Genomic DNA, 57,671 nt, shown 5'->3' on the forward strand with positions numbered 1-57,671 from the left:
TACAAAGGTATCGAGATTATTAGAATTCCACTCATACCAAGAGGGAATAATTCAATAATGCTCGCTTTAAATTATGTATCATTTGTGGTTTCAGGTTACTTTTGGAAAGTGTTCACGAAAATAAAAGCTGATTATGTCTTTATATTCGAAGTATCCCCAATGACCCAAGCGTTGCCTGGTGTTTGGTACGCAAAAAAGAGGCAGATACCATGTTACTTATATGTCCAAGATCTTTGGCCTGAAAATGTTGAAATTATTACAGGTATAACGAATGAGCATATTATTGGTGCTATTGGAAAAATGGTTGATTATATTTATAAAAATTGTACAAAAATCTTTACTACTTCCAATAGTTTTGTAGACTCAATTGAAAAACGTAATGTGCCTAAAAAAAAGATAGAATATTGGCCACAATTTGCCGAAGATTTTTATCGACCATTAGAGAAGAAGGTTAATCCAGAGATTCCAGATGATGGAGCGTTAAATTTAATATTTGCTGGTAATATTGGTTACGCACAGGGGCTAGATATCTTACCAAAAGTTGCGATGCTGATAAAACAAAAGAAATTAGATAGAAGAATTCGTTTTAACATAGTTGGAGATGGAAGATATAAGGAATCTTTAGTCGATATTGTTAATTCAAATAATCTAGGTTATATGTTCAATTTTATTCCAAAACAACCAGCAAATGAAATTCCTTATCTCATGGCAGCTTGCGATTCTGCTTTTTTGTGCTTAACAAATAATCCATTATTTGCAATGACAATTCCTGCAAAACTCCAATCTTATATGGCTTGCGGTATTCCGATTATTGCTTCTGTCGAAGGTGAAACAAACCAAATTATTAAAGAGTCAAATGCAGGCTTATCTAGTCCTGCGGGTGATGCACAAAGTCTTTGTGAGAATATTATTGAACTATCTACCAAGTCCGGCATCGAATTAAAACAATTAGGTATAAATGCTAGAAACTACTATGATAAATACTTTAATAAAGAAATATTGTTGAACAGAATGGATGTAAACTTTAGAAACACTATAGATATGGAGGAGACAAAAATTGTTTAAAAATAAAACATTATTAATTACAGGTGGTACAGGTTCGTTTGGAAATGCAGTAATGAAAAGATTCCTAGATACTGATATAAAAGAAATTCGTATTTTCTCACGTGATGAAAAGAAACAAGATGATATGAGAAAACTTTATAAAAATGATAAACTGAAATTTTATATTGGGGATGTACGAGACTTAGCAAGCGTAAAAAATGCAATGCATGGAGTAGACTATATCTTTCACGCAGCAGCATTAAAACAAGTTCCATCCTGTGAGTTCTTCCCTCTTGAAGCTGTAAAAACTAATGTTATGGGTACTGATAATGTATTAACAGCAGCAATAGAGTATGGTATTCAAAAAGTAATTTGCCTTTCAACGGACAAAGCGGCATATCCAATTAATGCTATGGGAATTTCAAAAGCAATGATGGAAAAAGTATTTGTTGCAAAGTCTAAGACTGTTGACCCAAATAAGACACTAATTTGTGGAACTAGATATGGTAATGTTATGGCCTCACGTGGTTCAGTTATTCCATTATTTATAGATCAAATAAAAAGTGGACAGCCATTGACGGTTACGGATCCTACAATGACAAGATTTTTAATGAGTCTAGAAGACGCAGTCGAACTAGTTGTATTTGCGTTTCAAAATGCTCAAGCTGGAGATATTATGGTTCAGAAATCACCGGCAAGTACAATTGGTGATTTAGCACAAGCTGTTAAGGAAATATTTGATGTAGATAATCAAATAAAAGTAATCGGTACTCGCCATGGTGAAAAACATTATGAAACACTACTTACCAAAGAAGAATATGTTGTAGCTGAAGATATGGGCGGTTTCTATCGTGTTCCTTCCGATCAAAGAGACTTAAATTATGATAAGTATTTTGTAGATGGTGACAGTAGATTATCAACGTTGGAAGAATACCATTCCTCTAATACACAAATATTAACTGTCAAAGAAATCAAAGAAAAATTATTAGAATTAGATTATGTTCAAAGTGCATTAAAGGAATGGAATAATAAAGTACATGTAATAAACTAAAGGGTGGTTTTGATTAATGAAAATTCTTGTTACTGGGGCCAATGGTTTTGTAGGAAAAAATCTTATTGCTGAACTTAAAAATAAAGGATATACAGATATTTTCGAGGTAACTAGAGAAAGTGATTGTTCATTACTCGAAAGATACACAAAAGAATGTGATTTTGTCTTTCATTTAGCTGGGATAAATAGACCAAAAGATGAGAATGAATTTATGGAAGGGAATTTTAGTTTAGCCTCTCAGTTATTAGAATTATTAAAGAAACATAACAATAAAGCTCCTGTTCTTCTTACGTCATCTATTCAAGTAGATAAAGATAACCCTTATGGAAGAAGTAAGAAGGCTGGAGAGGACTTATTATTCAATTATTATTATGAGACTGATGCCAAGGTATATGTATATCGACTTCCAAATTTATTTGGTAAGTGGAGTAAACCAAACTATAATACTGTGGTTGCTACATTTTGTCATAATATAGCAAGAGGTTTAGACATCCAAGTAAATAATCCAGATGCAATGCTTAATCTTTGTTATATAGATGATGTTTTAGAAGAGTTTTTAAGAGCTCTTGAAGGTAAGCCGACTATGCAAGATGACTTTTGTGTTGTGCCCGTAACACATAATATTAGACTAGGAGAATTGGCTAACCTTATAAAGAGCTTCAAAGATAGTAGGAATAATTTAAGTATTCCTGATATGGAAGATGATCTAAGAAAGAAATTATATAGTACGTACTTAAGCTTTTTACCAGAAGGTCAGTTTTCCTACGACCTTAAAATGAATTGTGATGATAGAGGTTCTTTTACAGAATTCATGAGAACGCCGGAAAGAGGGCAAGTTTCAGTAAATGTATCAAAGCCTGGGATTACAAAAGGGAATCATTGGCATCACACTAAAAATGAGAAATTTTTAGTTGTTAGTGGCGAAGGATTGATTCGTTTTAGAAAGATAGGTTCTGACAAAATAATAGAATATAAAGTAAGTGGAGAAAAGTTACAAGTTGTAGACATCCCAACTGGTTATACTCACTCAATTGTAAATGTAGGAGAAAATGACCTTGTTACAGTAATGTGGGCAAATGAATGTTTTGACCCGAATAAGCCGGATACTTATTTCTTGGAGGTATAGTAATGAAGAAATTAAAAGTCATGACAGTCGTTGGCACTAGACCAGAAATTATTAGACTGTCAGCAGTTATAAATAAATTAGGAGAATCAAAAGCAATTGAACATACACTTGTCCATACAGGACAAAATTATGATTATGAATTGAACGAAGTGTTCTTTAAAGATTTTAATTTAAAAAAACCAGACTATTTTCTAAATGCCGCAACAGGAACTGCAGTAGAAACAATTGGTAATATCCTTGTTAAGATAGATCCAATCATAGAAGAAGTAAAACCAGATGCATTTCTAGTGCTTGGAGATACCAATAGTTGTTTAACAGCAATTGCAGCAAAGAGAAGACATATCCCGATATTCCACATGGAAGCAGGAAATAGATGCTTTGACCAAAGAGTACCAGAAGAAACCAATAGAAAGATTGTGGATCATACGGCTGATATAAATTTAACCTATAGTGATATTGCAAGAGAATATCTTCTTAGAGAAGGATTTCCTTCAGATAGAATTATTAAAACTGGAAGCCCGATGTTTGAGGTTCTTAACTCTAGAAAATCTGACATTGAGAGTTCAGACGTGTTAGAGAGATTGAAATTAGAGGAAGGAAAATACTTTGTAGTATCTGCTCATAGAGAGGAAAATATCAATTCGGAAACCAATTTTATGGATTTGGTTAATAGTTTAAATGCGATTGCAGAAAAGTATAATATGCCAGTGATTGTAAGCACACATCCTAGAACTAGAAAAATGATACAGTCTAAAGGGATTAAGTTTAATCCTCTAGTTATGACTATGAAACCGTTAGGCTTTAATGATTATAATAAACTACAATTAAAGTCGAGAGCTGTTTTAAGTGATAGTGGAACGATTAGTGAGGAGTCTTCTATTCTTGGGTTTAGGGCTCTAAATATTAGACAATCTCATGAGAGACCAGAGGCAATGGAAGAAGCAGCGGTTATTATGGTTGGTTTAGAAAAGGGAAGAATATTACAAGGACTTAAAGTATTAGAGTCACAAGAAAAGGACACTTTAAGACTTGTTGGAGATTATAGTATGCCTAATGTTTCTGATAAAGTATTGAGAATAATATTATCTTATGTGGATTATGTGAATAGGGTTGTTTGGGGGAAATAAAGTGAGGGTTCTACAAATTAATTCTGTCTGTGGTGTTGGAAGTACAGGACGAATTGCTACTGATATACATGCTATTTTAATAGGACAGGATCATGAAAGCTATATTGCATACGGTAGAAATAACCCTTTAAATTGTGACCATGCTATACGGATAGGAAATAAAATTGATAATTATATTCATGTAGCTAAGACAAGGATATTTGACCAACATGGTTTTGGATCAAGGGAAGCTACTAAGAAGTTTATTAATAAATTGAATGAACTCAATCCTGATGTTATTCATCTGCATAATATTCATGGGTATTATATTAATGTTGAAATATTATTCGAATACCTAAAGGAAGCAAATAAACCAGTTGTTTGGACTTTACATGATTGCTGGGCTTTTACGGGGCATTGCGCACATTTCGACTATACTGGCTGTGATTGTTGGAAAGTTGAAGGTAATCATAAATGTATCCAAAAAAGGAGTTATCCTTCAAGCTTCCTAGTGAATAACTCACCATCTAACTATAAAAGAAAAAGTAAGGCATTTACTGGGATCAATAATTTAACAATTGTTACACCATCCCTTTGGTTAGCCAATCTAGTCAAAAAATCATTTTTGAAAAATTATAGAGTAAAAATTATTAATAATGGAGTAGACCTGAGTGTATTTAAACCAGTAAAAAGTGGTCTTAGAAAAAGGTATAAAATTGAAGACAAATTTTTAATACTGGGTGTTGCAAATGTTTGGACTGAAAAAAAGGGATTTAATCATTTCATACAACTATCTAAGAAACTAGAGAATAACGAAGTAATTGTTTTAGTTGGAGTTACTGAACGGCAAAAAAAATATCTTCCCGAAAACATTATTGGAATAAATAAAACTAATAGTATCCAAGAGTTAGCCGAAATCTATTCTCATGCAGACGTATATGTTAACTTAACTTTAGAAGAAGTAATGGGGCTAACAAATATTGAGGCATTAGCCTGTGGAACACCTGTTATTACATTTGATTCTGGTGGTAGTGTTGAGTGTATAGACAGTAAAACTGGTATAGTAGTTGAAAAAGGAAACCAAATAAAGTTATTTGAAGAAATTCGAAAAATTAAAAATGAAAAAGTAAAGTTCCATAAAGAGTCTACTATTGAGCGTGCAAAGAGTATGTATGATAAAACAATACTTTATAATCAATATCTAGATTTATATCAAAATGTATTAGAAGGTAATATTGAATAAATTGATTAGGTTATATTTTTTTTTGCTTTTAAAGTGTTAAGTATCATTATAAGTGAGTATAATTTCATTTTATATTTATATCAATATAATAAAGTCAAGTAGAGTAAATGTTATTTTTAACCCATGAATAAGGTTAAGGTTTAGTTAATAACTTGTAAATTTTATTCATAGAATTTTAAATGCTTTACCTTGGATTTATAAAGTTTACCTGTTATCTCGCAGATTAAGGAGTAAAAATGAAATGGAATTTGCATTAAAATACAGGGTAAAAACCAATATGAATATATTTATTCTTTCGTGGTTTTCATTGCCATATTTAATTACATTTATGTGGTTGAATAATACTAAATATATTTTTAATACTTTAATATTTTTAGCTATAATGTACTTTTTTGTTTTTAAGATGATTCATAAAACATCGAATGAGCTAAAAATGAATTTAACAATTATACCTATAATATTTGTGCTTAAATTAATGATTTCAATATTTATATCCTATGTTGGTTGGATACCGATGCTTGATACAAATTCCATCAATTTTGGTTATGATCCTCAGCGATATTACTTTCAGGCTTATGAACTGTTTCAAAATGGATTTAATATTAATAATGTAGCTCAAATTAATTATACAGGTATAATTTACTATTATTCATTAATATTTGGGATCGTTGGTCACAACCCTATCATACCGTTATTGGTAAATTCATTTACCACATTAATTACTTGTTTATATCTATTAAAGATAATTAAATTTTGTTATCCCAATGTAAAAAATACTTCAGCAGTTGGCTTATTTATGCTATTACCAGAGATAATTTGGTACGATATTCTAACATCTAGGGAATCTATATGTATGGCACTACTAACTGTTAGCATCTACAAGTTAATTGAGATACTTTTTATTGATAAGAAGTTAGTTACAAAAAAACTCTTATTATTCATTTTTACAGTTTTAATGCTAGGAATTATTAGAACTAGTTTGTTGCTACCAATAGTTATTTTATTTTTTATGTATTGGTTGTTTATTAATTATAAGCAAAACAATAAAAAGTCTGGATTTATTTTAGTGCTAATTATTTCAGCTTTACTATTAATAATTCCAAGTGTCACCTCAAGTATAGGATCCTACAATTTTCACCTTGAAAATGTGGTTGATAGGGTGTCAACGAATACGGTGGAAGATGACTCTAATTTAAATTGGAGTAATAATTCAATAGGTAAATTACTTGTAGCAGATAATTTTATAGAGAATGTTATACTTACACCACTTCGGGTCTTTGTTTATTTAATGGCACCACTTCCTTCCATTAATGTGGATATTGTAAAATTATTCAATAATGACTGGGCTGCTTGGCAAAATCTACTGACTGTTATGTCATCCCTTATTTATATTTTTTCTTTACCCCTTATATTTGCAGCGATAATTGAATATATAAAAAGCAAAAATAAATCAAACTTAGTTATGGTTTTTCTACCAATTTTAATATTGATGATAACAATCGCTGCAGGCACACAGATTATTCACGAAAGATACAGGATAATTGCAGTTCCATTTATATATGCCGTGATATTAATCGGTAAAAATAGTAAAAAAGGAAATAAAAGATTAGGTCTATTAATTTGGTTTTGTATATTAATAGGTATGGGGCTAAGCTATTCTATCTTAAAACTTATCTAAAAAAGTAATTTATTGGAGGTACCCCATGGAATTAAAGAAAAAATTAAAAAAGATAGATTTTATTTATGATTGTAATGCCTATATTAAATCAAGGATTTTGAAAAGAAATGCAAGAAAAATTGAAAAAGAATATAGAAATAAAACCAGCAAATTAAATTATAGTGAGGAATTAGTAAAGGATATTTTCTATAAGAAAATAAGGGATAGAAAGATAACTTTAAATAAGGAAGAGCTAGGAATTGTATGGATCGGGTCCAATAAAGAGCAGGACTATTCAGGTTTTATTCAAGGGTTGAGAAGGTACGGAAAAGTTTTTGAATACATGGATGAAAATGGAGATTATTTATTAGAAAATCAGAAAGAAAAATTCAATCAAGAATTAATTCATAGAAATGATGATAGACTCTTAAAGTTCATTAACGATATTTTTGAAAATGGAAAAAAAGTCGATATTTTAATAGGTCAATTTTGGGGCAATTGCTTTTCAGTAGAGGTACTAAAAAAAATCCAACAAATGAAAATTATTACAATAAATGTATCCATGGATGATCGACTACCAAATTTATGGAAAAAGAGTAATGGTATTTATCCTGGAGTTTTGGGACTAGTTCAAGGCTTAGATTTAGTTCTTACAACCTCTTCTGAATGTTGCGCTAGGTATTTATATCATAATTGCCCAGCTCTATACTGGCCATTAGGAAGTGACCCACATATTTTCAAGCCTTCACAAAAAAAGATATAGACGTTTGTTTTATTGGTAATTGCTACGGAATAAGAAAAAAAATAGTAAATGGGTTAAAAGAAAAAGGAATATTTGTTACAACCTATGGAAAAGGATGGGATAATGGACCAATAGGACCAAAGGAATCTGCTGAAGTATTCGGTAGATCTAGGATAATTTTAGGAATTGGTACAATAGCCTATAATGAGGATATGTATACATTAAAACTAAGAGACTTTGATGCAACAATGTCTGGTGGTCTATATATAACCCATAGGAATCCAGATTTGGCTAATCTATTTAAAGAAGGCTATGAGGCAGAATATTACTTAACGGTTGAGGAAGCAGCAAAAAAAATTAAATATTATTTAGAAAATCCCGCAAAAACTGAGGAAATCGGAATCAATGCATATAATAAAGCAAGAGAAAAATATACTTGGGAAAGTAGACTAAAGGTAGTATTTGACTTTATTAGAAGTTAATATACACGGTTAAATCATTGGGAAATGAAACCATAAAAAATGTGTTTGATTGGAGTTACTTTATGAAAATATTGTGGTTATGCAATATACCTTTACCTAGAATATCTAAGGCATTATCAATGCCTGCGTATAATATTGGTGGTTGGTTAAGTGGTCTCTCGGAAAGTCTATTAGAAGAAAAAGACATTGATTTTAATATTTGTTTTCCTTTAAAAGGTGAAATGAATTTAGTAGAAGGTAATGTAGATGGAATAAATTACTTCGGTTTTCCTTCGAAAAATAAAAATAACTATTCGTATTTAGAGGAAACTTTCAAATATGTTATTAACAAAGTCAATCCTGATTTATTGCATATTTTTGGGACCGAAAATCCTTATGCATTAACAATGATAAATGCATTTAATAACCCTGAAAAAACCGTAATAAATATTCAAGGTTTAGTTTCTGCAATATCCAAACATTATTATTCTGGTCTGCCCTACAATGTCGTATATAGATACACTTTACGGGATATAATTAAAAGGCAAAATATTGTATCAGATAAGAAGAAATTTGAAAAAAATGGACATTATGAAAAAGAGGCAATAAAAAAGGTGAAAAATATAATCGGAAGAACGGATTGGGATAAAGCTTGTTCTACACAAATAAATCCTAATGCTAGTTATTATCATCTTAATGAAATATTAAGAACAGAATTCTACAACCATGAGTGGGATTTAAATAAATCAGAAAGAAATTCAATATTTATAAGTCAAGCAATGTATCCTATTAAAGGTTTACATTTTGTAATAAAGGCATTATCTTTAGTTGTTAAAAAATACCCTGAAGTTCATTTGTATATAGCAGGTAGTACAATAAGAATCGGTGAAAGGAACCTTAAAGATAGATTGCTGATGACTTCTTATGCAAAGTATGTGACAAGTTTAATATCAAAATACAACCTAGAAAATAATATAACCTTTACAGGTAGCTTAGACGAAACTAGCATGTGTAAAAGATTTTTAAAATCACATGTTTTTGTATCAGCTTCATCATTAGAAAATGAATCTAATTCCTTAAGTGAAGCAAAAATTTTAGGTGTTCCATCAATCGCGTCATATGTCGGTGGAGTAACTGACCGAATAAAACATAAGCATGATGGGTTTTTATACCAACATGATGCCCCATATATGTTGGCTTATTATATTTGTGAAATATTTTCAAATGATAAACTAGCTAATGAAATTTCAAATAATGCAAGGATAAAAGCTTCGGAAATTCATGATAGAAAGATTAATAAAACTAGGTTATTAGAAATATACAAAGATATACTAAGCACAAATATATAAGATGTCTTAAAAATATTAAACAGGAATTGATTTATTAGGATATATAAATTAATTCCTGTTTAATACTTATGTTAATTTTAATTAATAAGAGGAAGCATTATATGAAGATAAGTAATTCTAGGGCTATTGTCAAAAATATGTCCGTAACCTTGTTATACCAAGCTGTCTCAATTAGTTTTGGATTTCTGTTACCCAAAATGCTTTTAGAAACATATGGTCCGTCTATACATGGACTAACCTCTACAATAGCAAACACTATGAATTATATAATGCTATTAAATGCAGGCTTAACAACTGCTGCAATACAGTCGTTATACAAGCCGATTAGTGAAAACAATACAAAAAGTCTTAATCAGGTCTACAATGCAATAAAGAATTTTTATTTTAAAACAGGACTTGCTTTTGTTATAGCTGTATTAGCTGTCGCGTTTATTTTACCAATGATAATAGGTAGTGAAGTAGACAAATCTATTGTTTTTTTCTTAATGATTATAATGGGAATGGAACAAATATTAGATTGTTTCCTAATTAGTAGTTCAAGAGCTTTATTACAAGCTGATCAAAAAATGTATATTACTTATCGTATTAATATTTTAGCGTTTCTAATGCGAGGAATAATCCAAATAATTTTAATTAGCAATGAGGCTTCAATAATTTTTGTCCAAGTAGTACTACCAAGTTTAGTATTGTTTAGATTTATTTTTATGAATTGGTTTATAAAAAACAATTACCCAATGCTAGATTCTAAGGTTAAACAAGATAGAAGTGCTCTATCAAAACGTTGGTCAGCATTTGTACATCAAATTTCAGGACTAATTTTGAATAGTACAGACGTAATAATTTTAACCATCTTCATCAATCAAATTACTGTTAGTATATATTCTGTTTACCAATTGGTAGTTAGCTATCTCTATAGTTTTCTCCTTACTATTTTTTCAACTAGCAGTGTAGCAAGCTTTGGGAACTTAATAGCTAAAGGTGATCAAAATATTCGAAAAAGATATAATCAATTTGAATTGATATTTTTTATGGTTATTTCAATATTATTTTCGGTGTCTGCTGTAATGATATTACCTTTTGTATCATTATACACATCAGGAGTCAATGAGGTAAATTACGTTGATAAAATATTGGGTTTATTATTTATAACAATTGGTCTCTTTAATAGTTTGAGAGTTCCAGCACTTACTATAATTGATGCGGCTGGCCATTATAAAGAAACTCAAAATAGAGCTATTATAGAGATGTTAATAAATATTTCTGTTTCTTTAATCTTAGTTAATTTTTTAGGGATATATGGAATTTTAATAGGAACCATTGCTGCGTTTCTTTATAGAACAACAGATATGATAATTTATGCTAATAAATATATTATAAAACAAAAACAATATAAGAGCTTTTCGAGAGTTCTACTTGTTTTTTTATTAATAATAATTAATTTATTTATTTTCAAGTACTTGGTAATTTGGGAAGTTACCAATTGGCTAGAATGGATAATACAAGCAAGTATTGCAACTATAATTTCAATAATAACAACTATTGTGTTGAATTATATAAAAGAGAGAAATGCAATTTTAGAATTATTTAAGACTGTGATGAACTTGATTAAGTTTAAATAGTACTCTAATGACTATATTCTATAACCGTTGGATAGCCTTTTTATTTTAATGAAAATAAGGTGATTTTATGAAGGAATTAATTTCAGTAATTATGGCCGAGCACAATACAAAAAAAGACATTCTTAAAAAGAGTATTGATAGTATTTTGAATCAATCATATCAAAAATTTGAATTAATTATAGTGAATGACGTAACAAACGCAGAAAACGAAAAATATTTAAATTATCTAAAGAACCTAGATAACAGAATCAATATTATTTCAAATAATACAAATTTAGGATTGGCAGCAAGTTTAAATAAAGCTATTAACTATTCAAAAGGTGACTACATTTTTAGAATGGATACAGATGATATAGCCTTACCATTTAGATTTGAAACTCAAATGGAAATATTAAATAAAGGTGAAGATATTGTTACCGGGAGAGCTTTAGTAATTGATGAGAATGATAATATTATTGGAAAAACTAAGAACTTGCCTTTTTATAATATTATAAAAAGGTTTATGCTTTACTATTTATGTGACAATGGTGTTATTCATCCATTAATTGCGGCTAAAAGGAAGGTTTTTCTAGAACATAAATACGATGAGAATATAAAATATGCACAAGACTTTGAATTATGGTTACGGATGTCTAAAAAGTATAAAATTTTCTTTGATAATTCTGTTTTATTGAAATATAGAATGCCCCCCAAAAATATAAATGAAAACAAAGTACTAAATCAATATAGAACACATCAAAAAGTGACAGAAGTTTATGTAGGTCATAATCTTATCAAGATGCTAGGTTCATACTATACGCTAAAGAAAATAGAGAAACTAGTTTGTGAAAAGTTAGGGATTTCTAAAAGTATTTTAAAGGAAAGAATTGAAAAGAGTAGTTGAAATATTTCTAATCATAATATTAGGCATTTAGAAAATTATGCTTTATATAGTCGTACCTATAATTCTAATTTATAGGGTTATAAACGACTACGAATTAAGTCTATCTACATTATTTGGATGAATAAATATATACTGATTAAATTTTGGGCAGAGAAGAAAATATGTACAAAAAACAGAAGCAGGACCTAGTTTACGTCGGTTTTATTGCCGGCGATTGTTTAGCTGAATAGGCCATCTAGTAACCTGTGTTGATATAGGTGGAAAAAAGTTGACTTAATAAAGTCTGGAGTTTCTTAGAGTTTCACCAACCCAAAAAAAAGAGAGTTATAGGGGGGGAGTTAATTATGTATAATAAACTGAAAAGTTTAATTAGAAAATACCGGATATCTACACATGTAATTGCAGTATATCAATTAGTGAAAAGTCACATACTATTCCTCATAGTTAGAGATGAGAAAACAGTAAAATTCCAATATAGGAAAATGATGGGACGAGAGTTAGACCTGAAGAACCCAATAACATTTAACGAGAAAATTCAATGGCTAAAATTAAATGATAGAAATCCTGATTACTCTAATTTGGTAGATAAATTAGAAGTCAGGAGTTATGTAAAAAATAAAATTGGTGAGCAATACTTAAATAAGTTGTATAGAGTTTTTAATAATGTAGATGAAATCTCTATTGATAAGCTTCCTGGAAAATTTGTGTTAAAAACCACACATGACTCTGGAGGTATAATAGTATGTAAAAATAAGAATGAAGTTAATTGGGCAACAGAACTATTAAAATTTAGATTGCGACTTAAACAAAACTATTACTTCTTATCAAGAGAATATCATTATAAGAATGTAAAGCCAAAGGTTATATGTGAAGAATTACTAGAAGATAACAAATATGGTGACCTATTAGACTTTAAAATCTTCTGTTTTAATGGAAAGCCAAGCTATATTCAAGTAGATATTGATAGATTTACTAATCATAAAAGAAATTTTTATGACATTAATTGGAATCTAATGGAATTTAAGATGGTGTATGAAAATTCTAATAAAGTAATCGAAAAACCAGAGAATTTAGTAGAAATGCTTAGTTGTGCAGAAAAATTATCGGAGAACATAATATTTTGTAGGGTAGATTTTTTTGAAGTAAATCAAAAAATAATTTTTGGGGAGATTACGTTTTTTCCTGAAGCTGGATATGGAAAAATTACTCCGGAAGAATATGAGATAAACCTTGGAGAATTGATAAAATTAAAGTAAAGGTAAAATATATATTTTAGTTTTATTGAGACCCATGGGACCAGATACCCGCTTCAATAATTATTTAATACCTAACTTTTCAAAAACATTGGTGGTTCCCTTACACACAAAGGTTTCTATTTAATAATCAGCAGATTCCTAATAGGTAGTTATTTCGAAACCTAACGTGGTAAGAATAATTACCTTTTTATCTACTAATCCTAACGTAACAAGTTGACAGTAAAGAAGCTAAAAAGTGTCCAGATAAGGATAAGTTGGAAAATGGGTAACTTAGGTAATACTTGGGATGCAAGTAAAGTTTACTGGAATACTTATTACCTATACGAGGTTGTCCAAAGGGTATTTAAGTTCTAGTGACCGCAATTAGTAGAATAAAAGCAGATGGTAAAGGTTCTTATCTTAATCTCAATATTGCATTAATAGAAAGGAAAGTACCCTAGTCTAGGAGTTATATATGTATTGTAAGCAATAAATGAAATTAATAGAAAGAGGGGTAGGGGTATGAACAAAATTGCAGTAGCAGGCACAGGTTACGTAGGTTTAGTTGCTGGCGTCTGTTTTGCTGAAGTAGGCCATAAAGTAACTTGTGTAGATATAGATGAAAAAAAAGTGGAATTAATGAAATCCGGAGTTTCTCCAATTTATGAAACAGGTTTAGAAGGATTAATGCAAAAGAATTTTACTGCAGGAAGAATTGATTATTCAACGGACTATAAATCAGCTTATAAAGATGCGGATGCTATCTTTATCGGTGTTGGTACACCAGAACAGCCTGATGGTTCCGCTAATCTCTCATATATTGCGACTGTTGCTAGGCAGATTGCTGAGTCGGTAGAAAAGGATTGCCTAGTAGTTGTAAAATCTACTGTTCCAGTCGGGACAAATGATAAAGTAGAACAGTTTATACAGGACTTCCTAGTTAATGATGTAAAAGTAGAAGTAGCATCTAATCCGGAATTTTTGGCACAGGGTTCTGCAGTTTATGATACACTACATGCGGAGAGAATTATCATTGGGACTGAAAGTACATGGGCAGAAAAATTGTTGATGGAAATTTATGAACCGTTCGATTTACCAATTGTTTCAGTAAATAGAAGATCAGCAGAAATGATCAAGTATGCATCCAATGACTTCCTTGCCTTAAAAATTTCTTATATGAATGATATTGCAAATCTTTGTGAATTGGTAGGAGCGGATATTCAAGATGTTGCTAAAGGTATGAGTTTTGATGAACGTATTGGAAGCAAGTTTTTAAATGCGGGTATTGGCTTTGGTGGATCATGTTTCCCAAAAGATACAAAAGCACTGAATTATATTGCTAGACAAAACGGTTATGAACTTAAAACAGTAAAAGCTGCAATTGATGTTAATAAAGAGCAAAAGACAATGTTGTATAAGAAAGCTAGTAACAGGCTTATTACCTTTAATGGTCTTAAAGTAGCTGTACTCGGTCTGACATTTAAGCCTGGAACGGATGATTTGAGAGAAGCTGCATCTCTTGAAAATATACCATTATTATTACAACAAGGTGCAGATATATATGCATTTGATCCTGTTGGAGCAGAGAATTTCGCTAAAGTTCACCCAGAAGGTAAGAATGGCAAAGGTAGCATTACCTATGTTTCCAATATCGAGCATGCTTTGGAGGGTGCGAATGTCTGCTTTATCTTTACTGAATGGGGAGAAGTAAAAGCATTGACGCCTGAAACTTATAAGAAGTTAATGAGAACTCCTCTAGTATATGACGGCAGAAATATTTATCGTGTAGAAGAGATGCAAGAAGCAGGTGTGGAGTATCACTCGATCGGAAGGAAATCCGCAGTTAGAGAAGTTATTAAGGAGTCGAAAAACCTTGAATTACAAAACTCTTGATCCTAATAAAACATATCTAATCACTGGAGCAGCTGGTTTTATCGGATACTACTTATCTAAAGGACTACTCGAACAGGGCTGCCAGGTTATTGGTTTTGATAACGTCAATGACTACTATGATGTGAACCTTAAACATACTCGGTTAGGAAAATTGGAACCTTATGAGAGGTTTACTTTTATCAAAGGTGATATATCAGACAAGGATTTGGTATTAAAGACATTTGAAGAGTACAAGCCGAATGTTGTAGTAAACCTAGCTGCTCAAGCAGGAGTAAGGTATTCAATAGAGAACCCGGATGTCTATATTCAAAGTAATATCATTGGCTTTTATAATATCCTTGAAGCTTGCAGATATAACCCAGTGGATCATCTTGTATATGCGTCATCTAGTTCAATTTATGGTGCCAATAAAAAGGTTCCGTTTGAAGAAACAGATTTTGTTGATAATCCCGTTTCACTATATGCATCTACTAAAAAATCAAATGAATTAATGGCACATACGTATAGCCATCTTTATAAGATTCCAGCTACGGGGCTTCGATTCTTCACAGTTTATGGCCCTATGGGTAGACCAGACATGGCATATTTCGGATTCGCAGATAAGTATTTTGCAGATGAGCCAATTAAGATATTTAATAATGGTGATTTTGAAAAAGACCTTTACCGTGACTTTACTTTTATTGATGACATCGTTGAGGGGATCGAGCGACTATTAAGTAATCCACCTGAAGGTGAAATTCAACATAAAGTGTTTAACATTGGAAATAACAGCCCTGAGAAACTGATGGTGTTTATTGAAACTTTAGAAAAGGCACTAAGTAAGGCTCTTGGCAAAGAAGTACAATTTGAAAAGATTTTTGAACCGATTAAGCCAGGTGACGTACCGGCTACTTATGCTTCGATAGATCAACTGCAGAAGGCTGTGGGCTTTAAACCGGAAACTTCGATTGAAGAAGGACTCCAAAAATTTGCCGATTGGTATGTAGATTATTATAATTTGAGGGACTAAAAACAATTACCCGCTGGGCCTTAGTGATTACGGCCACTGAAATGTACCACAAGTGACATCTTTCTTACCACCTAATGACAAGAAATGTACCAGCAAATGACAGACTGTTTACCACTTTACCTTCTGTATAATTAGTGAGCACACCTACGGGTGTGCCATTTATTGTTTAGGAGGTATTTTTTGTATGATTCATTATCGAAAGATATTGGAATTACACGATGAGGGGATCAGTCTTAGAGGCATTGCCGCAAGTACTGGTAACTCTCGTCAAAAAGTAACAGAAGTCCTCGGTCTTGCCGAAAAAAAGGGATTGGTCTGTCCGTTAGAGGAAGAGATGACGGATAAATGGATTGAGGAGTTTCTCTTTCCAGAGAAGACTTTGGAGGCTTCAGGTCGACAACCATTGAACTTTGACTATATTCATGAAGAGCTGGCAAAGCCTAATGTGACGCTTTCACTTCTCCACCATGAATATGAAGCGGAGTGTAGAGTGAATCAAAAGATTCCTTACTCATATCGAAGTTTTCTACGTCATTACAGCAATTATGCAGATAAGTACAAAGCGACTTTGCGTATTCGCAGAAAACCAGGCGAAATTATGGAAGTCGATTGGGCCGGATCCACAGCTTTCATCATCGATAGAGATACTGGGGAGAAAGTAAAGGCTTATGTGTTCGTGGCAACACTGCCGTGCAGCCAATTCTCATATGCGGAAGCAAGCTTATCAATGGATTCACATTACAAATCGCTAAGGAACTTAAGATTTCGAGACCAACCGTCTATAAATATTTAGAAATGACTTTGGAGGAAGCAATATCATACACGGACCAACCTCATGGGAGGAAGAAGAAATTAGACAGCTATAAAGACTGGATACTGGCGTGGTTAGAGGAGTACCCGCACCTAAGTGGGGCACAAATTCATGATTGGCTTCTTGAGAGATACCCCGACCTAATCTTCGATGGGAGTACTGTGAGGTCTTATGTAAAAGAAGTCATAGAAATCTACCAGATTGAGAAGAAAGTGATTCTTCGTCAATACGAAGCAGTACCTGAACAGCCAATGGGGAAACAACTTCAGGTAGAGTGGGGAGAAACGAAGCAGAAGACCACTGACAATAAAGAGATTAAACTTTATTTTATAGCGTTTGTACTCGCTCACCTTTGGCATAAATATATGGAATGGCAGACACGTCCTTTTACCAAAAGAGATGCGATCCGGTGTCATGAAAATGCATTTCAATTCTACGGAGGTCGCACAGAAGAAATCGTATATGATCAGGATCATTTAATCACAGTCAGCGAGAATGCTGGGCAGCTGCTTTTAACAACTGAGTTTCAAAGTTATGTGAATGAACGTAAGTATAAAGTTCACTTATGCAGAAGAGCGGATCCGGAATCTAAGGGTATGATTGAAAATGTGGTGAAATACATAAAAGGGAATTTCGCAGACAGTCGAGTTTTCAGCGACTTAGAGGATTGGAACCACCGGGCATTACAATGGCTTCAGCGTACCGGGAACCATCAGGTCCATCAAACAACGAAAAAAAGACCAGCAGAAGTGTTTCTCCTCGAAAAGCAACACTTACAGCCAGTCTCTTCGTTACTTTCTTATGAAAGTACCAATAAATCAATTATAACAAGAAGCGTAAGTAAGGACAATACGATCCGTTACAAGTCAAATCGCTATTCCGTTCCACTTGGGACTTATCAAACAAATTCTGAGAATCTTGTTTTGATTGAAGTCAAAGATGTAGAACAACCAACACTCGTAGTTCGAAAGCAATCAGAAGGTTAAATTATTGCCGAGCATAGCATCAGCTTAGAAAAAGGAAAGCTAATTCAAAATCGTAGTCACACTCGAAATCGCTCAAAAGGGATTGAAGAATTTAAACAACGACTGATTTCCTTTTTTGAGAATCAAAAACATGCAGCTATTTATTTTGATGAGATCAGTCAAAGATACCCAAGGTATCGGCGTGATCAATTCACTGTTATACATCAAGTGATTAAAAAGTATCCAGCGTTAATTGATATGGCGATGACCAAGTGCACGACAGAAAAGCTTTATAGCGCCAACGATTTTCGGGATATTGTATATCATCTATATACATCGAACCACCAGCCTATTCAGGAGATAGAATCCTTTCACTCCAAATCAGCAAAACATTCTACCATTAAGGCCTCTACTCGATCATTAAATACGTATACTAGCATACTAGGAGGCCGTGCATGATGAACAAAACTGTAAATGAATTGCAAAATCATTTTCGTCAGTTACGCTTATCAGAAACCGCGGAGAAGCTACCTCAGCTTCTTCGTGAGGCTAGAAAGCTTTATGGACCTACTTAGAATTTTTAGAGTGCATTACGGGATATGGACTAGCAAAGCGTGAAGCAAAAAGCCTTGAAAAAAGAATGAAATGGGCACTCTTCCCTTTCGAGAAGTCATTAGATGAGTTTGAACTGAAAGGTCAAAACGTTCTAACTGCCCGTCAGCTAACACAACTCAGAGAAATAAGCTGGCTGGAGCAACAGTACAACCTAATTCTATTGGGTCCACCCGGCATTGGAAAAACGTATATAGCAATTGGGCTAGGGATGGAAGCTGTTCACAGAGGATTCCATGTCTATTTCGTCACAATGGGCGAGCTTGTACAACGAGTATCTGAACAAATCAAAGGTACAACTCAAACGGCTTAGAAGTGCTGACTTAGTCATTATCGATGACTTAATGTTTATGGCGATGGGTCAGAGAGATGCGAACCTTTTCTTTCATTTGAGCAAATAGCTCATCACTTAATAGGTGGTGGGCTTTTTTGTTTGCCTTCATCTATAAATAAATCTATTACGCATAGTATCTATTTTTGCATAAACATCATTATATAAAGATAAAAAATAGGGGTTATATACAATATATAGTGTTTTGTGTTTTGGATTAATTCTATCTATAGTTTTTTATCTTTATCGAATCATGGGGTTTTCATTAAAAAGGAAAATATTTACACGTTAGATTCGAAGTCAGAGCTTTTCCTAACGATTCTATCCTCCATGGCACAGGAAAAAAGCCGCAGTGTTCATCATTCGGCCGGAGCAGCTGTACTCCTCTAAACTGCAGCAGATCCTTTCTGCCATACAAAGTGCTCACAAACAGGGAAAACCGATCGATATTATTTCGGTCATGGAACAACTGGGTGTACAAACCCTTGAAAGCATCGGCGGGATTGGGTACCTGACTGATTTAGCAGGCAGCGTTCCGTCTGCTGAGAGCTTGTCCTTTTATCAGGAAGTGGTAAGTTAATTGGTGAATCTCTAAATATATCATTAACTTTTCCTTCATTATGCTCCTCCTACAAACTGATAAACTCAGTTTACAGGAATGAATTTATTGGCGAAAAGTGTTCATTGGAAGTGAGCAAAAACTGTTCACTTTATTTTAGCGGTTACAGCTGGAAGGGCAACAGATAAAAGACAAGGCAGGAGTCATCCAGCAGGATCTTGTCAGCCTGTATCATGAATTCGAAAAAGACCATGGGGAATCGGCATCCCTTCTGGTTATGGAAAGCTGGACGCCCTGACAGGCGGCTTTCAGGAGTCTGATTTAATCATTATTGGTGCACGGCCGAGTGTCGGTAAAACGGCGTTCGCTCTGAATCTTGCTTACCAGGCTGTCTGTTAAAGATGTTAGTCTGATATTTTCTCTAGAGATGTCAAAGAAGCAGTTATTAATCCGTACAGCCGGCATGATTGCGGGAAACAATTCGAGATAAATGAGAAACCCAAGGCGCTTTTTCGATAATGAACCACTGGGGGAAGCTTTCTCGGGCAATGGGGAAGCTATCCCAGACAAACATGCACATATTCGATGAGGCTGGAATGGACATGCCTATATTCGTTCACAGGTAAGAAGTGTAAGAAGAGAAAGTGGCGATGAAAAGAGAATTCTGGTGGTCGTCGACTACCTGCAGCTCATATCGGGAGAGCAAAAGTACCGAGGGCAGAACCGGCAGGCAGAAATCAGCGAGCAGCCGAAGCCTGAAGCATATGGTAAGGGAAATGAATGTAGTGGTGATTGCTCTGTCCCAGCTGAGCCGGGCCGTTGAAAGCAGACAGGACAAGCGGCCCATGCTTTCTGACTTGAGAAAAAGCGGGCAGATCGAGCAGGATGCAGACTTGATTGCACTATTGTATAGAGAGGATTACTACCATAGCGAGGTGGAAGAAGATAATAAAATGGAGGTTATCATTGCGAAGCAGCGGAACGGGCCGGTGGGGACAGTGAAGCTTGAGTTTGAGAAGGAGATTGGGAGGTTTGTTTGTTGATGGCAATCTTATTTGGGCTTTTTTATGTCGTGTTAAAAATAGTTAATTCACGATGTGTTGAGTATTTCTTGACCTATCCTTATGTTAGCACCTATTGCAAAGTACGTTTATAGGGTCTAAAATACCTTAAACACTTAACCTATTAAACAGATTTTAATATAGTAATAAAAAATGTTCTATTCCAGAAATTTTATACCTCATTTAACAGAAAATTAAATCGGAAAAAGATAGAAAGAGCTTGAATGGAATGCAACAAAAAGAAATGTGTGTAATTTGTGGAGTTGGCAGGTTAAAATTCAAATGGCTTTACCATATAAGCGGATTATGGAATATAAAGATAGGGCATCGGAGCGTACATATCGATGCCTTTGTTATTTACAGGGTATAAATATTGTAAAAACTTTTTAAAAGCACTGTTAAGCATAAGACTTCCGATAAGTTAGAATAATTTCCGCTATTATGAGGAGATTGATTATGCACAATTTTCTCCGATTGCGAATTATTGCTAGTTCGAAATTTTTATATTTTTAGGCATTCTTTTCTTTAACAAAACAAAAATGTTATGCCTAATTTTTTCTGTATGCTTTTCCGTAAGCGAGCCAATTAACCACGCATACAAAAGAATTGCAATAACTATTAATGGTTTGATAAGAGTTAACGCTATTCCTTCAAAACTCCAAATTGACGTTCTCCATGCAGAATAAAAATAGACCAACGGATAATGCGTTAAATACAATGTGTAGGAAAATCCGGCTAATTCTTTTCCAAGTGAAGAAATCTTATTTTTACTGCCATCATTGTTATTAAAAAAAGAAACAACCACAAATAAGAGTAATGCAAATGATGCGCCAACACTTAAATCAGCTACAAATTGTTTTCCTGTCCCTTGAAAAGTAGGGTTGTTTATTCCTAATAAATAGTAAACTAAATATAAGGAAGTGAAAGCCAATATAATTGTAAAAGAGAAAATTAAAATTTTACTCTTTTTTGATTCAATTGCAAGAGGTTTTATAAGTGGAATAACTGCCCCAAGTAACCAAATCAAGAAATAAAGCATTATACGCTGTCCAATGAAAAAAGAAATAGCTAAGAAAATCATAAAGTAAATAATTTTAGTGATAGTTCTGTTTGAATAAATCATTAACAATAAACAAGGAAATAACACGTAATACCAAAATTCATAATTCAGGCTCCACAACGGCCCGTTTAAACCATAAGTTTCAAACTCAATCCCTTGCAAAAAAAATACGTTACCCAAGAATGTTTTAAAATCTAAAAAATCATTTATATTTCTGTTTACAAAAATAAGACTAGATTCACCAAAAGCACCTAATTGAATCTTTGCCCAAAAAAATGTTAATACCAAGCACGGAATTAATACTACCCACAATCTTGTTAATCTCTTTAAAAGATATTGTCCCCAAGACCATTTATTGCGAGATATAGATTTCAGTACTGTTGATGAAATAAAATAACCACTTAAAACAAAGAATATCATAACTGCTTGGTATCCCGGTAACTGAATACCAAAGTGATACCAAAAAACTACCAACGCCGAAAAAAATCTCAAATAGTCTAAAATAACCGATGCTTTACTTTCATTTTGAACCGATGATATTACAGACAACATTATTCATCCTTTCGCTTCTTTTTGACGCTTAATTATATCATCATTTTCTGAATTATTTTCGACGTTTGAATAGAAAATGGAATTTCACGGGTTATTGAGTCATAAATTGGAACAAATCCCAGAGAATTGCCTGATCCATCAAACACTTGCATCTTTTTAACAACTGCTCCTAATGTGTTTCCAGCGGAGGAATTCCGGATTCCTAAACTAGCTACTCTAACACCCAACTATCTCCACCGTCTAAGCTAAGCCCATATGCCAGGCGATTTGTGTTTAAGGCAGCTAACATTTCCAATCGCCCGTCACCACTCAAATATACATCAAGGTGAAATACGTATTTACCACTTGTAAGCCCTGTTACTGTGGTCTTTACCTCGTCACTCCATGTGTAGCAGTCTATTGAAGTACGCTTATATATGTTTCCTCCGGAGTTATACCACATGATAAATTGTGTTCCGTCATGAACTACTGTCGGCGACATCATAATCGGTGTGTTAGAGCTTGTAATCACAATTGAGGCTTTGTCCATGTTACACCGTCTAATGATGTTTTAAGGTGTATCTCGTCATGATTTGGCGTTGATTTTAAATCTGATAATCTGTAGAACAAATATAGTTGATTGTTGTAATGGACTAGAACTGCATCTGAATAATAACTAGGCGATCCTACGGCTGGGGTTATCGGATTAGTTAATCCGCTAGGAACTTCCCAAATCAGTCCATCATGACTTGCTAAGACTTCCGGGTTTCCTAGTTGGTTATTATTATCCTTATACGGGGACATAACCATCCAGTATCTCCACTTTGCACTACCGAATCCACTTTCAATAAAGATGACATCAGGGTGAGTGGCTTGACCTGTACCGTCAGAAGTTTTTATATCAAGTAAAACAGGGGAGTGTCGCGTATATGATTGAGCATTTAATTCTTCTTCACCAGCTCTCCTACCCCTACCAAGCATTTCTACTTGTGGCGTAATTTTGGCCAACTGTGAATTAACTTTATTCGCTAATCCCTTTGCAATTAAATCAGCCATTACGCCACCCCCTTACCTTTGACGGTTACATTTCCACCAGCTACTGCAGAAACTCTAGCCCTTACAGATGCAAGACCTGTGATTTCAAAAGACCACAATTCTCCAGTTCCTGTAGTTTGTGTATCCATTGAGAAATCCGCAAGTTTAACTCCCTGAATTGGGTAATATGTGCCACTAACAATAGCTGGGTCGACTTGTGCTAGTACCTGTAATCTCAATTGTTAAAGTTTTAGCCGAACCGACATTAAAAACCGTCCCATTTCCAGTAGCAGTTGCTGCATCCTGCAGGGTAACATCTTGAACATTACTCCCCGTTAGCCTAAAATTTGTTTAAAAATAGAGCCTTAAGCATTTGGCGAAGGTGTTGAATGTAGTGGTAATTGCTCTTTCCCAGCTGAGCCGGGCCGTTGAAAGCAGGCAGGACAAGCGGCCGATGCTTTCTGACTTGAGAGAAAGCGGTCAAATCGAGCAGGATGCAGACTTGATCGCACTCTTGTACAGGGAGGATTACTACCATAACGATAAAGAGAAAGACAATAAAATGGAGGTTATCATTGCGAAGCAGCGGAATGGGCCGGTGGGGACTGTGAAGCTTGAGTTTGAGAAGGAGATTGGGAGGTTGGTTGGTTGAGGGGGCTGGCGGCAGTCCCCTTTTTGTTGGTTTTTTTCTGCCCTTCCTTAGTAGTTAAAATTATGATTCTTAGATGACGACAAAAGTATCGGTTTCATAGTAAAGGTTTATCGACAGCTTTTTTGTATTAATTTAAGCTAAAGAGTGCTGCTATCAAGATAACAAATGTTAGCAGAGTTTTCTTAAAATCATGCAGCCATTGAATAAAGTGTCTAAGAATGTCAATTTATTGGAAATATTTATTGATTAGCTATTGGGTTTAACGTATACTAACTTAATACTGGGAAATAACCTGTTTTAAACTCCTCTTAGTGAAGTAAATCTTAAAACATATATTAGTAAGATTGAAGGTAATGTAATGAATATATTGAACGACAAATTCACTTTATTGCTGATGGAATATATAGAAAAAGACAAGATGAATAATAACGTAACTGTACGTGAATTAACCAAAGAAATATCACTAAAACTAAAAGAAATCATAGAGTCAGAAAACAGATAAGCGTTATTGTCATTAATATTTTTATACCTCCTGCCTCATATCTCCTATGTTAGAGCCTGTTCACTTAATTTACAAAAAGAAAAAAACACCTTGTAAGGTGCTTTTATCCAATTGCTTTATATAATAGCGCTTTGTTTTTATGATTTTCTAGCTTCTTGTAGAGTTTGATTCGCAGTTCACGGTCAATACAATCCTTAATAATCATTTCGATTTTCAAAGAGTGAAATCGATGCCAGGCATAACGGCTGCGGTTTAATAGCTTTTTCATACAAATTTTCCTCCTTGACATACAAATCGGACGGAGGTCCGTATTCGGCAACTGGCTGGCTTAGATGTACTTTAGCCCCTATAGTTTTGCGTCCCAGCTTTTCAGGCAGGTTTGCTCTTATCGTACGATTTGTTTCTTGATTTTATCTTAACAATTCACCCGAAGTAATACAATACTCCTAGGGTTATTTAGGTGTTGGGAAAAAAATAACCGAAACTCAGGAGAAAAGTCCCGAATAATAGGAGAAAAAGCAGGATTTTGTAGGAAGTATTAAGGAAGGATAATAGTATGGTGCCTTCTATATGTATAAAAAGTAGGGAAAATTTTCTTGAAACTGGTTCATGTGTGAAGCTGAAAGACCCCAAGTAAACTGTAATCCTTCTCGGCAGGAGAAGGATTACAGTTCTGTAGTTCATCGTTTCCATTTTGTTAATAAGGCATATACCATCCAAACCCCTAAACAATCGATAATCACATCATAAAGGCGGCCATCCCGGCCAAAAAAGAGCTGCAGAATTTCAGTGAAAAAGGCAAGGGCCACCGAAACAGCCACCGCATTTCGGTGGCTTCGAGTCAAGTTATAGACTAGTAAGTCCATGATTGCAAACCCAAGGAAATGTCCAAGCTTTACCATAATGAAATATTGATGAATCAGCGCTATATCAGTCAGGTAAAAAAATTCAATAAAGTGAGGTTTAGGAACCCATGTGAAGCTGACCGATTGGTTTGATAATAAAGCGTCCAGATTATCTGTCCACGTATGCAGACCCAGGAATAATCCCCATATAATAACAAGCAGCAGCTTACCTTTCAATTTCCATCACCACATCAAAATAGTATTTATATTATTTCATATTATCAAGTGGCAAACCATATGAATCTGGAGAATTAAAAAATCACCCTCGGAAAGGTGATTTTATACTGCTTTATATAGTAAAGCTTTATCTTTATGATTTTGCAGCTTCTGCTGCAGTCTGCTCCGGAGATCACGGTCAATACAATCCTTAATGATCATTTCGATATGAAGGGATTGGAATTGGTGCCAGGCATATTTAACTCGATTGATCAATTTTTTCATCGTTGTTCCTCCTTACTTTCCTAACACACAGGAAGTTGTCTGGCTGGACTCGACTCTTTATAAATTAGGTACCCGGAAGGACGATTAATAAACTTCCCAGGATTTACATATCTTTAATCAAGACCTTGCTTAAGGAGAGATTTATGTATAGAAAAAGGAAACCAGCCATTCTATTCTTTGTTTTTGCTTTAGCTGTATTGTTTCTTATTTTAGTTGTACGTATATTTTTTTCGCCGGCTCATAGTGCGAAATCGGCAGTTCATGATTTTTATGAGTATGAAGCCCAGGGTGATTACTCCAAATCTTGGTCATTGCTCCACCCGTTAATGAAAGCAAAATGGCCAAAGGGGGCTTATATGCAGGACAGAGTCCATGTCTTTATCGGCCATTTTGGAGCTGAAACGTTTACATATGATATTGATGGCGGCGACAAGATCAAGAAATGGATAATGGCCAAAGGTGTACCGCCTATTAAAGTCGTGTATCAGTTTCAGGTTACCCAGCAATATCACGGGAAGTACGGGTCATTCAAATTTATTCAGGATGTATATGCTGTTAAGAATAAAGGAAAATGGGAAATTCTCTGGGACTATAATCAGTAGCTCGCGGAATAAATTGTATCTCGCAAGTAGAAACAAAGGTGCTATTCTAAATATTGTTTTTGAAATATTAGTTTAATTCACATCTGATAAAGCAAAATAGGTAAGAGTGCAATGAATACCAGGACAGACAGGACTATACATACATACGTAAGCCGCTGTTTCCTTACCTTTCGTTTATACATTTCTTCAGGCGTTAAGAATCTTGTCATCTTTGTTCCTCCAATTCCTCGACTTTTCTATATCTATAGTCATACTATCGGAAGGTACTCGACAATTTTCAACATTTCTGAAAAAATAATTCTTTTGGACTAAAAAGCCTCTGAGCCAGGGCAGAGGCTTAAAGTGTTGGAACTGTGTTTTAAGCTGAGAAAATCCATAAACTGTGCATGAACAGAATGGATAAGTAGAGAAGGAGCGTACCGTATGTAAGAAAACGAATCGGGTAACGAGAAAGTATTGGGATGTGGGTTCTCTGAAGATACAAGTAGAGAAGCAGGATCGATAATATCAGTTTTATGATTAAAAAGAGGAAAGGGTGTTGATTCCAGAGGGCATCCATTAAAGGGTTGCTCTCTTGTATTTGATTTACTGACAATCCATAAAACGTACACAGTCCGTCAAGGGCATTCAAGAAAGCTAAAAGTAACAGCAAGAATGAACCTCCTTACCTTACATACATATTTTCAGTAAAAAGCCTAGTCATAAGGCGTGTTCTAATTCTATTCACTTTACGTACGATTTAAACGAGAATAATATGTAACTTTAAAAACGAACAAAATGTACTGATTATTGTTCGTTATTATATCCTTTTTTTACAGGGTGAAAAGAGAATTAGTTCGTTAAATAGAAGGATTGTTTTTATAGAGGATAAAATTCCTGACAGGTTATATATAAACGAAGGTTTCTTAATAAAGAACAACATTAACCTAGGGGAGGGTAAGGAAGCATATACAGTCTAACTAAATGAATCGCAGTATTGATATTTATAGGTTTTATTCGAATAGTGTCGAATGATGAGTTCAATCAACCAGCACTGGATTTGAGCAAATGACTCCTGAAGATTAGGCAGAAATTCAGCGGTTATGATTGGTAGGTGGAGGACAGCGGTAATACGAAATGGGGACCAGGTCCGAATGTTTGGAATGAGGAGGATGGCTGGATTGACCAGCAGGGACGATTAACACTGAAGAATCACTAAGAGGAATCGTCTCTGGACTCGCCCTGAAATATACAGTATTGTAACACTTGGGTACGGATTCTATAGATGGAAGAACCGATAATCTGGACCAAAACGTTGGCCCTGGGGGATATTTACGTATGATAGTAAATCAGAAGATGCGGCTAGATTTTCGGGAAATTAATAGTGGATATTCCAAATGGGGAACTGCTAGAAGTAAAAATAATGCCGATTACTGTACAGCCTTATAATAAAAGGAAACCTCCATTCCTTCCATTCACCGGCTGTTACGCAGTCGATGCATCGTGTTACATGGAAGCCGGATGAAATCACTTTTAATTCCATTACCGTCCTTGTCCCTCAGAAGAGAAGACCATACAAGAATGACGTTACAGGGGAGACGATATCCCTTACAGCCAAAACGAAAGAGTTGATATCAATCTGTGGCTGTTTAATGGGGAAGGCACCGGCTTCCAAAAGATCAGTTGAAGTGATTATCCGTAAATTTGAGTTTATCCCTTGGACGCAAATTCCTAAAAATTGATAGTTACCGCCTGCTGATCAGCGGGCGTTTTTAATTAGATACAAATAAATCCACTTGATTATGGTAGTAAGAAAAGTCAGGGTCCCCTGCCTTCTAACTTCATTAATCTGCTTCTTTAAGTGTTTTTGGATTTGGTAAATCCTTCATATACCCTACACCTGAGACATCGTAATTATCTCCTTGATTGATTGTGACTGTTATTTCATTTTCTTTATCTGCCTTATCATAACCATCTACATCCACTACTCCCATAGGGGTAAATTCAACACTTTTTACCACAAAATCTAAGCCGTATTCCCTCTTCATGTACTTAATGGCAACCTGTTCAGAAGTATCTAATATTTCCTGTTCCTTCATTTTTTCCTCCTTGTTACATCCACTCATGAATAATAAGAGTATCAAAGTAATAAAGATTAGACGTTTCATAATTTTCCCAATCTCCCAATTTTTTGTATACTATAAGTATAGCGTAGTGACTGGAGGAGGTACAATGCCAATAGGCACGGTTAAAGACAAAGTTTACCATCAATTAAGTAATGCAGCCTATAACACAAGCCACCGGCCCAAGGTAGATGTAAAAATAGGAAGCGAAATACAGACTTGGACCCAGGTTAAAAACAACAAGTTTGTTACTCATGACAATACAGGGTTCGATGCTAAAGTATTCGAACGTAAAGGCGAAATCGTCATTGCCTTTCGAGGTACGGAAAAGACAAGGCTTCAAGACATTGTGACGGATGCTGCCTACATAGCAAATACTAAAGCAAAACCAGATGTGGCTTTACCCTGGTTAGATAAAGTGGATAAATATGATATAACTGAAAAAATGGCTAAGGTCGCTTCCCGTATCCCACATCCCGCTGCTCAGGCAGCCGCAGTAGCCTTACCACATTTGAAACAAAATCAATTTGATAGCGCGGAGCAATTGGTAAAACAGGTCAAAAAAGAATATCCTAATGCTCATGTATCCGTAACAGGCCACTCCCTGGGCGGAGCAGAAGCGGGTTACACGGGAGCTGTATGTGATGTAGAAGCTGTAACCTTTAACGCTCCGAGTGTGGTCCATCTTCTGCCGGAAGACATGCAAAAGAAAGTGAAAAAAGGGTATTATGACAGACAGATTGTGAATTATGTGAATCCTAAAGATTCCGTTGGAGCCGGGGCCATTCATCCATACGAACGGCATATTGGCTCGACGTATTACATTGGAACCAAATTCGCATTAGAAAATGCCAATTCAACCGTATTAGGAAGGGCTCGGGACTCCTTTACCGGACCTGCTAGACATCACCTAAGGCATTTTTTATTCGACAATGTAGGCAATATCAACAACCCATTACTAATGAATGCACTATCTGGACATTTTGAATACCAGTCTCCCCGTTTTGGAGGCGAAACGGCGACCATTGATTTAACGCCAGGACACCTGGGAGACCTGTCAACTAAACTATTAGAAGCTTCTCAAGGTGTGGAGGATGCCACAAATAAAATCAAAAAAATTGCCTATTCTATGGATCGTATTAAGATCTATGCTGGTTTACAGAATGATGTGCTGCAAGAATCCCACTTCTTTTATTCATGGTTTGATCATCAAACAAATAAAATGGCGAACGATATGAAATCGGCAAAAGACTTATTTGTAAAGGCGGATAAACTGCCATGATGACTAATGAAAAAATACTGGAACTATATAATGAATTCAATGACTTAAAGGAATTGGAAACCGCACAAAGCAGTTATATTTCAGAACTGCGTGCCGAACAGGCCCATATAAAAAGTGTCATGGAACTTTCATATTCTTGGAGATCCGGTAAAGGATATGAAGCCTTCAGTGAAGAATTGGAGCAGTATTTTCAGGACTTTTCAACCAAAATCGATTCATTGCAGTCCTTAGTTGGTGATATACAAAATGCCATAAAAGACTTGGAAACACGCATTCAACGGGCTATGCAGGAATTAATGAACAATGTAAGCACATAATGAAGCACTTGGCATTTTTTAGCTGAGTGCCTTTTTTAGCCTAATCCCTTCTATGTCTGATTGGTTCAAACAAAAAAGTGCCTGTATTAACGAGGCACTTTTTCTCTTATATAACTTTCACATTGACTGCTGAACTGTTGTTTTTGGATGCATCTTTAAGGTAAACACGCAATACCGTCCCTTTTTTCTGAAGAGGTATGGAACTTTAAATGTACCATTGCTGGCAACTGTAATATACCCCAGCTGTTTGGTTCCTGAGTATATATATACGATCGTCCCTTTTTCACCTTTTCCGGTCACGGTTTTGGACTGAGTGCTTACTTTATTGATTGTTGGCTTAGCCGGTGGTATTTTATCCACTACTTTTGTTACAGCAGGGGGGCTGACTTTCTGGTTTACGCTTGTTTCTATAATTTTGATTTCTTTTCCGGCTGCCTGCTTTGTAATCTGAATTTTATATGTTCCTGACTTATCGGCTTTCCCGCTTTTATAGTACTTGCCATTCACATAGACCTTTAAGGTTGACGAAGGTAGTGCCGTACCTGAAAGATAGGTTGTCAGGTTGCTGACAGTGTTAATGCTTGTAGCATGTATAACCTTTGTTTCCTTCATTTTGCTTGTATTCCCCGCGGCATCCATAGATACTACACCGAGGTTCGTATTTGACTTTTGTTTAGCCATTGTACTGGTGTATATGCCTTTCTTATCGGCCTTAACGGTTTTTTGCAGCCGTTTGTTGATATAGATCCGTACACTGGTATTTGGTTCAGCCTTACCTGTAACAGTACTAGAGTTAGTGGTTACACTAGTTATTGATGGCAGGGCGGGCGGCCTTTTGTCAATGATGAATCTAAGGCTTCTGCCGGCCGATGAGCTTGAAGCAGCATAAGCCTGTTTGACAGAGGCTTGCGAACGTGTTAATGATTGGGGCTGGAGTCCGGAAGACGGAACAGAAAGCTGGTACTCACCTTCTGTACTTATCTTTGTCAGGCCCTTTATTGTATTTACTTTTGATCCTGATGATAGGCTGACCGTGGTGCTCTCCGGAACCCTGACTGCGACATCCGTATTGAAATACTGCGTATCCGAGACAGGCTGCTGCAAATCACTATCTACGGTGATCCAGCGGTAGCTCTGGTATAAGTGGTTAGCGCGTTTACTTGGATAGGAATATTTCAAAAAGTAAATTCCATTTACGTTAGAATCCACGGATCCTTCAATGTTAATCAAACTTTTTACATTTCCTTCTGCCTCGGAATAGGCGTCTATTCCTAATAAAGGATCAAAAGGAGTGCCGCGGAGATGGGTTTTTGAGTTTACTCCAGAGAATAAAGACAGAATCTCCAATGTCTGCAGTTCATCTATAAAAGCTGTATTGTTTACACTGTCCGTTAAGTAAAGCCTGGTTTGATAGATTCCAACCGCTTTGCTTACAGGGACGTATATGTCTGCGCGGAATTTGTTTGCAGCGCTGTCCCAAACCAGATCATTACTAAAAGATTGTGAATTTAATAGGTTCCTTTGCTTCTTCTATCTTGCTGTCTTTATCAACGGCATCGACAAATACAGTTAATTTGTCGCCGCCATGTACCTTCTGTTTGGAGAAACTAATGGATTTATAGACTGGTTTTTCAAAATCACTCACGCCACCCGTTACTTCGAATGCAGTATTTTTTAAGAAAGGGTATTCATCAGGTCTATACCATTTTTCATTTCCCAATCGATCCCTAAGCAGCAAAAAGCTTATCTTCCATTCTCCGTTTTTTGCAAACTCAGGTAATGAAATGCTTCCCTCGTATCTTCCGTTGGTCTTGTTATACGTAATACTTTCATTCAGTACAGAATCTGTTTTAGTATGTTTAAAAATAATACTCCCTGAAGATGGTCCGTTCTGATCGGCAAGATCTAACGAAAATTCGACTTTGCCGGCGGCATCTACTGATTTTGTAAGGAGTGTAAAATTCTTGAGTTCAGGTGGATCTCTGTCTATTTCCGCCTCAGGCTTACCGTCCAGGAACTTCCACTTTGTATGTTTTAAAAGGGGGTCCGTTCCTGCATAGACACTGGTATTTCCGGCATTATCATTAAACGTTATAGTAGAAATGGACCATTCGCCCATCGGGTCAGATTCACCCATTCCCATGGCAAACTGATACTTATTATCTCCCATATAAGACATCATGCTGTACATGATGTTTCCAGAACCATCCATTATATTGATGTCTGCGTCCGGCATGGGCCCTGACTCATAATCAGGTTCTACTTCAAATGTAATAACGATCCGGTCCCCTGATTTAGCTTCTGTTTGATTAATAACTGCATTCTTTAACTTTAGAGGGGTATGATCCTCTTCTGCGTGGCTGGTCAACGTACCTGAGAATATCAACATACATATAACAACCACGAATACACAACTTTTTCGCATCTTTTCTTCTCGCCCTTCCGCTCTTATTCAATGTAATTATTTTCAGCTAATGGAAGTTTACTATAATAAAGGAAAATGAACTATATATTTCCAGACAATAGGTGTATTGTAAATTCTTCCAACTGGCAAAATGGAATAGGTGGACCATTGATACGATTATGTGGAACAATAATAATTCATCTGCACAGTGACTATATTGTTATTAATTGAAGTTGTGTTCTTCGCCTTCATGATGGAGTAAATAGCAGGATTTCATGCTGATCAAGCGATATTATTAATCTTCTAACAACTCCAAAATCATATGTATAGTCAATAACGGCCGTCATTTTGTTTTCCATATATCTTTTTCAAATTAAGTTACTTTCATTATTCTTCTTCGTTACCATTTATTATTTCACCCTTTGCATCATAAACCGTTACCTGAAGAGGGAGCTTGATTTTATCTTTACGGAAAGCAGCGTACCAAACCCACAACGCCCCCGTACCTGAACTTCCGCTCTTGCCAGCCAAGTCGTCCCGAATAAAAAACCTGTTAGGCTGTATACCGCCTTCACTATTTATAACAATGGTCTTTGCTTCGTCTCTGGCAAATCCATATACGAGGGAAAAATCCTTTTGAACATTATTTTTGACGCACCAGACGATGGGTCCTGTCTCCTCTTTCTCCTCTCTAAACTCCTGGAAATTCAGTCCTGGGTAAATAAACTTTTTAAATTCAGTGAACTCCTTATTGGTTAAGACGGGAATGATTCCCGAACTATCTTCGGCAAAAACTAAGTGGGAATCAGCATCAAATAAATGAATTCTTTTGCATTCCTCATTTTTGCCTTCTATTTCCGCGCATATTTCCTGCTCCAAGGAAGTCGTAGGAATAGCGGCTGGACTAACTGAGTGAGTAGGACTAGCAGGTTTATCAAGGATGGAAGGACGCGCTGCCAAAAAATAAATGACTGCGGCTAACCCTAACCAGAGTGAAGCAATTACTATTTTTTTGCTCATATTCATCTCCTCCAATCATTGATCATCCGGATATCTCAATTATATGCCAGAAGGTTTGTTAGGAAGTAATAGCGTTTTTTAATATTTTCAAAACTTAATTGGACCACGGCTGCGTCAGTTCAAAAAATGTAAGAAGCGCTAATAGCTGGGAATTACGCTAAAGATTTTTAGATGAACACCTACTAACACACGTTTAACAAATAATATAGTAAGGGGCGTTAAGGAAATTCCTCTGCCTTTATATGGTGAAGTATAGAAGAACATTGCCTGCGAGGAGTGTTTTTTTCTTGTGCTGTTAGAAAGTATTTAAACGGATAAATGGTTAGTTTAATAATAGAACCTGATCTCGGTACTGTATCGGGATCATTTTATTTAATCCCGCTGTTACTAATTAGCTATGTTTTCCCCGCTGCATAAATCCACCACATTATAAACTCCTAGAACTCCCTCAACCCCTCCTTTAACCTAATGAGATTCTTTTCCATGAACTAAAGTGCTGGGTAGTAAGTTGAAAATTATGTGGTTAACTAAATCAACACTTTAGATAAACGAAAAATTAACAATTCTGTCTTATTATAGAAAAAGCGGTTAAAGCAACCACCGCATTACACGGAAAGGAGAAGAAGAATCTACATATTAAGCCGCAATTATCTGTCAGGAGGAATGAAGATGAAGAGAAAATCCGCCATTATTTATTTTGCTGCTTTAACATTGACACTGTTGTTCTGCTTTCTATACGAACCATGGAATACTGCTGCCGAAGAAACAGGTAAGAATTCGGATCTGGTGAATCTTCAGCTGCTCGGCATTACCGATTTTCACGGATATCTCCAGGCCTTTAACGACAAATCTAATGGACAGATTTGGTCTCCGGAAGGACAGCTTTCTGTAGGCGGAGCCGCATATAATGCTTCACACTTGAAACGCCTCAAAGAAGGTAAGGAACACTCTATCGTTCTATCTGTCGGTGATAATTTCAGCGGCTGGCCATTTGAGGTTGCCGCCCACCGGGATGAACCGACCATTGAGTTTATGAATGCAGTCGGCGTGGAAATGTCTGCGGTTGGCAACCATGAATTGGACGAGTCCAAGGAGTTTCTATTAAAGCATATAGATGACGGCAAATGCTTTGGAAAACGAGATGTTGACAGCTGCTTTAAAGACTCTTCCGGTAGTCAGTTTGATGGAGCAGAGTTCCCTTTTATCTCAGCAAATGTACGTGATGCCAAATCCGGCAGGCTGATCACTAAGCCATATGTCATTAAACAGATTCCGGATGGTAAAGGCCATAACATACCGGTCGGATTTATAGGATTGACCATAACAGATACGATAACCGGAACTACGTCGTTTCAGGAAGGAAATCTTACAGTCGATCCTCTACTGGAATCGGCGAACCGATACGCAAAGGAATTGAAGAACAAGGGAGTTGAAACGATCGTAGCTGTTGTCCATGAAGGCGGTTCGGCAGGAGGCAATTACCAGGGATGCACCAATCCGCGCGGACCGGTGTTTGATTTCGCCAGGGATGCTACTTCTGCCATTGATGCCATATTTACTGGACACTGGCATGCAGCCTTTAACTGTTCAATCGAGGATCCGGAGGGAAATCCCCGTCCAGTCATTGAAGGCGCTAACCACGGGAAGTTAATCAGCGAAATCAACCTTTCCATTGATCCATCTACAAAGGAAGTGGTCCGCAGCAAAACCATTGCCGTCAACCATCCTGTTACACGTGATGTGCCGCCAGACCAGGAAGTTGCCAACATGGTGGATTACTGGGCGGATCGCGGAAAACAGCGATGGGCTGAGCTTGCGGCCAAAATCACCGGGGATTTAACCCTAGCCCGTAATGAAAATGGTGAAAGCAGTCTAGCGGATGTAGTGGCCGATGCCCACTATGCCACTGGAAGGAAGGCTGGAAAGCCCGCAGATTTTGCCTTGACGGCCAGCAGTCCATTACATAAAGATCTGCTTTATGCCAAAGGTACAAACAGTGCTGACCAGGATGGCCAGATTCTATTCGGAGAAATGTGGGAAGCCCATGGGTACGCGAACCCGGTTGTGGTTGTAAGCTTAACTGGCCGGGACGTTAAGCAGATTCTGGAAGAGCAGTGGAGAAAGAAAGCAGATGGTACAGAAGCCTTTTATCCGCTTGCCGTTTCACATAACGTACGTTACTCTTTCAGCTTAGATAATCCGTCCAGCCAGCATATTGATCCGGCTGATGTGAAAATCAATGGGAGAAACCTTATACTTGATAAGACTTACCGGGTAGCCGCACTTGCTTATTTGATCCGCGGGAATGACGGGTATCCAGCGTTTTTGAAATATACAGACCCTGTCCGGGTTGAAAGCGATCACTGGGCTTTCTTGAATTACTTAAAAAGACAAAAAGTAATAAAACCGCCGGTATTGAATCGTGTGAGTTCAAACTGAATGAAATCCAAAAAGCTGTGATGATTACGTCACGGCTTTTTGTTTACGAAAAGAACAATTTTCACAGAAAAGAAGCCAGCCCCATAGGTCTGGCTTAAAAATCGAAAAGGAAGATGAAGCCTAAGCTTTTCATATGATTCTGAGGTTAATAATTTCCATCGAGGAATAATGCATAAGCTATATTCCCAAATGCTCTCTTAAACGACTGGTAACAGCCTTCCTTTCTTCCTCAGGAACGATAAAATAAAAGATTTCATCTTCTGCTCGTTCATTAGTACCCTCAATTTGGTATTGTTTAATATTTTTTGCCGCTTCCATGTAATTCTTACGAATATCTACCATCTGGTCAAAAGTAAGATTGGTTTTAACATTGCTGCCTAGGGCTTCCAGGATTCTATCGTAATGGTTTATGGTGGAAAGGCTTGTACCCTTATTGATGACTTCCTTGATAACCTGCCGCTGGCGATGCTGCCTGCCGAAGTCCCCCCTTGGATCCTGATGCCGCATGCGGGAGTATACCAGGGCCTTTTTTCCATCTAATGTAATAGATCCTTTGTTAAAGTGATAACCCTTATCGCTGAACTCCAGATCATTTTCGACCGTCACACCGCCGACTGAATCTACGATACTCTGAAATCCTTCCATGTTAAGTTCAACATAATAATCTATGGGAATATCAAGAAAGTTTTCTATGGTTTTCATGGACATCGGGATGCCCCCGTATGCGTATGCATGGTTGATTTTGTCCTCGGTGCCTTTTCCGATAATTTCTGTTCTTGTATCCCTTGGTATGCTCAGCATTTCCACCGATTTTTTATTCGGGTTTACGGTCAGTACAATCATTGTATCAGACCGGCCACTGTCATTTTTCCGCTGGTCAACACCAAGCAGAAGGATGGAAAAAGGCTGTTTATGTTCAAGCGTTACTGCTTTTTGCCTTTTATCTGACTTCTTTATATCAATCGGACTGTGCATTGTTTCCACTGCAGCTGCCAGTGATTTGTAGACACTGAATATATAGGTTCCTCCACCTATTAGGAACATTAGAAGCAGTAGACCGATTATTCTTTTCCATCTTACTTTCTTTGTCCTTCTTCTTGATCTCATGGTGTCCTCCCTATCAAAAATGAATATAGAAAAGAATAACATGTTCAGTGGATTTTGCAATTTGGGTAAAACCAAGCTTTGTAAAGAAACTATTAATACATGACAGGGAAGTAAATGTTGATCCTTCCTTGGGTCCGCGTTCTTTCCTTATTATATATACCCCTTTATTCTGGAGCCTGCCTTTTACACAGCCTTTATAAAGCTACCTAACTTGTTAAATTGTTTGAAAAATCTTAACAATCCTTACAAATTATTTAAAATGTCTAAATATGTCCTTCATTATCACCCTCTATAATTCGACATGTCAGTATTAAAATGTCGCTGGGGTGGTGTATCTGTGAGTACAGAAAAGGCCTACAATATCTATCATGATTATGCAAACGTCAAAGAATCCTCCCATCTCTCACTTTCAAGGCATGCACTTCAATATCTCTACATGAAGAGAGTTATTGATATTATTATCGCGGGCGTTGGCCTTGTGCTGTCGCTGCCGGTTATATTATTGTTTGCACTGCTAATCGTTCTTGAGACACCTGGATCTCCTTTCTACTTTCAGGAGCGGGTGGGGAAGAGTGGAAAAACCTTTAAGATCATTAAACTCAGATCTATGAGAATGGATGCTGAGAAAGAAGGGGCAAGATGGGCTGCCAAACAGGATTCCCGAGTTACCAGAATAGGCGCATTTATCCGGAAAACACGGATTGATGAGCTGCCGCAATTACTTCTGGTTTTAAAAGGGGACATGTCTATCGTTGGTCCAAGACCTGAAAGGCCGGTCTTCGTTAAGCAGTTTAATCAGGAGATTGACGGCTTTGAAAAGCGTCTTCTTGTTAAACCCGGGCTGACAGGGCTTGCTCAGGTTAATGGAGGATATGATATTACCCCAAAAGAAAAATTGAAATATGATCTGGAATATATTCGAAATCTGGCGTTCAAACATGAAATGAAAATTATCATTAAAACGATTAAAGTTCTTTTTACTGGAGAAGGAGCACGTTAAGGCGGGTGAAAATATGACCATCACGAACCAAATAACAAAAGGGGCAAAATGGACTGGAATCTCAACAGGAGCCATTACCATCATCCAAATCGTCCAGTTCATCTTCCTTGGAAATCAAATGAGCATATCCCAGTTTGGGCTGGTAGGAATGCTTACTACCATTATGGTGTTTGCCCAAATCCTGCTCGATTCCGGGTTTGGTTCAGCCGTGATCCAAAAAGAACAAGTTTCGAGAAGAATGCTTTCCACTTTATTTTGGCTGAATGTGATGGCTGGTTGTTCCTTGTTTATTATTTTGTTTCTTACAAGCGGGATGATCGCCGAGTTCTTTCACCGTACAGAACTAAGGGAATTAATACAAATCTTTGCCGTTCTCTTCCTGGTGGCCCCTGTCGGGCAGCAAAGCCAGTATTTGCTCCAGAGGGATTTGCGGTTCAATATCCTTGGCAAGATAGAAATGGCTGCAGCTAGTGTTTCGTTTTTACTGTTAGTTGTTCTTGCATTTGTGATAAGCCCTATTTACGCCTTTGCCATTTCACAGGTTGTTTTATATGGGTTAAAAAGTGTTTCGTACTTTGTGGCCTATGCCAGAACATGGCGGCCAGGGATCGTCTTTGATTTGAAGGAATGCCGGGAGATCCTGTCCTTTGGGGCCTTTCAATTATCCTCAAGGCTTGTCAACCGGATCGGCTCAAACATCGATGTGATTTTAATAGGGCGGTTCATGGGTGCCGAAGCACTTGGTATCTATAATCTGGTGTATCAAATTGTAACGATCCCGGTGCTGCGGATCAACCCGATTATGACAAGGGTTGCCTTCCCGGTTTTTTCGAAAAACCAGCATAGCCATTCCGCGTTGAATGATGGATTTTTGCATATGACGAAGCTTCTAAGTCTGATTACTTTTCCGATGCTAATGGGGCTGACGGCTGTCGCAAATGTATTTATTCTCACCTTTTTCGGTGAGAAATGGACAGAAGCTATCCCGGTTTTACAGATCATGGCGATCGTTGGGATTCTGCGGGTGTTAATGAATCCGAGCGGCAGCATCATTCTTGCTAAAGGGAAGGCGGATCTTGCGTTTTACTGGGATGGGGGCATGCTCCTCCTTTATGGAGGGGCACTGGGAATAGCCGTCAATACAAACAGCTTAGAAATCGTTGCTTGGACCTATGTCCTTGTCAGCATTATCAACTTCATATTGGGGCGCTGGCTGCTGTCGTGGCTGATTGGACTCAGGTGGAGCCGGTATTTGCGGACGGTGGCTATTCCTTTTGTGTTATCGCTGCTGATTACCTTCACAGCTTACTTGATCAATAAAGGCTGCAGCTATTATTTTTCGGAAACCGCCGTTTGGCCGCTTGTTATTTCAGTGGGAGTCAGTGCTGGGATGTATGTAATTCTTTTATATGCATGTTATCCGAAGTATTTCTCAAAGGTGTTAAAAAAACGGACTGGAGGCAGGGCGATATGAAGGTTGTATGGATAACGAGTGTTTACCCGAGCTCGGAGCAGCCTGGCAGCGGGGTTTTTCACGAAACACAGGTGCAGGCGCTTATAGATTTAGGGATTGAAGTGACCGTCATCTGTCCGGTTCCCATGGCCCCAGCCTTGATTCAACATATGAGAAAGAAATATCGTGCAAATAAACATATACCGCTTGTTTACAATCGCAACGGTGTTACGGTGTATCGGCCGCCCTATACGGCACTGCCGGGTCAGCTCAGGTGGGCACAGCCCGATTCCCGGATTGCAACTGCAGTCCTGAAGACGATGGCTGACTATAACATTGACGCCGATTTAATTCATGCCCACTTTGCCATGCCATCGGGAGGTGCGGCGAAACGGGTCGCGCAGGCAAAAAACCTTCCCTGGGTTCTCACGCTGCATGGAAGTGATGTAAATGTGTATCCGCACTACAGCAAAGGTGCCATGAAAGCATTTTTGCAGTCTGTTAAGTCGGCAGACACTGTGATATCAGTTGGCAGCATTTTAAAGGAGAAGGCGAAAGAGCTAAGTGGAAGGGACAGCTTCCATCTTCCAATCGGGGTTGATTTATCCCGGTTTCAGCCGCCTAAACAATTTAAGCTGGAAGTACGAAGACAGCTGGGGCTGCCGCTGGATAAAAAAATCGTTTTATTTGTCGGCCGGTTAACGGAGGCAAAAGGAGTTTTTGAGCTTGCAAAGGCACTGGAAGACCTCCCGGAAGAAGTGGCTGCTGCCTATGTAGGTGATGGACCTGCCTATAAAAAGCTGAAATCCCATCCTGAATGTAATCAACGGATTTTCCTCACCGGACAGGTTGAAAATTCTAATGTCATAGATTACTTGTTTGCCAGTGATGTGTTTGCGCTCCCTTCCTATACGGAAGGAATGCCGACCGTCGTAATCGAGGCACTAGCGCTGAAGATTCCGGTGATTTGCAGCGCGGTGGGTGGTGTACCGGAGCTGTTCGGGCAGCACAGCAGTCTTCTGATAGAGCCCCAATCGGTGGAAAGCCTATCGGAGAGGATACGTGATTATTTATACAGAGATATCAATCTAACAAAGATTGGGCATGAACTGTATTGCCATATTCAGGAACACTATGATGCTTCTAAGAATGCAGCTGTTTTGGGCGATATCTATTCCAGGATGCTGGAATCAGATGGCCGTTTAAGCGGAAATACCAAATGAATGTACAGAAGGAGACGATGATTGTGAAGAAAATAGCGGTAATTGGAACTGGTTATGTTGGCCTTGTATCGGGAACTTGTTTTGCGGAGGCTGGCAATCAGGTGACATGCTGTGACATAAATCAGAGCAAAATATCGAATCTCTTAAAGGGAATTATGCCGATCTATGAGCCAGGACTGAAGGAGCTTGTCCAAACGAACGTGGAGAAGGAACAGCTTCATTTTACCACGGAAATTGAGCAGGCTGTCCGCGACGCGGAAGTAGTCTATATTGCAGTCGGGACTCCGATGTCGGCCACTGGGGAAGCAGACCTTACTTACGTAAAAGAGGTCGCCGAAACGATTGGCCGCAATTTAAATGGCTATAAGGTGATTGTAACGAAAAGCACGGTTCCTGTTGGTACCGGCAAGCTGGTTGAAGGGATTGTACGTAACTTTGCTCCTAAAGGACAGGCTTTTGATATTGTCTCTAATCCGGAATTTTTACGCGAGGGAGCAGCGATTAAGGACAGCATGAATATGGAGCGCGCCGTGATTGGGGCAACAAGCGACAAAGCTTACGAAATCATTGCTGACCTTCATAAACCGTTTACTTCAAACATCGTGAAAGCTTCTGTGGAAAGTGCAGAGCTGATCAAATATGCAGCTAACGCCTTTTTAGCAACAAAGATTTCATTTATCAACGACATTGCTAATATCTGTGAACGTGTAGGTGCCGATGTAACGAAGGTTTCTGAAGGGATAGGCCTTGACAGCAGGATTGGCAGGAAGTTTTTACAGGCGGGAGTTGGGTTCGGGGGCTCATGTTTTCCGAAGGATACATCAGCACTTCTCCATATTGCCGAGGATTGCGGGTATGACTTTAATTTGATCAAAGCGGTCATGGAAACAAATGCAGGGCAGAGGACCCAGGTCGTAGAAAAACTGTTGGCTCCTTTAGGGTCATTAAAGGGAAAGACCATCAGTGTCCTCGGTCTTGCCTTTAAGCCAGACACGGATGACGTCAGGTTCGCACCAGCGCTTGATATTATTCCGCAGCTGAAAGCTTTAGGGGCACAGGTAAAAGCATTCGACCCAATTGCCATCCCTGAGGCGAAAAAGCAGCTCGGTAGTCTATGTGAGTACTCGGAGGATCTATATGAAACGATTAAACATACAGATGCATGCATCGTATTAACAGATTGGAAGGAAGTAAAAGGATTGGATTTAGTGAAGGCAAAGCGGCTGCTAAAACGTCCTGTTATGATCGACGGCCGCAACCTTTTTGACCTGGATGTCATGCATGACCTCGGCTATACCTATTTATCCATGGGAAGGCCTGCTGTTTATATCGAAAAAGTGATGGTGTCACATGTTATTTAATTTAATGGGCTTTCATTAAAGCACAATCTTAGTTTAATAACTGTGTTGATTGGAGCGGAGGGCGCGAGACTCCTGCGGGAGCAGCGGCTCACGGGAGACCCAACAGGCGTAACGCCGGAGGAGGCTCGCGGACCTCCACGCGAAAAGCGAATCCTTTCGCTGCAATCAACAGGCAAGTTAAGAAGAGCTATCTCGTGAAAGGAGAAGGAAAGCGATGGAGAGCAATTTCAAAATTAAACAGGCAGCAGGAACATCAGCTTTCCTTTTGGCCGGGTTATTAATTGTCTGTTACTTTGCCGGAATGGGTCCAGTGTTCCTTGTCTTTTTAGGGGGATGGGCTGTTATGTTCCTGGCTGCCTTCGTAAAGCCGCACGTGAGCTATAAGCAGATTTCAATTGCTGTTATGTATATTCTGGTTGCTTCCACCTTTCTCAACCAGTCACTCCTCAGCATTAAGGCAGGCTTCTTTACCTTATTCCTGTACAGGCTGATTCTGATTGCTGCGGCATTTATATTCCTGGTACACGCGGCGCGGGACCGGGAGCTGCCGCGATACTGGAACGGAGTGCAGGTAAAGGGAGTCATGCTCTTTCTCTTGTTCTGGCTGGCTTATGGCGGTGTGTCGCTTCTGTGGGCGAAATCAGTCGGTGATGGAATCAAGTATATGTTTCTGCTTGGTATGGGTGTCGTATTTGTCTTTCTGGCTGTCTTCACGTTTACAACCATTAACCGGATTTTGATGGTATATGCAATCTGGATGCTGATGACCGTCTTTCTCATGTTGATTGGTCTGGCAAACCACTTTTTACAGATTCAGCTGCCGACCTCAACGCTTTACGGAGGGCCCCAATACAAGCTGGCTTATCCGACATCGGTCTTTTTTAATCAGAATGACTTTGCGACCTTTTTAACCATATCCTTCTTCTTTTATCTGGCAACGGCAAAAAACAGTACACATGCATGGCTGAAAACCGTAACGATCCTGCTTGCATGTCTGGCTGTATATCTAATCTATTTAACCGAATCACGTGCAAGCCTGCTCGCTGTGATCGCAGGACTTGCCGTATTTGTCTTTATAAATCTTCCAAGAGGGCTGAAGAAAATATCGGCATATCTTGGAGCAGCAGCTGCTGTACTAGGGGTCTTCATGATGTTCGGCAAATTCGAGAAGCTTTTTGCAATGCTGTTCTCGGCTGCCGGTTATCAGACAAGATACGAAGCCCTGCCATCCAATGAGGCCAGATTGAATCTATTGAAAAACACGATCCATTATCTGGGCGAAACACTGGGGTTCGGGGTCGGGGCAGGAAATCTTTCATTCTATTTAAAAAATGAGCCTGTCTTTCATACCAATTATGTCGTTGAGGCTCATAACTGGCTGGCCGAAATATTGGGCAGCTTCGGAATGATCGTATTTTTAGGATATGTTTTGATGTATGGGTATCTCTTTTTCAGCCTATACAACATGTATGGAACGGGCGGCCGTAAGGAAAAGACATTGCAAGAAGCCTGCATGCAGGCCATGGTCGCCTTCCTCGTATCCAGCATCAGCCCGAGCACAGTGAGCAACCTCTATTTTCACTGGGTATTCCTCGGGTTTGTCATATCGGTCGTATCCGTCATGAAAACTTCAAAGCTTGGGGGACTGTCCCCTATTTCCCGGAAATAGGGGACAGTCCCCATACAAAAAAATTGTCTAAGGAGCACTGGCATGGAACTCGTTGTTAGTAGATTGACTGCAAGAACAAAGAAGTTTTTCGTTTTATTAGTAGCATTCCCGCTGGTTCTCGGTGCTCTTGGCTGGTTTCTTCCGGTTGGCGCATCGGGTTCGGATGCCCCGGCTGAGGCAGAGATTTCCTTGGGAAACTACGAAAATCCAAGTTTAAACGACCCAAAGCAGGTCATCGTTCGGCTGTCAAACCTGCCCTTTTATCAAGAGAATCTGCCTGATGTTCTTACTGAACACAGAGATGATCTCATGAATGATTTGAGCGTGACTCCAGTTTCGGAGACAAATATACAAATCTCCTATAAAAATCATCCGCAGGAAGAATCCATTCTAATGGTGAACAGCATAGCCGAAGCGTTTATGAAACTGGATAAGCGGAACTTTGATCAAAAGCAGACCATAATGAATGAATCCATTGATCAATTAAAGAACGAAACGGTAGGACCTGACGCCAAAGTTGACCAGCAGCGGTTTTTGTATGAGCTGCAAACGGAGGCTCTCACGATGAAGCCAGCTGTACTATTGAAGGCGCCGGAAGAAGAGGCAATGGGAAAGAACGCAGTATCGTCAGAATCGAGGGCGGTTCTCGGTGTGTTAATGGGCTTTACCCTTGCCCTGTTATGGATTGTTGTACCGGAATTCGTACGAGAATAGAAACAATAGGAGGTTAAGGCCGGTGAAACGAAATCAGCCCGTCGTATCTATTATTACACCATCGTATAATGCCCGCAGGTTTATCGGGGATACCATAGAATCTGTCCAGCAGCAGACGTTTCAGGACTGGGAAATGATTATTGTGGATGATTGCTCAACCGATGATACACGTGAAATTTTAAAGATCTATACCAGGGATGACCCCAGGATTCGCGTGAACTGCCTTGATGAAAATGGCGGTGCTGCAGTCGCTAGAAATAAAGCTATGGAAAACGCCTCCGGCAGGTATCTTGCTTTTCTGGACAGCGACGACAGCTGGAAGCCTGAAAAATTGGCAAAACAGCTGGAGTTCATGCAGAAACATAATCATGCTTTTACATTCACCGGCTACGAGCTAGTGAACGCGGATGGAGACCCAATAAACAAAAAAGTTTTGGCGCCGGAACAGATTTCATATCATCATTTGCTGAAAAACACGATCGTAGGTACGTTAACCGTGATGATTGACAGGGAGCAAACCGGACCATTTGAAATGCCGAATATCAGGACAAGACAGGATCTGGCTACATGGCTGTCTATTTTGAAAAAAGGGTTTACGGCCTATGGCTTAAATGAAATTCTCGCTGAATACCGTGTCGGCAACGCCTCGATTTCGCAAAACAAATGGAAAGCAGCCAAGATGAACTGGTTTGTGTATCGCAAGGTGGAGAAGTTAAATGTGGTCAAGGCCTTCTGGTGCTTCTCACATTATGCCTGTCATGCTGTATTAAAAAGAATGTAAGGGGTGGAAGAAATGAAGAACATTCATATCATGGTAGCCACAGGCGAATGGGGCCAGGACAACCTAAGATACCGCAGGCACAGGCTCGCCGAATTTCTGCAGAGTCAGCCAGACACAAAAGAAGTCATCTGGCTATGCCCAACCCCTTATCAAACGGATTCTTCACTGTCCACATTGCCGAATGGCATCAAACAATGGGCGGTACAGGACCTCCTGCCCCAAAAGGCGTTCCGTTTTGGCCGGTATATAGACAGCTTTTACAAGAGAAAAATAGAGCTTTTCCTAGAATTTCTAAAACAGTCAAGGGAACAATTCAACCTGATTCTCTGGTATACCTTTCCTGGCTTTCCACTGCTTGCTGACCTCTTTCCATGGGATAAGGTTATCTATGATTGCAGCGATTTGTGGGCATCCCCCATCAGCGGTTCCAAATCTGTGGTATCAGCCTTCAGGCAGAAAGTGATAGCATCTGCAGAAGACCGTATTGTGAAAAGAGCCGAGCTGATCTTCTGCACATCCGATTACTTACGGGAGCGGATTGTGCGAAAGCTGGGTACCTCTAATACTGGACACGTACAGACCTTTGAAAATGGCGTGGAATATGGATTGTTCGCAGGTGAAAAAGAAACAGCTGATATTGCACCAGGATTTGACGGTACGATTTTAGGTTTTATCGGCGGCATCAAGCCAAAACTGAATCTTCCGTTAATCACAAGGGCTGCCCGGCAGAAACGGGAATGGCTGTTTTTGTTCGTCGGACCGGATGGAACAGGCGGCCTTCCAGAGTTTAAAGAACTTCTGCAGGAGCCTAATGTGCTTTGGACAGGAAGTGTCCCGCCGCTCGAGGTTCCAAAGTATATGAATCTAGTAGATATAGGCATCATGCCATATAAATCATCACCTTATAATTCCGCAGTATTTCCGTTAAAGCTGTATGAATTTCTGGCAGCCGGCAAGCCTGCAGTTGGAGTACATCTGCCATCCACTAAGAAATATGCAGAGGAAATGGTGTATGAGCATGTGGATCGTGATGAGGACTTTATTGAAGCATGCGAAAAGGTTGAAGCGGCTGTGTATAATCAAGCGTTTGTTAACAGACGGAGGGAATTGGCGCAGACAAAGGACTGGAATTCTGTCTTCAGCGAAATGGTGGATACTGTTTTTGAAAAAAAGAAAATTCCTCCGGCTCATGTCAGTTGAGAGGGATATACCGGGAGAAACACTGAACGGCTGGAAATATATTCAGATTAATATGAATTAACAAAACATTAACATCCCGGTAATTACTTCTTATCATAGGAAAAGTACACTGAAACTGTAGAAATTACAGGAGTCATCGAAAACCAGCTATACCAGTTTTATAAATTCCTGGTAGGAGGTAAGAGATGTTACAAATACTGAATATCCTGTTTCTTGTCTTTGTATCCTTGTGTTTCAGTGTCATCTTTTATTATTCATTTATTGAGCCTAAATGGAGGCGCAGTCCCAAATTCCAATCAGCGGCCTATTCATTACGTAAAATAAAACTCTTAAAAATCATACTAAAGGGATGTGGGTTTAGTGAAAAAAGTGCGTAAAGCAATTATTCCAGCTGCAGGATTAGGAACCCGATTTCTGCCGGCAACAAAAGCCATGCCTAAGGAAATGCTGCCAATCGTCGATAAGCCAACTATTCAATATATAGTAGAAGAAGCTGTTCAGTCCGGAATTGAAGACATCATCATCGTGACGGGTAAAGGAAAACGAGCGATCGAGGACCATTTCGACAGAGCTGTGGAGCTTGAGCAAAACCTGATGATGAAAGAAAAATACGCACTGCTGGAAAAGGTACAGGCAACTTCCAACGTTGATATCCACTACATCCGCCAAAAGGAACCAAAGGGCCTTGGGCATGCAGTATGGTGTGCAAGAAACTTTATCGGGGATGAACCGTTCGCAGTTTTATTAGGGGATGACATTGTGAAAAGTGAAGTGCCTTGCTTGAAGCAGCTTAGTGACGTTTATGAAGAGACTACAGCTTCTGTTATTGGTGTTCAGCAGGTATCTGACAGCGAAACCCACCGTTACGGAATCATCGACCCAGCTGAACAGTACGGGAGGCGCTACCAGGTGGCAAACTTTGTAGAGAAGCCTAAGCCGGGAACCGCACCTTCCAATATAGCGATCATGGGCCGTTATATTTTAACGCCTGAGATTTTTATGTTCCTCGATCAGCAGGAAACGGGAGCCGGCGGCGAAATTCAGTTAACAGATGCCATCCAGAAGCTGAATCACATCCAGCGTGTTTTTGCCTATGATTTCGAAGGGAAGCGTTATGATGTCGGGGAGAAAGCAGGTTTTATCAAAACCACGATTGAATTTGCGATGGATGATCCTGCCCTGAAGGCTGAGCTTGTGCCGCTGATGCGGGAATTGCTTGAGGCGGAGAAGGTAATGGAGTGATACCATAAGCGGAGCAGCACCCCGGTATAGGCGGGGTGCCTGGGCATTTAAGGTAGATAGTTATTTAACTTTAAAAGACACCATAATTAAGGTGCCTTTTAACGCTGTGTAATAGAGGGGTGATTTATCTTTTCATTCAAAATAATAGTCAGAACAATTCAATATGGTATATCGCGATTATTTTTTATATTGATGAAAATAAATTCCCTTGCACAAACCATTTTTAATGTAAATAACCCCTGATTGTAAACTTTCTTATTCTTCAGGAACTTTTCAATTTCATTCTTTTTCAACAAGACAGGTTCAAATTTATTAATTTCTAGCTCTCTATCTTGTGCTGGCAAATCTCTAATATACTCCTCGAAAATAGTATCCATCTTAACTACCGCTGTTAGGCCTATTTCAAAATAATTCTTCTCAAGAAGAAAAAAATCATAATAGTGATATTGTGTATTAAATTTTGACACATGATCTTTAGACACTCCGACTTCCTCAAAAAGAGCCCGTTCAAGTGCCTGTTGAAGGGAAACTTTATCTGTTAAAGATATCCCTTCCATAATCGTAGAATTATATTTAAAGCGATTTTAAGAGTAGGCTGCACTAGCAGTTCTTTTACTGAAAATAATACTTTCTTCTTTAATCGCATCTGGAAGGTTTCTATAATTTGTTAATTAAAATAGAACACGTATAGATGCTTATTCTATAGTAATAAAACTGTCTTTTTCATTTAAAAACTTCGATTCAAAGAATTATTTTTAATCAAATAATGTAGAAAAGATATAAAATAAGTGCTTAATTCTAGACAGACTATTCTGATTATAATACCCTGTAAGTAAGCTTTTTAAAGTGCATTTAATAAGTCCTCTAAGACATACATAAAAGGTAGACAAATAGTATATAAGTTTAAAAGAGGTGAAGTTATTTTTACAGTCGTTTGAAAGCGCTTTATATTTAGCTGGTAAAACAGAAAATGGGGGAATTTTAGATGAAGAAAAAGTTGGTATTGTTTTTATCACTAATGCTGGCATTTTCCATGGCGTTAGCGGGCTGTTCTGATTCATCTTCTTCTGGCGGAAGCTCGGAAGGCGGGTCTAAGGGCAGTAAAGGTGATAAGCTCGAAATCTTTAGCTGGTGGACAGGTGCAGGGGAAGAAGACGGACTTAAAGCGCTATTAAAGCTGTTCGATGAGAAAAATCCTGATATCCCTGTTCAAAACGCGGCAGTTGCCGGCGGTGCTGGCACAAACGCAAAAGCGGTTCTGGCGAGCAGAATGCAGGGGAATGATCCTCCTGCAACGTTCCAGGTGCACGGCGGTGCTGAATTGAACTCGGGCTGGGTGGCTGCAGATAAAATGGAGCCGCTGAATGATTTATATGAAAAAGAAGGCTGGAAGGATAAATTCCCGCAGTCTCTAATTGATATGGTAAGTAAAGACGGAAACATCTACTCCGTGCCGGTGAACATCCACCGCGGAAATGTTCTTTGGTACAATAAAAAAGTATTTGCTGATAACGGCATTACACCTCCAAAAACATTTGATGAGTTCTTTGCAGCTGCAGATAAGCTGAAAAAAGCAGGCGTTACGCCATTATCGCTAGGCGACAAAGAGCCTTGGACTGCGACAATGCTGTTTGAAAATATCCTTGTAGGCACGATGGGTGTTGAAGATTACGGTAAGCTTTGGACAGGGGAAATTCCACTGGACGATGCGAAAGTAAAAGAATCAGCAGAAATCTTTAAAAAGATGCTAGGCTACGTCAATGAAGACCACAGCTCCCGTAACTGGCAGGATGCTTCCCAAATGGTCGGTAAAGGTGAAGCGGCCATGAACGTGATGGGCGACTGGGCAAAAGGGTATTTCGTGAATGACTTAAAGTTAAAAACAAATGAAGACTTTGGATATATCACAACTCCAGGAACGGAAGGCAAGTTCGTTGTTATCACAGATACATTCGGGCTGCCGAAAGGCGTTAAGAAGCCTGAAGATGTGAAGAAATTCTTGTCTGTGTTGGGATCTGTTGAAGGACAGGATGCCTTTAACCCATTAAAAGGTTCTATCCCAGCCCGTACAGATGCGGATCAATCTAAGTACGATGAGTACGGAAAACAAACAATTGCTGACTTCGGCAAAGCTGAGCTTGCAGCCAGCCTTGCGCACGGATCCGCAGCACCTGAAGGATTCCTGACAAAAGTGAATCAGGCTGTAAATATCTTTGTTACTCAAAAGGATGTAAACCAGTTTATTGATTCATTAAAGGCTGCGTCTGGTGATCTGAAGAAATAAACAGTTCATTTGGAAAAGAGGGAGAGAAGCAGCTTGACTCTTCCTCTTTTTGTTTACATAACGGGGGACTGTCCCCAATTTCCCGGATTATTTCCCGACTCGGGGTTCCGGTTTGGCGCAATTAGAAGGGTTTTCGCTTAATTAAGGGGAACATCGCTCAATTCCGCTCAGTTAAAACATGAGGAATTTGCGTTTCGCGCAATTATTTTTTTATCCGCAGCAATTATTTTGCTATGTGATGCAATTATTTTCGTATACGATGCAATTAATTATGAGCAGGCTCGCTGCCGTTTAGCAGCGTCTGCAATTTTAAATATGTAAGGAGGTTCTCACGATGGAGCCAAGCATCACTAAACCCGAAACGGCGGTCATGCCCGGGGTCACGGTCAGGAAGAAAAAGAAGCTGACCGCTGACCGCCTGCTCGCTATCTCGTTTCTTCTGCCATCCATAGTACTGATCGCAATATTCGTCTATGGCTTCATTGGCTGGACGGGATATGTAAGCTTAAGTAATTGGAATACGTTAGTGCCGGATTTCTCGTTTGCCGGGTTGAAGAATTACATATTCTTATTTCAGGATTTCCGTTTCCAGGCGGATTTGCGTAATACTTTAATTTTCACGATTCTTTTTATAGCTGTTGTGGCCATAGTCGGCCAGCTCTTAGCGATTTTTCTTGATCAAAAAATCCGCGGTGAGTCTATCTTTAGAAACATTTTCTTTTTTCCAATGGCCTTATCCTTTGTTGTTACCGGTGTTGTCTGGCAGTGGCTGTTAAACCCCACGACCGGAGTGAACCTGTTCTTGAAAAAGTTCGGCCTGGAATCGATGTGGTATACAGAAACCAACATCCTGGCTGGTTTTAAATTAGGCAAGATTGAATTCGGTGTGCCGGTTGCGATTATTGCAGTAGTGATAGCTGCGGTCTGGCAGATGACCGGATTTTCACTGGCTATGTATCTGGCTGGGCTTCGGGCGATACCAGAGGAATTGAAGGAGGCTGCCAGAATGGACGGGGCTTCTGAAATTACGATTTATCGAAAGGTGATCATTCCTCTTTTGAAGCCGATCACAGTCAGTGTAATCATCATCATGGCGCATATTTCTCTTAAAATATTTGATTTGATTTATGCCATGACCGGTCCTGGTGCGAACTTTGTTACGGACGTACCGGGTGTATACATGTTTGAAGCGACCTTCCGCGGCAATTATTATGCAAATGGTGCGGCAATCGCAATTATCATGCTGCTTTCCGTAGCGATCTTCATTGTTCCGTATCTTATTTCCAGCAGAAAGGGTGACGCGTAATGGCACTGAGCCGAATAAGCAAACCATTGTTATATTTACTCCTAATTGCTTTGAGCCTTTTTTTCCTCATGCCGATTTACGTCATGCTGGTTACGAGCTTAAAGCCTCTTGACCAGGTCACTCTCAGTGACATGTGGAAGCTGCCTACTGTTCTTGACTTCAGCAGCTATTCGACTGCATTTGAGAAACTGCTGCCGAATCTCTTAAACTCATTTTATCTGGTGATCCCGGCAACGATTCTCTCTGCATTATTGGGTTCGTTGAATGGTTATGTACTGTCAAAATGGAAGTTTAAAGGTTCAGAGATTCTATTCACGGCGATTTTGTTCGGGATGTTCATTCCGTATCAGAGTATCCTGATTCCGATGATTCAGTTCCTGCGTGATGCTGGACTGTACAACACGATAACAGGTCTGGTGTTTGTTCACGTGGTATATGGGATACCAATCACCACTTTGATGTTCCGGAATTTCTACGCAAGTATTCCAGATGAAATGATTGAATCGGCGATGATTGACGGGGCAGGGTTCCTGCGCATCTTCCGCTATATCATCCTGCCGCTTTCGATTACAGGTTTTGTCGTGGTAGCCATCTGGCAGTTCACAAATATTTGGAATGAGTTTCTATTTGCGGTAACGATTACAACCTCCGATCAGCAACCGATCATGGTCGCCCTGCAGAACCTGTCAGGAAGCCAGATCGTCCAATGGAACGTTCAAATGGCAGGGGCCCTTCTAGCTGCACTGCCAACTCTATTAGTCTACATATTCCTGGGCAAATACTTCGTAAAAGGCCTACTAGCGGGATCCGTAAAAGGATAACGAGTTTGGGAAATAACTTGGGAAATGGGGGACTGTCCCCGGCCTGTTGGGAAATAATCAAGGAAATGGGGACAGTCCCCAATGAAATATTAGAGGAGAGAGAATATTGGATGAATTTACAACTGAGTTAGAAAAAAGGCTAGTTCTATACGAAAAAGTGATTCAAGAAAAGAAATTAGAGGGATTAATGACTCCTAAAACAGTAAACACATACCTCACCCACTCTAGAAACTTTGTCCGTTGGTGTAAAGGCAATTTTGATCCAGGAGAAAAGAATCGTATTAAGAGATAGTTAGTATTAGAGGTGTAGTACCGAGAATCGTGGAGTTAATTAAATCAAAAAACAAAAGCTGATCTCTTTATTCTCGATCAGCTTTCTTCTTCGTTATTTTCTTTAGATGCCTGTTCAAATAAATGAGATAAGTAGCTTTTTAATTCAAAACGGTTATCATTCGTAAATTCGGTAATCTGTTTCATTTATAAAACCTCCTGAAATGTTGTTGTTAAATGTATTATTCCCACTCTATTAACCTTTTATTCATCCAAATTATAGAATTTGCATTAAAACAACCTTTTTACACTGACTGCCTGAACGAAAAGCTCCTTGTAAAACGCGTTTTCTTCCCCTATTGCAAGATCCGATTTAAACCTTCCTTTTTCAAAAAAACAGGAATATTTATTTATTTCAGCTCCACATACATATATTTATCTTTATAAAATTAATCTTTTTAGAATAAAAGAAAAGCCCCGTCCAGGAAGGGATCAGGGCAAGGATGTTATAGTTCAAGATGTTCTTTCAACAGGTTGTGCAAGGCAAGCTTCTCTGCCTCAGGAACAAGATAATAGTATATGCCATCTATTTTTGTGCCAGTACCTTTTATTTGATTCTGGACAATTTGATTCTGGACGCCTTTATAGTTTTTCTGAAGATCGATCATCTGATCAAACGTTAAATTTGTTTTTACATTATTGCCTAATGAGGTAAAGATTTCGTCAAAACTAGTGAGGGAAGAAACACTGGCTCCTTCTTTCATGATGCCCTCGAGGATCTGGCGCTGGCGCAGCTGTCTGCCGAAATCTCCTCTTGGATCGTCGTATCTCATGCGTGAGTACTTTAAGGCATCTGCTCCATTAAGAGTAACGCTGCCTTTAGCGAAGTGTACGCCTCCAGCCGTGAAATCAAGATCGTTATCTACTGTAATGCCGCCCACAGCATCAATGATATCCTTAAAGCCTTCCATGTTTACTTGAACATAGTAATCTATAGGGATATCAAGGAAATGTTCGACTGTATTAATGGCCATTTCCACACCGCCAAACGCATAGGCATGATTAATTTTATCCTCTGTTCCTTTGCCAGCGATAATAGTTCTGGTGTCACGCGGTATACTAAGCATTTCAATTGAATTTTTATTTGGATTCACGGTTAGTACAATAATTGTATCCGAACGGCCGGTATCATGCTCCCGCTTATCAACTCCAAGCAGCAGAACAGAAAAAGGATCCCTTTTCTCCAGAGTAACAGCCTCCGTCCGTTTAGCGGAAACATTACGATCAAGGGGCTGATGCATTGTGTTTACAGCATTAGTTAAGGATTTGGTAAATAAGTATAGGTAAGTGCCTCCGCCTATAGCAAGCAAAAGTAAGGCAATCAAAGCATACTTTCCCCATCGGCGCCTTTTTATTTTTTTCTTCATAATAATCCTCCGGATATTAGGTGAATTCTCCTATCAAGCATACCACGACTACTATATGAATGGGAGAGGGAAATAATTCGGGAAATGGGGGACTGTCCCCATTTCCCGAATTATTTCCGAGACTTAGACTATAAGGTTTGTATATTAAAATATTATTAAGATTTTATAATTTGGGAGTATATAACAAAAAAACATTCCGCATTATGGAATGTTTATTATAGCTGTATAAGAGTAGAGGAGTTAATACTTAAAGAAAATGCAGAAGGATTTTTATCCATCCGAAGACTGAAAGCCAAAGAGGGATGCTTAATGCCGTTCCCCATAATAGTCCTTTAGCAAAGTTCTCAGATTCATAGGAGGTATCCATAATAAAACCTTCTTTCTCTAAATTGTACTATGCAGTATCTCCTGTTTCTTCAATAAATAAACAGCTGCCCCAAAGTTTCTGTTAGAAAGGTTCTCGTAATAGGAATATTCACTTCAGTAAAATATAGAAGTTTTTAGTCTGGTTTTTCCGATTCATACACAGGACCATCATTATGGGAGTCGCTAGAAAATGTTAAAAACTCATTAAAATCCGCATTTTGATTCAGATTACATTTAACTGGTCGGGGAATAGACTAATTAGTAAAAACTCAAGGTGCGTAATGCGACGCTGTGACAAATCGTTAAATAACTCCTCAGATATCCTCTCACGTGAAATTTTTGATTCCTACTCAATCCCTTAAAAGTTACTTTACCAGTCTTAGTTCAAAGAATCTCCAAAGAATAAAATTCCATTGAAACTTCCCAACTGGCTATAAGCGCTTCCTGTGAGGCGCATTATAATAACTTACCAATTTACTATTTTGGAAGGAGGATATTAATTGCCTTATCAAAGTAACCTTGGTTGATGAAATGCCGCTTAAATTAAGTAGGAAGTAGAGGAGAGTGTGAACCAAATGAAGAAATCTATAAGACCAGCAATGTTATGTATGCTCGCTGTGATTATGGCAGTATCCCTCAATATTAATGCGTCAGCTAAGCAGGCAGACCAAAAACGGATGTCTTATCGTACCGTTACAGAAATTCACGATTGGGGGGCAGCAATCACAAAAGTAATTGTGGATTTAGGCAAACCAGCACCAAAAGGTTCAATTTCCGAGGATACCTTTAAAGTACATGTAGTTAGATCTGATAGCAGACTAAGTAATCCTTTTTTAGAGGAAGGGTACCGTAACATTACAAAAGCATACATATCGGATAAAAACGGTAAGCCTGGTGTGAGAACAGGAAAATATGCAGTATTGGAAATGGAAATTGGTCCAAGTGTTTCGTTAGGTTCACCACTAAATTATTATGCGGGATCTAATGCTTGGGTTGATAGTAAATATACCGTTACTCAGCAGAAAGATATTGCTGCTAATGGGGGAGCAGTGTCAGGGCTGGTAGCCGATCAGTTCTCGGGAGGAACGAGAGAGCTTGTGGATGATTTTGCTACTGGGAAAGAAACATTTGGTGATAAGACGTTAACATATGCAAGTTATTCACCAGAAAAAGACAAGACCAAGAATCCATTAATCATTTGGCTGCATGGCGGCGGTGAAGGCGGGGCGGATCCAAGCATTCCGCTTTCCGCAAATAAGGCTGTGAGCTTTGCAACTGAGGAAACTCAATCCTATTTTAATGGAGCATATGTATTAGTGCCACAAGCGCCGACAAGGTGGATGCATGGGTTTACAGGTAGAGCGGATGGAACCTCCATCTATGAAGAAGCACTGATGGGATTAATCAAGGACTATATCTCTAAGAACCCTGACATTGACCCTAGCAGAATTTATATTGGCGGAGCTTCCAACGGTGGATATATGACAATGCTTATGATTCGCGATTATCCAGGATACTTTGCGGCTGCCTTTCCAATTTGCGAAGGCTTGAATGACAGACTGGTTACTGATGCAGACATCCAGAAAATAAAGGAAACACCTACTTGGTTTGTTACTTCAAAAAATGATACAACATTGCCGCCGAAAATCAATACGCTTCCGACTTATGAGCGTTTAGTAAAGGCAGGAGCTAAAGATGTCCATTTGACCCTGTTTAATGGCATATTTGATCATACAGGCCTCTATAAAAATGCAGACGGTACACCATATGAATACAATGGGCATTTCTCATGGGTGCCACTATACAATAATGACGTTGAAACTGCCATTAATGAGAAAACTATTACGATCATGGAATGGTTAGCTGCTCAATCATTAAATAAATAATCCGACAATAAAAAGTTAATCCACTCATCTCAGTAAAAAAGGCTGCAGTTCCAGGCAGCCTTCTTCTATGGGGACAGTCCCCCATTTCCCGCTTATTTCCCAAGTTTTATTTCTCGTATAGCTCCAGGGGAAGTCCATCAGGATCGGCGAAAAAGCTGAATTTTTTTCCCGTTACAGGATCAATCCGAATGGGTTCAACTTGTACATTATGATTATTCAATTCAGCAGCAACTGCTTCAATATCCTCCACTTCAAACGCCAGATGCCTCAGACCGCGTGCCTCTGGGTAGCTTATTCTCTCAGGGCTCTCCGGAAATGAGAATAATTCAACCTGGTATTCACCTCCGACCATTAAGTCGAGTTTATATGAGTTTCGTTCTTCACGGTATGTTTCTTCCAACACTTCTAGTCCCAAGATGTTCACATAGAAGTCTCTTGATCTTTCATAATCAGAACAGATTATTGCAATATGGTGTATTTTATTGAGTTTCATTTTTGACTCTCCTATCATTAGAGTTCTACCTATTTCTTTTAGATTATGAATGTCTTAAATCCTGCTCAAAAAAGGGGCCGCAAGTCTTGTTTATTGTATTAGTTATTTTAACACCGAACAGTACTTTCTGCCTTTGGTATATACATTTAAATATATAAAGATAGTAATTATTCTTTAGTGCCATGTACCTTTAATATGTAAAAATATTGAAAAATCAAGTATTGGTAAATGTTAATGGTTGAGAACGCTCTACTCTAAATGGTATTTTATTATAGTATTTTTAAAATACTTTTAAGAAGGGAGCTCACTATGATTAACGAATGGAACGTGTTACGGACAATAGCTTGTCTAAGTATCGTATTCCTTCATAGTACAACCATGATCGGGTCGCCGGATGTGGCCTATTTTGATCTGTTCAGGGCGTTGTTATGTTTTGCTACACCTACTTTTGTTGTCTTATCTGAGATTATACTAGCGAACCGCTATCCTGATAAACTGCCAAATGGTTTCTGGGCTAAACGCTTTAAGTGGATTTACCTGCCGTTTCTATCATTTGCTATTATAGATGCCTTAGTTGCCCGAGATTTTTATCCGAATTTAATTATAAGCCAAAAGATCATTGAAAATGCAGTATTCGGTTTATTTGGCGGATACTTTGTATTAATCATCTTTCAATTTTATTTCCTTCATTACCTAGTGGTCCGTTTTAACATAAATATGAAGCTTTTATTTCCTGTAAGTGTTGTCATTATGTTCGCTCATTTATACCTGCTTAACACAAATATACCATTTGTTGTGGAGTATAAAAGATATTTAATTATGCCGTTTACAGCCTGGTTTGCTTATTTCACAACGGCCTTTATAATCGGTAAAAACTACAAAAAGGTTGCCTCATTTTTATTGAAATATAGATGGTTCACCATTATACCGGTAGTGGTTTCTCTTGCACTCGTGTTTTTCTTCTACAATGAAGGGAATATCGCCGTGAATTCACGCCGTCTCGATCTATTCCCGTTTGT

54 protein-coding genes, 3 pseudogenes and 1 riboswitch (2 of these 58 only partly in view) are annotated in these 57,671 nt (G+C 38.2%); of the genes and pseudogenes, 41 read left to right on the forward strand and 16 right to left on the reverse strand.

Translation table 11 applies throughout. From position 1 onward, the window contains the following. The 20 genes and pseudogenes from CUU66_RS01065 to CUU66_RS25265 form a co-directional block, all read left to right on the forward strand. A protein-coding gene (locus tag CUU66_RS01065; protein ID WP_101639831.1) for a glycosyltransferase family 4 protein crosses the window boundary here: on the forward strand, positions 1-1,065 show its 3' portion. Its footprint begins 180 nt before the window's first position; the window shows 1,065 of its 1,245 coding nt (coding positions 181-1,245); its start codon lies beyond the left edge, outside the window; the stop codon is at positions 1,063-1,065. After that, positions 1,058-2,095, forward strand: coding sequence for a polysaccharide biosynthesis protein (locus tag CUU66_RS01070; RefSeq protein ID WP_101639832.1), 1,038 nt, complete (start codon positions 1,058-1,060; stop codon positions 2,093-2,095). The genes CUU66_RS01065 and CUU66_RS01070 overlap by 8 nt, the downstream gene beginning before the upstream one ends. 16 nt (positions 2,096-2,111) lie before the next feature. Then, a complete protein-coding gene (locus CUU66_RS01075) occupies positions 2,112-3,221 on the forward strand; it encodes a capsular polysaccharide biosynthesis protein CapF (RefSeq protein WP_101639833.1) in 1,110 nt (369 codons plus the stop codon). Positions 3,222-3,223: 2 nt separating this feature from the next. Further along, positions 3,224-4,348, forward strand: coding sequence for a non-hydrolyzing UDP-N-acetylglucosamine 2-epimerase (gene wecB / locus CUU66_RS01080; RefSeq protein ID WP_101639834.1), 1,125 nt, complete (start codon positions 3,224-3,226; stop codon positions 4,346-4,348). 1 nt (position 4,349) lies between these two features. Beyond that, positions 4,350-5,570, forward strand: a complete 1,221-nt coding sequence (locus CUU66_RS01085) for a glycosyltransferase (protein WP_101639835.1) — start codon at positions 4,350-4,352, stop codon at positions 5,568-5,570. 241 nt (positions 5,571-5,811) lie between these two features. Then, positions 5,812-7,248, forward strand: a complete 1,437-nt coding sequence (locus CUU66_RS01090; RefSeq protein WP_101639836.1) for a hypothetical protein — start codon at positions 5,812-5,814, stop codon at positions 7,246-7,248. Between the two features lie 25 nt (positions 7,249-7,273). Beyond that, positions 7,274-7,990, forward strand: a complete 717-nt coding sequence (locus tag CUU66_RS01095) for a hypothetical protein (protein ID WP_101639837.1) — start codon at positions 7,274-7,276, stop codon at positions 7,988-7,990. A 41-nt stretch (positions 7,991-8,031) separates the two neighbouring features. Then, the gene (locus CUU66_RS25520; RefSeq protein WP_441339239.1) at positions 8,032-8,451 is read left to right on the forward strand and encodes a glycosyltransferase family protein; all 420 of its coding nucleotides are present in this window, start codon (positions 8,032-8,034) and stop codon (positions 8,449-8,451) included. 62 nt (positions 8,452-8,513) lie between these two features. Then, positions 8,514-9,779, forward strand: a complete 1,266-nt coding sequence (locus CUU66_RS01105) for a glycosyltransferase family 4 protein (protein WP_101639839.1) — start codon at positions 8,514-8,516, stop codon at positions 9,777-9,779. Positions 9,780-9,880: 101 nt separating this feature from the next. Further along, on the forward strand, positions 9,881-11,398 hold the full coding sequence (locus tag CUU66_RS01110; protein ID WP_101639840.1) for a lipopolysaccharide biosynthesis protein: 1,518 nt from the start codon (positions 9,881-9,883) through the stop codon (positions 11,396-11,398). 67 nt (positions 11,399-11,465) lie between these two features. Further along, positions 11,466-12,281, forward strand: a complete 816-nt coding sequence (locus CUU66_RS01115; RefSeq protein WP_101639841.1) for a glycosyltransferase — start codon at positions 11,466-11,468, stop codon at positions 12,279-12,281. Positions 12,282-12,625: 344 nt separating this feature from the next. After that, entirely contained in the window at positions 12,626-13,537 is a 912-nt protein-coding gene (locus CUU66_RS01120; protein WP_101639842.1) for an ATP-grasp fold amidoligase family protein, read from the forward strand. A gap of 501 nt (positions 13,538-14,038) precedes the next feature. Then, on the forward strand, positions 14,039-15,409 hold the full coding sequence (locus CUU66_RS01125) for a UDP-glucose dehydrogenase family protein (RefSeq protein WP_101639843.1): 1,371 nt from the start codon (positions 14,039-14,041) through the stop codon (positions 15,407-15,409). Further along, the gene (locus CUU66_RS01130; protein ID WP_101639844.1) at positions 15,390-16,418 is read left to right on the forward strand and encodes a GDP-mannose 4,6-dehydratase; all 1,029 of its coding nucleotides are present in this window, start codon (positions 15,390-15,392) and stop codon (positions 16,416-16,418) included. The genes CUU66_RS01125 and CUU66_RS01130 overlap by 20 nt, the downstream gene beginning before the upstream one ends. Before the next feature lie 184 nt (positions 16,419-16,602). Further along, the gene (locus CUU66_RS01135; protein WP_257967862.1) at positions 16,603-17,211 is read left to right on the forward strand and encodes a transposase; all 609 of its coding nucleotides are present in this window, start codon (positions 16,603-16,605) and stop codon (positions 17,209-17,211) included. Beyond that, positions 17,109-18,653, forward strand: a pseudogene (gene istA / locus CUU66_RS01140) (IS21 family transposase). The gene CUU66_RS01135 and the pseudogene istA overlap by 103 nt, the downstream one beginning before the upstream one ends. Beyond that, positions 18,653-19,198, forward strand: a pseudogene (locus CUU66_RS01145) (ATP-binding protein); the annotation flags it as partial. The pseudogenes istA and CUU66_RS01145, both read left to right, overlap by 1 nt. A 291-nt stretch (positions 19,199-19,489) precedes the next feature. Continuing rightward, the gene (locus tag CUU66_RS01155) at positions 19,490-19,717 is read left to right on the forward strand and encodes a DnaB-like helicase N-terminal domain-containing protein (protein WP_101639845.1); all 228 of its coding nucleotides are present in this window, start codon (positions 19,490-19,492) and stop codon (positions 19,715-19,717) included. Between the two features lie 273 nt (positions 19,718-19,990). Then, positions 19,991-20,095: a DnaB-like helicase C-terminal domain-containing protein gene (locus CUU66_RS25260; protein WP_441339240.1), complete on the forward strand. Its 105-nt coding sequence runs from the start codon at positions 19,991-19,993 to the stop codon at positions 20,093-20,095. 251 nt (positions 20,096-20,346) lie between these two features. After that, complete coding sequence (locus tag CUU66_RS25265) at positions 20,347-20,739, forward strand: DnaB-like helicase C-terminal domain-containing protein (RefSeq protein WP_142383685.1); 393 nt, start codon at positions 20,347-20,349, stop codon at positions 20,737-20,739. A 505-nt stretch (positions 20,740-21,244) separates the two neighbouring features. On the opposite strand, the gene CUU66_RS01170 is transcribed toward CUU66_RS25265, so the two are convergent. The 3 genes from CUU66_RS01170 to CUU66_RS24655 form a co-directional block, all read right to left on the reverse strand. Further along, complete coding sequence (locus CUU66_RS01170; protein WP_180955109.1) at positions 21,245-22,366, reverse strand: acyltransferase family protein; 1,122 nt, start codon at positions 22,364-22,366, stop codon at positions 21,245-21,247. A gap of 510 nt (positions 22,367-22,876) precedes the next feature. Then, a complete protein-coding gene (locus CUU66_RS01185) occupies positions 22,877-23,404 on the reverse strand; it encodes a hypothetical protein (RefSeq protein WP_101639849.1) in 528 nt (175 codons plus the stop codon). Then, complete coding sequence (locus CUU66_RS24655) at positions 23,404-23,532, reverse strand: hypothetical protein (RefSeq protein ID WP_257967863.1); 129 nt, start codon at positions 23,530-23,532, stop codon at positions 23,404-23,406. Before CUU66_RS24655 ends, CUU66_RS01185 begins: the two co-directional genes overlap by 1 nt. A gap of 215 nt (positions 23,533-23,747) precedes the next feature. On the opposite strand from CUU66_RS24655, the pseudogene CUU66_RS01190 reads away from it, so the two are divergent. Next, positions 23,748-24,035 (forward strand): annotated as a pseudogene (locus CUU66_RS01190) (DnaB-like helicase C-terminal domain-containing protein); the annotation flags it as partial. Between the two features lie 605 nt (positions 24,036-24,640). On the opposite strand, the gene CUU66_RS23885 reads toward CUU66_RS01190, so the two are convergent. From CUU66_RS23885 to CUU66_RS23890, 3 genes are all read right to left on the reverse strand, one after another. Beyond that, complete coding sequence (locus tag CUU66_RS23885; RefSeq protein ID WP_180955110.1) at positions 24,641-24,805, reverse strand: hypothetical protein; 165 nt, start codon at positions 24,803-24,805, stop codon at positions 24,641-24,643. Between the two features lie 43 nt (positions 24,806-24,848). Continuing rightward, positions 24,849-24,931, reverse strand: a riboswitch (cyclic di-GMP riboswitch). Positions 24,932-25,217: 286 nt separating this feature from the next. After that, entirely contained in the window at positions 25,218-25,619 is a 402-nt protein-coding gene (locus CUU66_RS01195; RefSeq protein ID WP_101639851.1) for a VanZ family protein, read from the reverse strand. Positions 25,620-25,721: 102 nt separating this feature from the next. Then, entirely contained in the window at positions 25,722-25,883 is a 162-nt protein-coding gene (locus CUU66_RS23890) for a hypothetical protein (protein ID WP_180955111.1), read from the reverse strand. A gap of 143 nt (positions 25,884-26,026) precedes the next feature. Here CUU66_RS23890 and CUU66_RS01200 point away from each other — a divergent pair, with 143 nt between their 5' ends. After that, a complete protein-coding gene (locus CUU66_RS01200) occupies positions 26,027-26,485 on the forward strand; it encodes a hypothetical protein (RefSeq protein ID WP_101639852.1) in 459 nt (152 codons plus the stop codon). A 77-nt stretch (positions 26,486-26,562) separates the two neighbouring features. On the opposite strand, the gene CUU66_RS24660 is transcribed toward CUU66_RS01200, so the two are convergent. Beyond that, positions 26,563-26,694: a hypothetical protein gene (locus tag CUU66_RS24660; protein WP_257967864.1), complete on the reverse strand. Its 132-nt coding sequence runs from the start codon at positions 26,692-26,694 to the stop codon at positions 26,563-26,565. 149 nt (positions 26,695-26,843) lie between these two features. After that, a complete protein-coding gene (locus tag CUU66_RS01205; RefSeq protein ID WP_101639853.1) occupies positions 26,844-27,137 on the reverse strand; it encodes a DUF5658 family protein in 294 nt (97 codons plus the stop codon). A gap of 823 nt (positions 27,138-27,960) precedes the next feature. Here CUU66_RS01205 and CUU66_RS01210 point away from each other — a divergent pair. Next, positions 27,961-28,206 carry a hypothetical protein gene (locus CUU66_RS01210; protein ID WP_101639854.1) on the forward strand — a complete coding sequence of 82 codons (246 nt, stop codon included), beginning with the start codon at positions 27,961-27,963 and terminating at the stop codon, positions 28,204-28,206. 102 nt (positions 28,207-28,308) lie between these two features. Here CUU66_RS01210 and CUU66_RS01215 read toward each other — a convergent pair whose 3' ends face one another. Then, positions 28,309-28,563 (reverse strand): hypothetical protein, encoded by a 255-nt coding sequence (locus CUU66_RS01215; RefSeq protein ID WP_101639855.1) that lies wholly within the window; start codon positions 28,561-28,563, stop codon positions 28,309-28,311. A 133-nt stretch (positions 28,564-28,696) separates the two neighbouring features. Between CUU66_RS01215 and CUU66_RS01220 the strand changes: the two genes are divergently transcribed. Then, entirely contained in the window at positions 28,697-29,869 is a 1,173-nt protein-coding gene (locus CUU66_RS01220) for a YqiA/YcfP family alpha/beta fold hydrolase (RefSeq protein WP_180955112.1), read from the forward strand. Then, entirely contained in the window at positions 29,866-30,186 is a 321-nt protein-coding gene (locus CUU66_RS01225; RefSeq protein ID WP_101639857.1) for a hypothetical protein, read from the forward strand. The genes CUU66_RS01220 and CUU66_RS01225 overlap by 4 nt, the downstream gene beginning before the upstream one ends. A 117-nt stretch (positions 30,187-30,303) precedes the next feature. On the opposite strand, the gene CUU66_RS01230 is transcribed toward CUU66_RS01225, so the two are convergent. The 3 genes from CUU66_RS01230 to CUU66_RS01240 all read right to left on the reverse strand — a co-directional run bounded on the left by CUU66_RS01230 (position 30,304) and on the right by CUU66_RS01240 (position 33,610). Continuing rightward, a complete protein-coding gene (locus CUU66_RS01230; RefSeq protein WP_101639858.1) occupies positions 30,304-31,533 on the reverse strand; it encodes an Ig-like domain-containing protein in 1,230 nt (409 codons plus the stop codon). Positions 31,534-31,678: 145 nt separating this feature from the next. Next, entirely contained in the window at positions 31,679-32,575 is an 897-nt protein-coding gene (locus CUU66_RS01235) for a hypothetical protein (RefSeq protein WP_101639859.1), read from the reverse strand. A 402-nt stretch (positions 32,576-32,977) separates the two neighbouring features. Then, the gene (locus CUU66_RS01240; RefSeq protein WP_101639860.1) at positions 32,978-33,610 is read right to left on the reverse strand and encodes a hypothetical protein; all 633 of its coding nucleotides are present in this window, start codon (positions 33,608-33,610) and stop codon (positions 32,978-32,980) included. A gap of 669 nt (positions 33,611-34,279) precedes the next feature. On the opposite strand from CUU66_RS01240, the gene CUU66_RS01245 reads away from it, so the two are divergent. Continuing rightward, complete coding sequence (locus CUU66_RS01245; RefSeq protein WP_180955113.1) at positions 34,280-36,049, forward strand: bifunctional metallophosphatase/5'-nucleotidase; 1,770 nt, start codon at positions 34,280-34,282, stop codon at positions 36,047-36,049. A gap of 177 nt (positions 36,050-36,226) precedes the next feature. Here the strand turns inward: CUU66_RS01245 and CUU66_RS01250 are convergent, their stop codons facing one another. After that, positions 36,227-37,156, reverse strand: coding sequence for an LCP family glycopolymer transferase (locus tag CUU66_RS01250; RefSeq protein WP_101639862.1), 930 nt, complete (start codon positions 37,154-37,156; stop codon positions 36,227-36,229). Between the two features lie 301 nt (positions 37,157-37,457). Between CUU66_RS01250 and CUU66_RS01255 the strand changes: the two genes are divergently transcribed. From CUU66_RS01255 to galU, 9 genes are all read left to right on the forward strand, one after another. Then, a complete protein-coding gene (locus CUU66_RS01255; protein WP_374702955.1) occupies positions 37,458-38,156 on the forward strand; it encodes a sugar transferase in 699 nt (232 codons plus the stop codon). A gap of 13 nt (positions 38,157-38,169) precedes the next feature. Beyond that, positions 38,170-39,630: a teichuronic acid biosynthesis protein TuaB gene (gene tuaB, locus CUU66_RS01260; protein WP_101639864.1), complete on the forward strand. Its 1,461-nt coding sequence runs from the start codon at positions 38,170-38,172 to the stop codon at positions 39,628-39,630. Beyond that, positions 39,627-40,832, forward strand: a complete 1,206-nt coding sequence (gene tuaC, locus CUU66_RS01265) for a teichuronic acid biosynthesis protein TuaC (protein ID WP_101639865.1) — start codon at positions 39,627-39,629, stop codon at positions 40,830-40,832. The genes tuaB and tuaC overlap by 4 nt, the downstream gene beginning before the upstream one ends. A gap of 17 nt (positions 40,833-40,849) precedes the next feature. Then, positions 40,850-42,193 carry a UDP-glucose 6-dehydrogenase TuaD gene (tuaD, locus tag CUU66_RS01270; RefSeq protein ID WP_101639899.1) on the forward strand — a complete coding sequence of 448 codons (1,344 nt, stop codon included), beginning with the start codon at positions 40,850-40,852 and terminating at the stop codon, positions 42,191-42,193. Positions 42,194-42,407: 214 nt separating this feature from the next. Further along, a complete protein-coding gene (gene tuaE / locus CUU66_RS01275) occupies positions 42,408-43,862 on the forward strand; it encodes a teichuronic acid biosynthesis protein TuaE (RefSeq protein WP_101639866.1) in 1,455 nt (484 codons plus the stop codon). A gap of 42 nt (positions 43,863-43,904) precedes the next feature. Next, the gene (locus CUU66_RS01280; RefSeq protein ID WP_101639867.1) at positions 43,905-44,576 is read left to right on the forward strand and encodes a hypothetical protein; all 672 of its coding nucleotides are present in this window, start codon (positions 43,905-43,907) and stop codon (positions 44,574-44,576) included. 22 nt (positions 44,577-44,598) lie between these two features. Next, on the forward strand, positions 44,599-45,357 hold the full coding sequence (gene tuaG / locus CUU66_RS01285; RefSeq protein ID WP_101639868.1) for a teichuronic acid biosynthesis protein TuaG: 759 nt from the start codon (positions 44,599-44,601) through the stop codon (positions 45,355-45,357). Positions 45,358-45,369: 12 nt separating this feature from the next. Next, positions 45,370-46,557 carry a teichuronic acid biosynthesis protein TuaH gene (gene tuaH, locus CUU66_RS01290; RefSeq protein WP_101639869.1) on the forward strand — a complete coding sequence of 396 codons (1,188 nt, stop codon included), beginning with the start codon at positions 45,370-45,372 and terminating at the stop codon, positions 46,555-46,557. A 360-nt stretch (positions 46,558-46,917) separates the two neighbouring features. Further along, on the forward strand, positions 46,918-47,799 hold the full coding sequence (galU, locus tag CUU66_RS01300; protein ID WP_101639871.1) for a UTP--glucose-1-phosphate uridylyltransferase GalU: 882 nt from the start codon (positions 46,918-46,920) through the stop codon (positions 47,797-47,799). 158 nt (positions 47,800-47,957) lie between these two features. Here the strand turns inward: galU and CUU66_RS01305 are convergent, their stop codons facing one another. Beyond that, positions 47,958-48,356, reverse strand: coding sequence for a hypothetical protein (locus tag CUU66_RS01305; protein ID WP_142383686.1), 399 nt, complete (start codon positions 48,354-48,356; stop codon positions 47,958-47,960). A 428-nt stretch (positions 48,357-48,784) separates the two neighbouring features. Between CUU66_RS01305 and CUU66_RS01310 the strand changes: the two genes are divergently transcribed. The 4 genes from CUU66_RS01310 to CUU66_RS01325 all read left to right on the forward strand — a co-directional run bounded on the left by CUU66_RS01310 (position 48,785) and on the right by CUU66_RS01325 (position 52,502). Beyond that, positions 48,785-50,083, forward strand: a complete 1,299-nt coding sequence (locus CUU66_RS01310) for an ABC transporter substrate-binding protein (RefSeq protein ID WP_101639873.1) — start codon at positions 48,785-48,787, stop codon at positions 50,081-50,083. Positions 50,084-50,417: 334 nt separating this feature from the next. Then, complete coding sequence (locus CUU66_RS01315; protein ID WP_101639874.1) at positions 50,418-51,389, forward strand: carbohydrate ABC transporter permease; 972 nt, start codon at positions 50,418-50,420, stop codon at positions 51,387-51,389. Continuing rightward, positions 51,389-52,210, forward strand: a complete 822-nt coding sequence (locus CUU66_RS01320; RefSeq protein ID WP_101639875.1) for a carbohydrate ABC transporter permease — start codon at positions 51,389-51,391, stop codon at positions 52,208-52,210. The genes CUU66_RS01315 and CUU66_RS01320 overlap by 1 nt, the downstream gene beginning before the upstream one ends. Before the next feature lie 106 nt (positions 52,211-52,316). Next, the gene (locus CUU66_RS01325) at positions 52,317-52,502 is read left to right on the forward strand and encodes a hypothetical protein (RefSeq protein ID WP_101639876.1); all 186 of its coding nucleotides are present in this window, start codon (positions 52,317-52,319) and stop codon (positions 52,500-52,502) included. Positions 52,503-52,986: 484 nt separating this feature from the next. Here the strand turns inward: CUU66_RS01325 and tagU are convergent, their stop codons facing one another. Beyond that, positions 52,987-53,907 carry a polyisoprenyl-teichoic acid--peptidoglycan teichoic acid transferase TagU gene (tagU, locus tag CUU66_RS01330; RefSeq protein WP_101639877.1) on the reverse strand — a complete coding sequence of 307 codons (921 nt, stop codon included), beginning with the start codon at positions 53,905-53,907 and terminating at the stop codon, positions 52,987-52,989. 941 nt (positions 53,908-54,848) lie between these two features. On the opposite strand from tagU, the gene CUU66_RS01335 reads away from it, so the two are divergent. Beyond that, a complete protein-coding gene (locus CUU66_RS01335) occupies positions 54,849-56,159 on the forward strand; it encodes a prolyl oligopeptidase family serine peptidase (protein WP_101639878.1) in 1,311 nt (436 codons plus the stop codon). A 106-nt stretch (positions 56,160-56,265) separates the two neighbouring features. Here CUU66_RS01335 and gloA2 read toward each other — a convergent pair whose 3' ends face one another. Further along, positions 56,266-56,652, reverse strand: a complete 387-nt coding sequence (gloA2, locus tag CUU66_RS01340) for an SMU1112c/YaeR family gloxylase I-like metalloprotein (RefSeq protein ID WP_101639879.1) — start codon at positions 56,650-56,652, stop codon at positions 56,266-56,268. 309 nt (positions 56,653-56,961) lie between these two features. On the opposite strand from gloA2, the gene CUU66_RS01345 reads away from it, so the two are divergent. Beyond that, positions 56,962-57,671: the 5' portion of an acyltransferase family protein gene (locus tag CUU66_RS01345; RefSeq protein ID WP_180955114.1), read on the forward strand. It continues 313 nt past the right edge of the window; only the first 710 of its 1,023 coding nucleotides appear in the window; it begins with the start codon at positions 56,962-56,964; the stop codon falls past the right edge of the window.

It is taken from the genome of Peribacillus deserti, from assembly GCF_002863585.1.
GTDB lineage: Bacteria > Bacillota > Bacilli > Bacillales > DSM-1321 > Paraperibacillus > Paraperibacillus deserti_A.

Bases quoted from the DNA above. Each gene is read 5' to 3' on its own strand.
- CUU66_RS01075 (WP_101639833.1), top strand. From the start codon at position 2,112: ATGAAAATTCTTGTTACTGGGGCCAATGGTTTTGTAGGAAAAAATCTT.
- wecB (WP_101639834.1), top strand. From the start codon at position 3,224: ATGAAGAAATTAAAAGTCATGACAGTCGTTGGCACTAGACCAGAAATT.
- CUU66_RS01090 (WP_101639836.1), top strand. From the start codon at position 5,812: ATGGAATTTGCATTAAAATACAGGGTAAAAACCAATATGAATATATTT.
- CUU66_RS01095 (WP_101639837.1), top strand. From the start codon at position 7,274: ATGGAATTAAAGAAAAAATTAAAAAAGATAGATTTTATTTATGATTGT.
- CUU66_RS01105 (WP_101639839.1), top strand. From the start codon at position 8,514: ATGAAAATATTGTGGTTATGCAATATACCTTTACCTAGAATATCTAAG.
- CUU66_RS01110 (WP_101639840.1), top strand. From the start codon at position 9,881: ATGAAGATAAGTAATTCTAGGGCTATTGTCAAAAATATGTCCGTAACC.
- CUU66_RS01115 (WP_101639841.1), top strand. From the start codon at position 11,466: ATGAAGGAATTAATTTCAGTAATTATGGCCGAGCACAATACAAAAAAA.
- CUU66_RS01120 (WP_101639842.1), top strand. From the start codon at position 12,626: ATGTATAATAAACTGAAAAGTTTAATTAGAAAATACCGGATATCTACA.
- CUU66_RS01125 (WP_101639843.1), top strand. From the start codon at position 14,039: ATGAACAAAATTGCAGTAGCAGGCACAGGTTACGTAGGTTTAGTTGCT.
- CUU66_RS01135 (WP_257967862.1), top strand. From the start codon at position 16,603: ATGATTCATTATCGAAAGATATTGGAATTACACGATGAGGGGATCAGT.
- CUU66_RS25265 (WP_142383685.1), top strand. From the start codon at position 20,347: ATGAAAAGAGAATTCTGGTGGTCGTCGACTACCTGCAGCTCATATCGG.
- CUU66_RS01185 (WP_101639849.1), bottom strand. From the start codon at position 23,404: ATGGCTGATTTAATTGCAAAGGGATTAGCGAATAAAGTTAATTCACAG.
- CUU66_RS24655 (WP_257967863.1), bottom strand. From the start codon at position 23,532: ATGGATACACAAACTACAGGAACTGGAGAATTGTGGTCTTTTGAAATC.
- CUU66_RS23885 (WP_180955110.1), bottom strand. From the start codon at position 24,805: ATGAAAAAGCTATTAAACCGCAGCCGTTATGCCTGGCATCGATTTCAC.
- CUU66_RS23890 (WP_180955111.1), bottom strand. From the start codon at position 25,883: ATGAAAAAATTGATCAATCGAGTTAAATATGCCTGGCACCAATTCCAA.
- CUU66_RS01200 (WP_101639852.1), top strand. From the start codon at position 26,027: ATGTATAGAAAAAGGAAACCAGCCATTCTATTCTTTGTTTTTGCTTTA.
- CUU66_RS24660 (WP_257967864.1), bottom strand. From the start codon at position 26,694: ATGACAAGATTCTTAACGCCTGAAGAAATGTATAAACGAAAGGTAAGG.
- CUU66_RS01210 (WP_101639854.1), top strand. From the start codon at position 27,961: ATGCATCGTGTTACATGGAAGCCGGATGAAATCACTTTTAATTCCATT.
- CUU66_RS01215 (WP_101639855.1), bottom strand. From the start codon at position 28,563: ATGAAGGAACAGGAAATATTAGATACTTCTGAACAGGTTGCCATTAAG.
- CUU66_RS01220 (WP_180955112.1), top strand. From the start codon at position 28,697: ATGCCAATAGGCACGGTTAAAGACAAAGTTTACCATCAATTAAGTAAT.
- CUU66_RS01225 (WP_101639857.1), top strand. From the start codon at position 29,866: ATGATGACTAATGAAAAAATACTGGAACTATATAATGAATTCAATGAC.
- CUU66_RS01235 (WP_101639859.1), bottom strand. From the start codon at position 32,575: ATGTTGATATTCTCAGGTACGTTGACCAGCCACGCAGAAGAGGATCAT.
- CUU66_RS01240 (WP_101639860.1), bottom strand. From the start codon at position 33,610: ATGAGCAAAAAAATAGTAATTGCTTCACTCTGGTTAGGGTTAGCCGCA.
- CUU66_RS01245 (WP_180955113.1), top strand. From the start codon at position 34,280: ATGAAGAGAAAATCCGCCATTATTTATTTTGCTGCTTTAACATTGACA.
- CUU66_RS01250 (WP_101639862.1), bottom strand. From the start codon at position 37,156: ATGAGATCAAGAAGAAGGACAAAGAAAGTAAGATGGAAAAGAATAATC.
- CUU66_RS01255 (WP_374702955.1), top strand. From the start codon at position 37,458: ATGTCAGTATTAAAATGTCGCTGGGGTGGTGTATCTGTGAGTACAGAA.
- tuaB (WP_101639864.1), top strand. From the start codon at position 38,170: ATGACCATCACGAACCAAATAACAAAAGGGGCAAAATGGACTGGAATC.
- tuaC (WP_101639865.1), top strand. From the start codon at position 39,627: ATGAAGGTTGTATGGATAACGAGTGTTTACCCGAGCTCGGAGCAGCCT.
- tuaD (WP_101639899.1), top strand. From the start codon at position 40,850: ATGATTGTGAAGAAAATAGCGGTAATTGGAACTGGTTATGTTGGCCTT.
- tuaE (WP_101639866.1), top strand. From the start codon at position 42,408: ATGGAGAGCAATTTCAAAATTAAACAGGCAGCAGGAACATCAGCTTTC.
- CUU66_RS01280 (WP_101639867.1), top strand. From the start codon at position 43,905: ATGGAACTCGTTGTTAGTAGATTGACTGCAAGAACAAAGAAGTTTTTC.
- tuaH (WP_101639869.1), top strand. From the start codon at position 45,370: ATGAAGAACATTCATATCATGGTAGCCACAGGCGAATGGGGCCAGGAC.
- CUU66_RS01305 (WP_142383686.1), bottom strand. From the start codon at position 48,356: ATGGAAGGGATATCTTTAACAGATAAAGTTTCCCTTCAACAGGCACTT.
- CUU66_RS01310 (WP_101639873.1), top strand. From the start codon at position 48,785: ATGAAGAAAAAGTTGGTATTGTTTTTATCACTAATGCTGGCATTTTCC.
- CUU66_RS01315 (WP_101639874.1), top strand. From the start codon at position 50,418: ATGGAGCCAAGCATCACTAAACCCGAAACGGCGGTCATGCCCGGGGTC.
- CUU66_RS01320 (WP_101639875.1), top strand. From the start codon at position 51,389: ATGGCACTGAGCCGAATAAGCAAACCATTGTTATATTTACTCCTAATT.
- tagU (WP_101639877.1), bottom strand. From the start codon at position 53,907: ATGAAGAAAAAAATAAAAAGGCGCCGATGGGGAAAGTATGCTTTGATT.
- CUU66_RS01335 (WP_101639878.1), top strand. From the start codon at position 54,849: ATGAAGAAATCTATAAGACCAGCAATGTTATGTATGCTCGCTGTGATT.
- gloA2 (WP_101639879.1), bottom strand. From the start codon at position 56,652: ATGAAACTCAATAAAATACACCATATTGCAATAATCTGTTCTGATTAT.